The organism is Streptomyces boninensis (assembly GCF_048572725.1).
GTDB lineage: Bacteria > Actinomycetota > Actinomycetes > Streptomycetales > Streptomycetaceae > Streptomyces > Streptomyces boninensis.
This window is the reverse complement of sequence record NZ_CP183837.1, coordinates 732,082-787,495: the sequence shown is the minus strand read 5'-3', so window position 1 is coordinate 787,495 and position 55,414 is coordinate 732,082. Positions and strand designations below refer to the sequence as shown.

Below are 55,414 nucleotides of genomic sequence, written 5' to 3'. Positions count from 1 at the left end.
GCAAGCGGCTGTACGCCGCCACGTACATGGCAGGTCCCGGCACCCTCTTCGCGCTCGACCCGGCCACCGGTCATGTGCACTGGAAGCGCCCGGCACCGGCCGACGGCTGCAAGACGGGCGGCGCGGCCGCGTACCCGAAGATCTGCGTCCCCGGCTTCACGCCCGCCGTCACCACGACACCCGGGCTGGTCTGGGAAGGTGCGATCGACGGGAAGATGCGCGCCTATGCCGCCGACAGCGGCAAGCCGCTGTGGACGTACGACACGATGCGGCCCCTCCGCACCGTGAACGGGCTGCCCGCGCGCGGCGGCGCCCTCGCCGGGCGGGGTGGGGCGGTGGTCGCCGGCGGGCAGGTGTACGTCCAGGCCGGCTATCCGTTCAGCCCGTATCCCAACCCGGGGCGGGGCTCCGCCCTCCTGGTCTTCGGGCTTGAGTAGCCGTATTGCGCGCCGGTCAGCGCAGCTGGTCCTCCACCCGCTGCACCTTCGCCTCGAGCTGTCCCGTATAGCCGGGCCGGATGTCCGCCTTCAGCACCAGCGACACCCGCGCCGCGCCCTCCCCGGCCGCTTCGACCGCGCGCTTGACGACGTCCATCACCTCATCCCACTCGCCCTCGACGTTGGTGAACATCGCGTTGGTGGAGTTCGGCAGCCCGGAATCCCGTACGACCTGCACCGCCCGGGCCACGGCCTCACTGACGCCGCCGTCGGGGTCTTCACCGGACGGGCTGACGCTGAATGCTACGAGCATGGGGCTCACCCTATCGATCTCGCCGGCTAGCGCTGCTGGGCGGGGAAGCGGAAGCCGTTGCGGGCGTGGTCGAAGACCGGCTTGTAGCGGGCCCAGTCCGCGCTGGGGGCCGAGAGGTAGAGCGCGTACTCCCGTTCGCCGGGCCGGCCGAAGCCGAGGTCGCTGGCGCGCCACTCGCGCGCCTTGCCCTGCCAGGTGAACTCCCAGATGGCCGCGGGCCGCCCCCGGTACGCCGTCTTCTGCATCCGCAGCTGCCGGTAGCCGGGGAGCTTGCCCTCCTCGACGGCCTTGGTCTCGTTGTCCTTCCAGTGCTGGAGGTGGTCGGCGGTGCCCATGTCGAGAGCGGATACGCGCAGGCTGACCATCCCGGTCGGATCGATGTACGCGGCCCCGAGGTCGCCGTCCAGCTGCTGGCGGGTCCAGTTAGCGGGGACGGGGAGGGCGACGCCGAAGGCCTTCTCCTTGACCAGCCGGTAGCCCTTGGGGACGGGAGACGGCTTGGGTGCGGGGGAGGACTTGTCTTTCGATGAGTTAGACGTCTGCGGCGGTTTCGGCCCTGCCTGCTGGCCGTCATCCGATCCGCGCAGGGCCAGGAAGGCGCCGGTCGTCGCCGCTATCAGGACGATGGCGACGGCGGCGACGAAGGCGGTCCGCCGCGGGCGCCGCGCGGGGCCGGATCGGGGGCTGCTCGCCTCATCCGGCGCCGGGAGCGGCGTCGTTGCCGCCGTGCCCGTACGACCGGTGGCGGGCCCGGCTTCGGGTACGGGCGTCCGGCCCCCGAAGTCGAGATGCGCCGTCTCCGCCCCGGCCTCCGGCTCCCGCAGCCACTGCTCCACCGCCTCCGCCGACGGCCGGTCCGCCGGCTCCTTCGCCAGCAGCTGGTCTATCAGCGGAGCCAGCACCCCGGCCCCGCGCGGCGGATCCTGCGGCTCGGCAGCGATCGCGTACGCCGTCTCGATCGCCGTGGCCCGGCGGAACGGCGGCCGCCCCTCCACCGCCTGGTACAGGGTGGCGCCCAGCGCCCACAGATCCGAAGCCGCGCCCGGCGTACGGCCCTTGACCCGCTCAGGAGCGCAGAAGTCGACCGATCCCACCAACTCGCCGGTGCGGGTGAGCGTGGAGGTGTTGGACGAGACGGCGATGCCGAAGTCGGTAAGCACCACCCTTCCGTCGTCGCCAAGGAGCACATTGCCGGGCTTCACGTCACGGTGCAGGACTCCGGCAGCGTGTGCGGCGCGCAGCGCGGCGATCATGCCGCGGCCGATCCTGGCCGCCTCGCCCGCGCTCAGCGGGCCCTCCTCCTTGAGTACGTCGCCGAGGGTCCGGGACGGCACGTACTCCATGACGATGCAGGGCAGGCCGTCGTCGTCCACGACGTCATGCACCACGACCACATTCGGGTGCGTGATACGTGCCGCGCTGCGCGCCTCGCGCCGGGTGCGCTCGAAGAGCGTGGCGCGCTCGTCGTCGCCCAGGTGCGGGGACAGATGCAGCTTCTTGAACGCGACGTGCCGGCCGAGCAGTTCGTCCTCGGCCCGCCAGACGGTGCCCATGCCGCCGCGGCCGATCTGCTCATGCAACCGGTAGCGGCCGGCTATCAGCCGCCCGGCCTCGTCGGCCTGCACCCCGTGCCACACCCCGTGCTCCTCACTTCGATGAAGTTGGTGGTCCCGCCATTGAGAGAGCGCTCAGGCCGACATGGTTCCATCACCGGTCCAGGCCGGTGACACCGGCCGTCACTCAGGGGTGAGTTGGCCGCTTCAAGCCTCGAAGGCAGGGAAGCCGCGTCCGGGCTATTGACTGCACATCGTCAACAGAGTTCACTCACCCTCGCATCAAAAGGTACGGACCAAGCTCAACTCCCGACCCCCCACGCGCAGATCGAGGTGAGCTCATGTTCTTCCGGCGAAAGCTGCTGGCCGCCACGGCGCTGAGCGCCGCGCTGGCCTGGCTCCCGGCCGCCGCGGGCGCGGCGCCGACCATACCCAATGCCGCAACCTTCGAAGACAACTTCGACGGCCCGGCCGGCTCGGCCGTAGACGGCGGCAAATGGCAGATCGAGACCGGCGACAACGTCAACAACCACGAGCGGCAGTACTACACGCCGGGCAACGCCAACGCCGCCCTCGACGGCAACGGCAACCTGGTCATCACGGCCAAGCGCGAGAACCCCGGCGACTATCAGTGCTGGTACGGCCGCTGCGAATACACCTCGGCCCGGCTGAACACATCGGGAAAGTTCACCACGACGTACGGACACGTCGAAGCCCGCATGAAGATCCCCCGCGGCCAGGGCATGTGGCCCGCGTTCTGGATGCTCGGTGACGACATCGGCCAGGCCGGCTGGCCCGCCTGCGGCGAGATCGACGTCATGGAGAACGTCGGCTTCGAGCCCGGCACCGTACACGGCACCATCCACGGCCCCGACTACTCCGGCTCGGGCGGCATCGGCGCCGGCTACTCACTCCCCGGCGGCCAGGCCTTCGCCGACGACTTCCACACCTTCGCCGTCGACTGGTCGCCCGACTCGATCACCTGGTCCGTCGACGGCACCGTCTACCAGCGCCGCACCTCGGCCGACCTCGGCGGCAAGAAGTGGGTCTTCGACAAGCCGTTCTTCGTCATCCTGAACCTGGCCGTGGGCGGCTACTGGCCGGGCGACCCGGACGGCAGCACGCAGTTCCCGCAGCAGCTTGTCGTCGACTACGTGCGGGTGACCACGTAAGGCCGCTGGTGCAGGGCCGCTAGTGCACGGCCTCGCCCGCGTGCGGCTCCAGGGCGCCGAACCAGATGAGGGCGAAGATGAGGAGGCCGAGGAGTACGCGGTAGATCACGAACGGCAGGAAGCTGTGGGTCGTGATGAATCGCATCAGCCACGCGATCACCGCGTACCCCACGAAGAACGCGATCACCGTCGCGAGGATGATCGTGCCCCACTGCACATTGGGCTGCTCCGCCACGTCCTTCAGCTCGAAGAGGCCGGACGCCAGCACCGCCGGGATCGCCAGCAGGAAGGAGTAGCGGGCCGCCGCCTCGCGGTTGTAGCCGAGGAAGAGGCCGCCGGTGATCGTGGCGCCGGAGCGCGAGACGCCCGGGACCAGGGCCATCGCCTGGGCGGCACCGAAGAGGAGGCCGTCGCGGGTGTTGAGGTCCTGCAGCGTCTTGCGCTGGGTCTGGGCGCGGTGGCGGCCGCCGGTGCCGTCGTCGCGGGAGGCGCGCCAGTCGGCGAAGCCGAGCAGCAGGCCCATGACGATCAGCGTCGTCGCGGTCAGCCGCAGATCGCGGAAGGGTCCCTCGATCGAGTCCTTGAAGGCGAGGCCGAGTACCCCGATCGGGATCGAGCCGATGATCACCAGCCAGCCCATCTTGGCGTCGTGGTCGCCGCGCATGGACTTGTTGACCAGCGAGCGGCACCAGGCCGAGACGATCCGGACGATGTCCTTGCGGAAGTAGATGATCACCGCGATCTCGGTGCCGATCTGAGTGATCGCGGTGAAGGCGGCGCCGGGGTCCTGCCAGCCGGCGAAGGCGGCGGTCAGGCGCAGGTGGGCGCTGGAGGAGATCGGGAGGAATTCCGTCAGCCCCTGGACGAGACCGAGGATGACTGATTCGAACCAGGTCATAGGAGGGGCTGCACAGTCCTTACGAAATGAAGCGTCGCCGGGGGCCGGAAGAGATCCTATGGGCCCGGGGTGAGGGCGCCGACCGCAGGGTCGGCCACGGGCACGGCCACCCGGGCCGCGGCCGAGCGCCGGCGCCGCCGCCAGGCCACGCCCGCCCCCGCCCCCGCGCTGATCACGATGAAGGCGAGCGCGGCGAAGAAGCCGGGGGAGAGGGGGTCGGAGGCGCTGGACCCCGCGACCACATACGCCGCCGTGTTCGGCACGCAGCCGACCGCCGTGGCCGCCAGGAACGGCGTCCACCCCATCCGGGACACGGCCGCGCAATAGTTGGCCGCGGCGAACGGCACCCCGGGGAACACCCGCAGCGCCAGCATCGACCGGAAGCCGTGCCGGCTCAGATGCCGGTCGGCCGCCGCGAGCCACCGCGCCCGCTGCACCGGACCCCGCAGCGCCGCCTGCCCCAGCACCCGCCCGAGCCCAAAGGAAATCCCGGCCCCGATCACCGTGCCCGCGACCGCCGCGGCGAGACCGCCCTGCAGTCCGAAGAGCGCACCGGACGCGAGATTCAGCAGCGGCCGCGGCACGAGAGCCGCCGTGCACAGTCCGTACGCGAGACCGAAGAACGCCACCGCCGGCGCGCCGGTGACGGCGAGCAGCCGGCCATTGGAGATCAGCTCCTGCGGCTGGAAGACGGCCACGGCGACCGCGGCCGCCACGAGCAGCGCGACAAGCAGCCCCAGGCGGGACCACGGGTGGGTCACGGCCCGGAGGCAGGCTGCGGGGAGGCCGTCGGAAGCGGCGACGGGTCGGTCCATCGCTGGAGCTTAACCGACGATACGGGCGGAGCGCCGTGAGCCGGACGACCCCGTAACGAAGCCGTCGACGCCCTGCCACGCTCCCGTCACCGGCCTGCGGCGCTCGCATACGGTGGCGGTCATGCTGGCAGACACCGTCCTCACCCGGCTCACGGCCACATATCCGGCGGCCGCCGATCCGGTACGGGCCGAGCAGACCGTCGCGTACATGAAGGGCGTCGTCCCCTTCCTCGGCATCCCCGCCCCGGAGCGCCGCGCGCTCTCCCGCCAGGTGCTCGAAGGGCTGCCGCGCCCCGATGAGGAGGACTGCGCCGAGATCGCGCTGCGCTGCTGGCAGCTGCCGGAGCGCGAATACCACTACTTCGCCGTGGACTACCTCCGTCGCTACGTGAAGCGGATCGGCTCCGGCTTCCTGCCCACCGCCCGCGAGCTGATCACCCACCACTCCTGGTGGGACACCGTCGACGCCCTCGCCGCCCACACCGTCGGCGGCCTGGTCGCCGCCGACCCGAAGCTGGCGGCCGAGATGGACCACTGGATCGAGGACCCCGATGTGTGGGTGGCCCGCACGGCCCTCCTCCACCAGCTCCGCTTCAAGTCGGCCACCGACACCGACCGCCTCTTCGGCTACTGCCTGCGCCGCGCCGACCACCCGGACTTCTTCATCCGCAAGGCGATCGGATGGTGCCTGCGGGAGTACGGCAAGACGGCGCCGGAGGCGGTGCGCATCTTCGTCGCCGCGCACCGGAGCGAGCTGTCGCCGCTGTCCGTACGTGAGGCGCTGAAGAACCTGTAGGAAAACCCTTCGACGCCGGGCCCCTCCGTACGCGATCATCATCGGCATGTTCCGGCACGCCTTCCTCGCGACCACGTCTGCAGCAGCAGACGCGCTGAAGGCTGCCCTGGACTTCTTCGCAGCAGCAGCCGACGGCGCCCGAGGCTGACCCTTCCCGGACAGAGACATCCGCGGACCCCCGAGGGGGAGGGTCGGCGGGACCGGACGGGGTCCGCGCATCCACTGCGATCCGCGAGGAAGAAAACCATGCCCAAGCAGGCATACGTGCGCACCAAGCCGCACCTCAACATCGGCACCATGGGCCACGTCGACCACGGCAAGACGACCCTCACCGCCGCGATCACCAAGGTCCTCAGCGAGCGCGCCGGCGGCTCCGGCTCCTTCGTCCCGTTCGACCGCATCGACCGGGCCCCGGAGGAGGCGGCGCGCGGCATCACCATCAACATCGCGCACGTCGAGTACGAGACGGCGACCCGGCACTACGCGCACGTCGACATGCCGGGCCACGCGGACTACGTGAAGAACATGGTCACGGGCGCCGCCCAGCTGGACGGTGCGATCCTGGTGGTCTCCGCGACGGACGGCATCATGCCGCAAACCACCGAGCACGTGCTGCTCGCGCGGCAGGTCGGTGTGGAGCACATCGTCGTGGCCCTCAACAAGGCCGACGCCGGCGACCCCGAGCTGACCGACCTGGTCGAGCTCGAGGTCCGTGAGCTGCTGGCGAAGCACGGCTTCGACGGCGACGGGGCTCCGGTCGTACGGGTCTCCGGGCTGAAGGCCCTGGAGGGCGACCCGGAGTGGTCGGCGGCGATCGAGGCGCTGCTCGACGCGGTGGACGCGTACGTCCCGATGCCCGAGCGGTACACGGACGCGCCGTTCCTGCTGCCGGTGGAGAACGTGCTCACCATCACCGGCCGCGGCACGGTCGTGACGGGTGCCGTCGAGCGGGGTCAGGTGCGGGTCGGCGACAAGGTCGAGGTGCTCGGCGCGGAGGTGGAGACGGTGGTCACCGGCCTGGAGACCTTCGGCAAGCCGATGGACTCCGCCGAGGCCGGCGACAACGTCGCGCTGCTGCTGCGCGGCGTCGCGCGGGACGCGGTGCGCCGCGGGCACATCGTGGCGGCGCCCGGCAGCGTTCAGCCGCGGCGGTCCTTCGTGGCGCAGGTGTACCTGCTGCCCGCGGCCGAGGGCGGCCGGCACTCCGCGATCGCCACCGGCTACCGGCCGCAGTTCTACATCCGCACCGCGGACGTGGTCGGCGACATCGACCTCGGCGAGGCGGGCGTCGCCCGTCCCGGCGACACGATCGCCCTGTCGGTCGAGCTGGGCCGCGAGGTCCCGCTGGAGCCGGGCCTGACCTTCGCGATCCGCGAGGGCGGGCGGACGGTGGGGGCGGGCACGGTGACGGAGGTGCACTAGGGCCGCCGCCGCTTCCGTAACGCCCCTGCCACGACTGCTGCCGCAGCCGCATCGCGCGGCTGCGGCAGCGGTAAGAATGGGGCCGTGGACGCCGAGGACCAGCAGATGGAAGACGAGCCGATACCGGTCACCGCCGCGGTCGACGGCGGCGTGGCCAAGCTGCTGCCGGACGTGGACCGGCCGCGCGCGTGGCTGCTGACGGTGGACGGAGCCCCGCAGTCGTACGTCGACCTCGACGACCCCACGTACCTGGAGTTCGAGTACGCCCGCCGCGTAGCCCACGTCATCGACGCGTCCTTCGACGACGGTCGCCCGCTGGACGTCCTCCACCTCGGCGCCGGCGCCCTCACCCTCCCGCGCTTCGTCGCGGCCACCCGCCCCCGCTCCCGGCAACTGGTCATCGACAACGACCGCCCGCTGCTCCGCCTGGTGACGGACCACCTGCCGCTGCCCGCCGGCAGCGGCATCACGCTCCTGGCGGAGGACGCCCGTACGGCCCTGGAGCAGGTGCCGCGGGGAGCGTACGACCTGATCATCGCGGACGTGTACGGCGGCTCGCGCTCCCCGGCGCGCATCGCGTCGGCGGAGTACGCGCGCGCGGCTGCCACCGCCCTGGGCCGCGACGGCGTCTACATCGCCAACCTCGCCGACTCGGCCCCCTTCCGCTTCCTCGGCTCCCAACTCGCGAACGCCGCCCCCGTCTTCGCGGGCCGCTGCCTCATCGCGGAGCCCGGCGTCCTGCGCGGCAGGCGCTTCGGCAACGCGCTGCTGGTGGCGGCGCACCAAGAGCCGGAGATCGGCGAGTTCGCCCGCCGGGTGGCAGCGGACCCCTTCCCGGCCCGCGTCGTCCACGGCGACTCCCTCGCCCGCCTGTGCCCGGACGCCCAACCGGTCCCGGACACCGCCGCCGTACCGTCTCCGGAACCACCGCGCGGAGCTTTCACGGTCGGCTGAGATCAACTGGCTTGACTCCATGATCAAGAGTGGCTTTGTATTACCCCCGACCATTCATAACTGGAGAGGGGTTTTGCGTGCGGCGTCTAATCGCCAGCGCTGCGGTGGCACTTGCCACCGGCGCGGTGCTTGCAAGCGGAGGGCCGGCCGTTGCGGCTTCGGCGGCAGCGGACGGTGACGTGGTCACCAAGGGGCAGTTCACCTGCAACGAGTGGGGCCGCTACGGGGTGACCGACCGCCGCACCCCGGTGCACGTCGGCCCGAGCGGGTCCTCAGCCGTAACCGGCCACATAGCCGCCGGCGAGCGGGTCCGCGGCTACTACCGCTGCATCAACAGCGCGGGAAATGTCTGGTATGAGATAACCGGAAACCTGGGCAACGACATGGAAGAAAAGGACGCCCGGTTCATCTACTCCGGCTACCTCTAAGCCGAAATGAGACCACCCCCGGCAGGCGCATCCTGCCGGGGGTGGTCTCACTTGCGGGTCATGAGAGCGGCCGCAGCGACTTCATAATCTTCTTGATGGTCGCGTCCGGGACCTCGTCCTTTACGTTGATGTCCGTCACCAGGATCCAGGTCTTGAATTCGCCGGATTTGACCTTGAAGGTGAAGGCCACGGACTTGGTGTCGTTTCCTTCGCACTTGTTGTCCTTGGGCGTGTTCTTCGTCGTCGATGTGACGTAATGCCCCTTGAAGCCGGCGGTGCTGGTGAACGCCTTGGCGGGGTCCGTCTTGACGTTGCCCGCTTGCACGGCCTTCTTGGCCGACTTGAGTCCGTCACTGCCGAAGTTACGGAAGGCCGCCCAGGCGATCGACTCGTTCTCGGCGCCCACCTTCGTGTTCTTGGCGCCGTTGGCGCCCTTCGTGCCGGTGAGTGCGCGGCCGTAGCTGTCCTCCCCGGACTCGCACCACTTGTCCTTGTAGGTGGCGGGGCCGGACAGGGTGACCCCCTCGAACTTCTCCCCGAAGCCGCCCTTGCCGTAGCCCTGGAGGGTGCCGGAGCCCTGGATCTTCCAGGTCGGGGGTACGTCGAGGAGCGTCGAGTGCTTGGGGTTGCTCACTGGCTTCCAGCCGGGGACGACGGCCTTCAGGCCGCCGTTCGAGCCGTCGCTGCGCGCGTCGTCCTCGGACGCGGTGTCGCTCGGCGACGCGGATTTCTTCTTGTCCGGCGACGGAGACTTGGAGCCGCCCGCTGTCGGCTCCTTGCCGCCATCGTCCCTGTTCATCAGGACTACGCCGACGACCACTGCGGCGGCCAGCACCGCCACCACTGTGACTATTGCCACTATCTGCGAGGTCTTCGGGCCCTGCTTCTGGGGTGGCTGCATGCCGCCGGGGGGCGTGGGGGCCGACCAGCCGCCGGCGGGCTGCTGGTACGGGTTGGGCTGCTGGCCGTACGGCTGTTGCTGGCCGTACTGCGGGGGCTGCTGGTAGGGATTGGGTTGCTGTTGGTTCGGGTGCTGCTCGCCCCCGGGCTGCTGTCCTTGCCACATGGGCAGCACCATATCTGGGACCGCAGACGGGCCGCGCTTGCTACTCGCTGGTAACGTGCCGCGCATGCCCGAGACTCTGCCGGATATCGGCGAAATGATGGCGGCCACCGTGCCCATGGCCCGCACCCTCGGCCTGGTCTTCGAGGAGACGGGCGCCGAGCGCGCCACCGTCCGCCTGCCCGACCAGCCCGCGTACCACAACCACGTCGGCGGGCCGCACGCCGGCGCGATGTTCACGCTCGCCGAGACGGCGAGCGGCGCCATCGTCCTGGCGGCGTTCGGCGACCAGTTGCAGCGGGCGGTGCCGCTCGCCGTACGGGCCGAGATCGGCTACGCCAAGCTCGCCATGGGTGAGGTCACCGCCACCGCGCGGCTCGGGCGGCCGGCCGCCGAGGTCGTTGCCGAGCTGGATGCGGGGAGCCGGCCGGAGTTTCCGGTCGAGGTGGACATTTCGCGGGCGGACGGGGCCGTCACCGGGCAGATGCGGATCATCTGGACCTTGCGGCCCCATGCCTCTGGTGCCTGCTGATCAGTCGGCCGCCACGTCCTGTGCATGCATGCGGGCCAGCCCGACGTACGCCTCCGCGTTGATCCGGATGTGACCGAGCTCCTCCTCGGTCAGCGGCCGCCGCACCTTCGCGGGCACCCCGGCGACCAGCGACCCCGGCGGGACCTGCATGCCCTGCGGCACCAGCGCCTGCGCCGCCACCAGCGAACCGGCGCCGATCCGCGCGCCGTTGAGGACCGTGGCGCCCATCCCGATCAGCACGTCGTCCTCGATGATGCAGCCGTGCACCACCGCGTTGTGCCCGATGGTGACCCGGTCGCCGATGGTGACCGGGTAGCCGGGGTCGCTGTGGACGCTGGAGTTGTCCTGGACGTTGCTGTCCGCGCCCAGGCTGATCGGGCCGCAGTCGGCGCGCAGCACGGCGTGGTACCAGACGCTGGACCCGGCAGCGAGCGTCGCCTCGCCGACCACGACGGAGGTAGGGGCCGCGTACGCCTCCGGGTCCACCTTCGGCTGCTTGCCGCCGACCGAGGTGATCAAGGGTCGATGCGTCATGGCTGTGCTCGCTCTCTTCAACTGGTGAACCGATCGAGGGGGTTCTCGTGCCGCGCCCTACCGCACAGTACGGTGTCGGAGTGCCGAGCGACCGAAGCAGCCCCCTGAACCGGGCGCTGTCCCGCGCCGTGCACCGCGGCTGGCGCTGGGTGCAGCGCGCGGGGGCGGTGAGCGCGTCGCGCCCTGGGCCGTATCGCTTCCGCCGGATCGGGTACGGCACCAAGCTCGCCTTCCCGCAGGGAACGGTCTTCGGCGAGCCCTGGATCGAGCTGGGTGACCACTGCATCGTCGGCCAGCACGTCACCCTCACCGCCGGGCTGATACCCGATCTCGATCTCGGTACGGATGTGGTGCTGCGGATCGGGAACGGCGTGGTGCTCGGGCGGGGCAGTCACGTTGTGGGGGACCGGCGGGTGACGATCGGCGACGACGTCTTCTGCGGGCCGTACGTCTACATCACCACGACCAACCACAGCTACGACGACCCGCACGAGCCGGTCGGCAAGCAGTGGCCGCGCTCCGCGCCCGTCGAGATCGGGGCGGGCAGCTGGCTCGGGGCCGGGGCGCTGATCCTGCCGGGGGCGCGGCTCGGGCGGAATGTGGTCGTGGCGGCGGGGTCTGTCGTACGGGGCGAGGTGCCCGACCATGCGGTGGTCGCGGGGGCGCCGGCGAAGGTCGTGCGCCGCTGGGATCCGGAGGGCGGCTGGCAGCCGCCGCTGCGGACGCCGACGCCGCGGCCGATCCCGGAGGGGATCACGCCGGAGGAGCTGCTTGCCCTCGGCGAGTGGGACCCGGCCGGGTGGGACGGCCGCGGGGAGATGGGGACACTGGACTCGTCGAGCTGACGAGGCCCCTATCCCGACGCCAGCAGCACCGTCCCCGCGAGCGCAAGGCCCGCCCCCGCCGCCTGGATCCCGCGCAGCCGCTCGTGCAGCAGGCCGCGGGCCGCCAGCGCCGTCACCACCGGGTAGAGCGAGGCGAGCACGGCCGCCACCGTGACCGGGCCCGAGCGGGTGGCCAGGGCGTACGTGCCGTTCGCCGCCACGTCCGCGAGGCCGACGAAGGCGAGGGCGGGCAGGTCCCGTACGAGCGATCGAGCACCCCCCGCCGGGAAGGCCGGGCGGCCGCGGAGGGAGCCCGCCCACAGCACCGGGGCGCCGACCGCGACATTGACCACGCGCTGCACGAACAGGGCCAGGAACAGGCCGTTCAGCGTGGTCGACGCCTCCGCGATGCATGCCATCGTCGCGCCGAAGCCGAGCGCCGCGATCAGCGTCAGCCAGATCGTCTGCCGCTGCACCGGCGCCCCGCGCAGCTGCGGACCGGCCGCGAGCACCACGCCTGTGACGGCGACGGCGATCCCGCTGAGCTGCAGCAGGTCCGGCCGCTCCGCATGAATGACCAGCCCGGCGCCGAACGGCACCACCACGCCGACCGTCCCCAGCGGCGAGACCACGCCCATCGGCCCGAGCGCGAGCGCCCGGTAGAAGCAGAACATGGCCAGCGGGCCGACCGCCCCGGCCGCGACCGCCCACCAGAGCCGGTCGCTCGCCTCGGTCCACGCGCCCGTCGCCAGCACGATGACGCCGAGCACCAGCACCGCGATCGTCTGCGAGACGACCACGACCGTCAGCGCCTTGAGGCGTCGCGTCAGGATCCCGCCGCCGAAGTCGGCGAAGCCCCAGAGGAGGCTGGTGGCGAGGGCGAGAACCGCTGACATGCTGGTGACCTGCCTTGAGTACAGTGTGGTGGACGGTGGCGTACATCAGAGCGTAGTGCATCGCAGTGCACTGCGGCATCCAGAATATTGGACGGATGACGGACGACGGACGGGTAGCTGTGACCGATCTCGATCACCTCACTCAGTCGCTGGCGCGCAATCTCCATCGCTATCGCGCGGAGGCGGGGCTCACCCTGGAGGCGCTCGCCGCGCGGTCCGGCGTCAGCCGCGGCATGATCATCCAGATCGAGCAGGCGCGGACGAACCCGAGCGTGGCGACCACCTTCAAGCTCGCCGACGCGCTGGGCGTCAGCCTGACGGCGCTGCTCGATTACGAGACCGGGCCGCAGGTGCGGGTGCTGGCGCCCGGCAAGCAGGTGCAGACGTGGGCGACGGACAAGGGCAGCTCCTCCCGGCTGCTGATCGACGCGCAGGCGCCCGGGCCCTTCGAGCTGTGGCAGTGGCGGCTGGCGCCGGGAGACGCGAGCGCGTCCGATCCGCACCCGTCCGGCACGGTCGAGCTGCTGCACGTGACCGCGGGCGAGCTCACCCTCGTCGTGGACGACGCGCCGCATGCCGTGCCCGCCGGGCACTCGGCGAGCTTCGAGGGCAGCCGCCCGCATACGTACCGCAACGACGGTGACCAGCCTGTGGACATGACCCTGGCGGTGTCGATCCCCGCCGTACGCTGAGAGCCATGCGCCCGCCGATCGGAAACTTCGCCGAAGCCCACCCAGCCCCCGAGGTCGCCGACCGCCTCGCCGAGCCCGTCGCCGCGGCGGTGCGGGCGTGGCGGAGTGCCGTACCGGCCGAGGAGCTGCTCTATGTCGACAGCGACCCGGAGGTCGCCGACACCGCCGTCTTCTGCGAGACGTACGGCGAGGAGCTGCTGGAGCAGTCGGCCAACTGCGTGATCACCGTGGGCAAGCGCGGCGGCGAGCTCACCTACGCCGCCTGCGTGGTGCTGTCCACCACCCGGGTCGACGTCAACGGCGTGGTGCGCAAGCAGCTCGGCGCCCGCAAGGCGTCGTTCGCGCCCATGGACAGCGCGGTCGGCGAGACCGGGATGGAGTACGGCGGCATCACCCCGATCGGGCTGCCGCGCGACTGGCCGGTGCTCGTCGACGCCCGCGTCGCCGACGCGCCGCACCTGGTCATCGGCAGCGGCCTGCGCCGCGGCAAGCTCATCGTCCCGGGCAAGGCCCTTGCCGGGCTGCCGGGTGCGGCGGTGATCGAGGGGCTCGGGGCGTGACGGCGGTACGAGCCGCCCGGCCCGAGGACGCCGCGGAAGTGGTGCGGCTGCGGCGCGAGATGTTCCGCGCGATGCGGGGGCGGGACGAGCCGGGGCCCTGGGAGGCGGACGCGCGCGACATGCTGCGGCGCCGGCTCGCGGAGGCGAACCCGCGCACCGGCGCCTACGTGATCGACGGCCCCGACGGCACCCTCGCCGCCTGCGCGGTGGGCACCATCGAGGAGCGGCTGCCCGCCCCCGCCCACCCGGACGGCCGGTTCGGCTTCGTCTTCAATGTCTGCACCGACCCGGACCAACGCGGCCGCGGCTACGCAAGGGCCGTCACCCGCGAGCTGCTGTCCTGGTTCGCCGCGAACGGCGTCACCCGCATCGACCTGCACGCCACGAAGGACGCCGAGCAGCTCTACCGCGACTTCGGCTTCGCCGAGCACCCGGTGGCCCTGTCGCTCGACCTCCCGGCCCCGCGCTAAGGCCTCGCCGCGCGGACGCGCTCTCCCCCTCCTACGGTGGGGGAGAGGAGGCGAGATGGGCACGTGGTTCGACAACCACATCGTGGGGACGGGCCGGATGCCGCTCTTCGCCTTCTTCCTCGGGCTGATCGCCGCCTTCGCGGCCATCCGGTTCAGCGTCCGCATGATCCGCGCGGGGGTGCGCTGGTGGCCGGGGAACATCAAGGCCGGCGGCACCCACATCCACCACGTCGTCTTCGGCGTCGTCTTCATGGTCGTGGGCGGCGCCGTCGGCCTCGCGCTGCCGGACGAGTACATCGGCTGGCGGACCGGCGTGGCCGCGCTCTTCGGCGTCGGTACGGGCCTGGTGCTGGACGAGTTCGCACTGATCCTGCACCTGGAAGATGTCTACTGGACCCGCCGCGGCCGCACCTCCATCGACGCCGTCTTCGTCGCCGTCGCGCTGATCGGGATGATCCTGCTCGGGCTGCAGCCGATCGGTCTCGACGACTGGGAGCTCTACGGCCGCGACACCGACCCCATCCCGTTCTTCACCACCCTGGTCCTCTCCTTCTCTCTCGCCCTGGTGACGCTGCTCAAGGGCAAGATCTGGACCGGGCTGATCGGAATCTTCCTGCCCCCGCTGTTGATCATCGGCGCCATCCGGCTCAGTCGGCCGCGCGCCCCGTGGGCCCGCTGGCGTTACGGCACCCGCCGCCCCCGCAAGCAGCTGCGCGCCGAAGGGCGCGAGCGGCGGCTGCGGGAGCCGGTGGTGGCGGCGAAGGTACGGATCCAGGAGCTGCTGGCAGGAAGGCACGACCTGCCGGACAGGTGAGCGCCACTGTCATAGGCGGCCGCTACTGTCATAGCCGCCACCTCAGCTAGGAGGGCGCCCTATGCGCAGCGTGACGTATTCGATGACCGTTTCCCTGGACGGCTATGTCGTCGGGCCCGACGGCCGCTTCGACTGGCTGCCGCCGGAGGAGGAGGTCTTCCGCTTCGCCACCGAGGAGGTGCGGGCGCTCGGCTTCCATCTGCTGGGGCGGCGGCTGTACGAGGACATGCTGTTCTGGGAGACCGCCGACCACGATCTGCCGGTCGACGCCACGTTGATGCGTGAGTTCGCGGCGCTGTGGCAGGCGCTGCCGAAGGTGGTGTTCTCCCGCACGCTGACCGAGGTGAAGGGCAACGCCCGGCTGGCCACCGGCAGCCTCGCGGAGGAGATCGAGCGGCTGCGCGCCGAGCCCGGCGAGGGCAACATCGCGATCGGCGGCGCGACGCTCGCCCATGAGGCGGCCGAGCTGGGCCTGCTCGACGAGTACCGGGCCCGGGTCCTGGCGGTGCTGGTCGGCGGCGGCGTCCCGTACTTCCCGCAGGGCAAGCGGCGGGTGGACCTCGAGCTCCTCGAGACCCGCGCCCTCACCCCGACCGTCGGCTTCTACCACTACCGCGTGGCGCGCTAGCGCTCCGCCGGGTCAGCCACAGCCAGACCAACGCGGCCGCGATGCCGACCAGGTGCTGCCGCCCGGCCAGATTCGGCTCCACGATCAGCTCCAGCAGCATCACCCCCGGCACCAGCACCATCAGCGCCCGCGACCGCCACTGCCACGCCAGCGCCAGCGCGATCCCGACGACCGCCGCGGAAGGCCCGGTGTCGCGGACGTGCGCCGCCGACTCCGCAAGCCCGAACGGGACATCGGGCCCGAGCCACACTCCCAGGCGCACATACAGCGTCCCGGCCACCGTCGCCACCAGCGCCACGGCGAGCGTCCGCCACGCGCCCAGGGCAAGCCCGCCGAGCCCGAACGCCACGAGGACCTGCAGCACCGCCCCCCAAGACGGCAGATCGGGCGCGGGCACGAACATCGACAGCGGCGTGCGGGCGAGGGCCGTCGGCAGCGGCAGCGTGCCCCGTACGACCCCGAGCCGCTCGATCGCCTCCGCCCCGCCGGGGGACTGCTGCCCGTACGAGAACATCAGCACCAGCGCCGCGCACACCACGCCCAGCCACAGCCCGCGCCACCCGCCGCCCGTCCGCCAGGCCACGGCGACGCCCGCGGCGATCCGCCGCCACTCCTCCCGCAGCAGGCCCACGCGCCCAGGTCCTCAGCGCCGCCGCACCAGCGGGAACGGCAGCGTCTCGCGGATGGATAGGCCCGTCAGGAACATGACGAGGCGGTCCACGCCGATGCCGAGCCCGCCCGTGGGCGGCATTGCGTATTCGAGCGCGGTGAGGAAGTCCTCGTCGAGCTCCATGGCCTCCGGGTCGCCGCCGGCGGCCAGCAGCGACTGTTCGGTGAGCCGGCGGCGCTGGTCGACGGGGTCGGTGAGCTCGGAGTAGGCGGTGCCCAGTTCCGTGCCGAAGGCGACCAGGTCCCAGCGCTCGGCGAGGCGGTCGTCGGCGCGGTGCTTGCGGGTGAGGGGGGAGACGTCGGTGGGGAAGTCCTTGTAGAAGCACGGCAGTTCGGTGCGCTCCTCGACCAGGCGCTCGTACATCTCCAGGATCAGGTCCCCGTGCCCCATCCGGTCCGTGTACGGCACCTGGGCGCGGTCGCAGAGCGCGCACAGCCGGACGTCGGGCGTGCCGGGTTCGACCTCCTCGCCGAGCGCGTCGGAGATCGATCCGTACACCGTCTTCACCGGCCACGCGCCCGACAGATCGTGTTCGGTGACCTTGCCGTCCGCGTCCGTGCGCCGGGCGACAGGGCTGCCGTACGCGGCCGTGGCGGCGCCCTGGATGAGCTCGCGGGTGAGGTCGAGCATCACGTCGTAGTCGGCGAAGGCCTGGTAGGCCTCCAGCATGGTGAATTCGGGGTTGTGCTTGTAGGACGTGCCTTCATTACGGAAGGTCCGCCCCATCTCGAAGACCTTCTCAAGGCCGCCCACGCACAGCCGCTTCAGGTACAGCTCGGGTGCGATGCGCAGGTACAGATCGAGGTCGTACGCGTTGATGTGGGTGGTGAACGGGCGGGCATTCGCGCCGCCGTGCACCTGCTGCAGCATCGGCGTCTCGACCTCGAGATAGCCGCGGTCGAGCAGCCCCTGGCGGAGCGCCTGCACGGCCGCGCTGCGGGTGCGCACTACGTCGCGGGCGGTCGGGTTGACCGCCAGGTCCACGTACCGGCGGCGCACCCGCGCCTCGGGGTCGGTCAGGCCGCGGCGCTTGTCGGGGAGCGGGTGCAGGCACTTGCCGGTCAGCCGCCAGGTGGTGACGAAGACGGAGAGCTCGCCGAGGTCGGTGGTGCCGACCTCGCCGTCCGCCTCGATGTGGTCGCCGAGGTCGAGGCCGCGGAGCTGGTCGGTGCCTGAACCGGTCAGCACCAGCTGGAGGTCCCCTGACCAGTCGCGCAGCGCGAGGAACGCGATGCCGCCGTGATCGCGGACCCGCAGCACCCGCCCCGCGACCCGCACCGCCTCGCCCGTCCTGACGCCGGGCCGCAGCCCGGGATGGGCGCGGCGGATCTCGTCGAGGGTGTGCGTGCGCGAGGCCGTCACCGGATACGGATCCACGCCCTCCGCCCGCAGCCGCGCCAGCTTCTCCAGGCGCACCCGCACCTGTTCCGGCGGCCGCACGGCCGGGGCGTCCGGGAACAGCGGGGCGATGCCGTGCGCCGCCGCGACCTCGTCCTCGCTCAGCGGCGGCAGGTCGCCGAGCGCGGCCGGCGGCCGCACGCCGGTGCGTGGGTCCTGCCGCCGCCAGGGCACGGTGACGAAGCCCTCCGCGATGCCGGCCGCCAGGCTGATCCGGCCGAGGGCGCGGGGCTCCCCGTAACAGAGGAAGCGCGGCAGCCAGCGCGGCCGATACTTCACGTTCGAGCGGTACAGCGCCTCCAGCTGCCACCACTTGGAGAAGAACAGCAGCAGATGCCGCCACATCCGCAGCACCGGGCCCGCGCCGATGCGGGCGCCCTCCTCGAAGACGGAGCGGAACACGGCGAAGTTCAGCGAGGCCCGCCGGATGCCGAGCTTCGGGCCCTGCTCGGCGAGCTGCGCGACCATGAACTCCATGACGCCGTTGGGCGAGGCGCGGTCCCGGCGCATCACGTCCAGGGACACCCCGTCCCGGCCCCACGGGACGAAGGAGAGGAGCGCGGCGGGGGTCCCTTCGCCCGTACGGGCCTCGACCAGCAGGCATTCGCCGTCCGCCGGATCGCCGAGCCGGCCGAGCGCCATCGAGAAGCCGCGCTCGGTCTCGGTGTCGCGCCACTCGTCGGCGAGGCGGACGACCTCGGCCAGCTCTGCGTCGGTCAGCTCGCGGTGGCGGCGGATGCGTACGGTCATGCCGGTCCGCTCGACCCGGCCGACCGCCTGCCGCACGCCGCGCATCTCGCGGTCGCCCAGGCGGAAGTCCTCGCAGACCAGCACCGCCTCGTCGCCGAGCTGCAGCGCCCCGAGCCCGGCCCGCTGGTACGCGCGGGCGCCCGCCTCGCTCGCGCCCATCGCGGCCGGGGTCCAGGCGTACGTGCGGGCCACCGCCAGCCAGGCGTCGACGGCCGGGCCCCACGCCTCCGGGTCGCCGACGGGGTCGCCGCTGGCCAGGCAGACGCCCGCCTCGACGCGGTAGGTGATGCAGGCCTTGCCGCTGGGGGCGAAGACGGCGTTCTTGTCGCGGCGGGTGGCGAAGTAGCCGAGCGAGTCCTGGGAGCCGTAGCGGGCGAGGAGTGCCCGGATGCGGACCTCGTCCTCGGCCTCGAGCCCGGCGAGGGCGCGCTGCGAGCGGAACAGGGTGGCCGCGGCGCCGAGCAGCGCGAGGGCGCCGAACAGGCCGAGGAGGAAGTGCAGGATCCGCGGCGGCCGGCCGCCGAAATTGCCGACGCCGAGCAGCCCGCCGAAGACCTCGTTGGCGGCCCAGCCGAGCCGGTCGCCCGCGGGCAGGCCGCCGGGGAAGGCGGTCACCAGCCCCCATCCGGCGAGCACGGCAAGGCCGAGCCCGACGGCCAGCACGGCCATCGCCCGCCAGAACGCGCCGCGCCGCACCCGCGCCGCGAACTCGCCCCTGGCCAGCAGCAGCACCGCCAGCACGACGGCGGCCAGCAGGAACGGGGCGAGCGCGTCGTGCCAATCGCGCTCCGTGGCGAGCACCAGCGCCGCGATCGCGAGGAGTACCCCCCAGTAGATCGCCAGCACCCACCAGGCGGCGCGCTTGCGCGCGGTGGTCGCCACGGCCAGCAGCATCAGGAAGGCGGCGTAGGCGAGGTTGGGCGAGGCCGGGAAGATCCAGTCGTCGATGAAGTGCGTGACCGGGCGCAGCAGCCGCCGCAGCGGCCCGATCAGCGCGGTCACGGCGCAGTACAGCCCGAGCGTCCCGAGCGCGGCCCCCGCCCACTGCGGCACCCGGCTTCCGAGTTTCGCGCTCATGACTGCTCCGGGCGAGGGTCGGTGCAAGGTAGGGCAAACCTACCCAATCACCAGATCGGCGGCCACCGGGAGATGGTCACTCGCGGCCGGCGCGCTGGTGATCAGGTGGGTGGCGACGGTGCGGACGTCCGGGCTGGTCAGGATCCAGTCGATGCGGTCGCCGTCCGGTGTGAGCGGGCGCCAGCCGTGGTACGTGCCGTAGAGGGCGCCGCGTGACTCGGCGGCGTCCCAGGTGTCGGCCAGTCCGGCGCCGCGCAGCAGCATGTCGTAGGCCGGATTGGCGTGGGCCGCGGCGTTGAAGTCGCCGGTGAGGATGCATGGCAGGCGCGGCCGCAGCCGGCGCAGGCGGCGGGTGATGAGGGCGGCGGAGCGCTCGCGGCCCTGCTGGCTGATGTGGTCCAGGTGGGTGTTGACCGCGTAGAAGCGGCGGCCGGTGGCGAGGTCGGCGAAGCGGACCCAGGTGACCATGCGGATGTTGTCGTTGCCCCAGGTGTTGGAGGCGATGCGGTCGGGGGTGTCGGAGAGCCAGTAGTGGCCGTAGTCGCGGGGGTCGAGGCGCCGGGTGTCGTAGAAGACGGCCATGTACTCGCCGCGGCTGCCGCCCTCGGTGCCGGTCCCGATCCAGTCGTAGCAGGGGCCGAGGCCCGCCTGTATGTCGCGGAGCTGGTGGAACTTGCCCTCCTGGGTGCCTATCAGGTGCGGGGCGCAGGCGCAGAGCATCGACGTGAGGAGGGGGCGGCGCTCGGCCCAGGAGTGCGGGATGTCGTCGGAGGCGTAGCGGACATTGAAGCTGAGGGTGCGCAGGACGGGGCCGGCGAGGGGAGTCGGGGCGCCGCCCTCGGGGAATGCGGCGGCGGGTGCGGCGGGGCCGAGGTGCGGGGCCAGCACGCCCGCGGCGGCAGCGCCCAGCAGCCTGCGGCGGGTGACCAGCGGGGCGGACCGTACGGCCATGGTGGGCGGCTCCGGAGGGGGCGGGCTGTGCCGGTCACGCTAAACCGGCACCTCCGGCCGCGCGCGCCATGCGACCCGGGCGGGGGAACGGGGGGCGTGCGGCGCGCGTCCTGGTCGGGGGGAGGGGCGGACCCGGCGGGCGTCCGCGGCCGGGTTGCGGGCGTGTCCCGCGCGGGCTCCCGGCCGGGGTTGCGGGCGCATCCTGCGCGGGCTCCCGGCCGGGGCTCCGGGCCTATCCCGCGTGGGCTCCCGGCCGGGGCTCCGGGCCTATCCCGCGTGGGCTCCCGGCCGGGGCTCCGGGCCCAACCCGCCCGCGTCCCCGCCCTCAGCCCTCGCCCGACCCCAGCACCAGCACCTGGATCGCCAGTACCGCCGCACCCCGGGCCCAGTCGTGGAAGTCGGAGACCTTGGTCTCCAGATTCACCGGCTCGGAGCCGGGGTGCCGCTGCGCGGCGAGCGCCCGCTCGATCGCCGGGCCCGCCACCTCGATGATGCCGACGCCCTCACCGGCCAGCAGGATCTTCTCCGGCATCGCGAAGTTGGCGATATGCGCGACCAGGGTGCCCAGCGCCCGCCCCGCCTCGTCGACCACCCGCGAGCACAGCGGATCGCCGGCGGCCGCGAGGGCGAGGATCTCCTCGTACGACGTGTCGACGCCGGTGGCTGCCTGCACCTGGTAGCGGATGCCGGGGATGGAGAGCAGCGCGATCGCGCTGCCGCGGTCGCCGTGCGGGGTGAGCGGGCCGCTCTGGTCGAGGATCCACCGGTCGCCGACCGCCAGGCCGCGGTCGCCGCGGCGCAGCGAACGGTCGCCGTGGACCAGCTCGTAGCCGATGCCCGCCCCGATGGTCAGCACCGCGAAGCGCTCCAGGCCGCGGCCCGCGCCGAACCAGGTCTCCGCCTCGGTCAGCGCCGCCACATCGTTCTCCACCACCACCGGCAGTCCGGTGCGCTCCTCGACCATGGCCGCCAGGTGCACGTCCTTCCAGCCGAGGAAGGACGAGTCGGCCACCACGGCGCGGTCCGCGGCCCGGCCGCCGACCCCGATGCCGATCCCGGCCAGCCGCGGGAAGCGGGCCGCGAAGTCCTCGGTCAGCTCCTGCAGGATGTCCGCGACCGCCGCCGGGTCGCGGGTGGTCAGCGGGCGGTCCAGGCTGGCCAGGACGTCGCTGCGGAGGGAGGTCACGACCCCGTAGACCATATCCGCGGTGATCTTGAAGCCGGCGAAGCTGCGGGAGTCGGCGACGATGTCCAGCGGCTGCGAGGGGCGGCCCTGGCGGTGGGCGGCGGCGCCGTCCGCGGCCTCGATGAGCAGCCCCGACTCGATCAGCGGCTTCGTCAGCCGTGTGAGGCTGCCGGCCGATAGGCCCAGGCGGCGGGCGAGTTCGGCGCGCGGCAGCGGGCCGTGCTTGAGGATCTCGATCGCCACGGAGCGCTCGCCGGGGCGCAGCGGCAGCCAGCTGACAGGGCGTGCGGTCATACGCCTCATCCTCCTCCGTGATTTTTTCCAGTACGAAATCAAAGCTCAGCCTCGCTGCGCTGGCAAGCTTCTTCAAGGGATCCGTGTACGGGTATTGACGGGCAGATAGTTCCGCCTCGAAAGTAAGCGGCACCCGAGCGCCTTCCCTGGACGAGGGAGTCCCGCCATGGCCGTCGCCGCCACCAGCCCACCGCCGCCCACCCGTAAACGCCGCCGGAGCGGCGACGGTCCGCTCGCCCTGCTCTTCATCGCCCCGGCGATGCTCGGCTTCGTGGTGTTCCTGGCGTGGCCGACGGTGCGCGGGATCTGGCTGAGCTTCACGCGCTTCAACCTGCTCACGCCGGCGGAGCCGGTCGGCCTCGACAATTACGAGCGGCTGCTCAACGACCCGATCTTCTGGGACTCGTTGCAGGTCACCGTCGAGTACGTGGTGATCAACATCGGTGTGCAGACGGTCGTCGCCCTCGGCATCGCCGTGCTGCTGCAGCGGCTGACCCGGTCCGCCTGGCTACGGTCCATCGTGCTGACGCCGTATCTGGTCTCCAATGTCGTCGCCGGCATCGTCTTCCTGTGGGTGCTGGACACCCAGGCGGGCATCGGCAACGAGATCATCGGCGCCTTCGGCGTCGACCGCATACCCTTCCTCGCCGACGAGGACTGGGCGATTCCGGTGATCGCGCTGATCAATGTCTGGCGGCACGTCGGCTACACGGCGCTGCTGCTCTTCGCCGGACTGCAGGCGATTCCGGGCACGTTGTACGAGGCCGCGCGGGTGGACGGCGCGGGGGAGTGGCGGATGTTCTGGCGGGTCACGCTGCCGCTGCTCAGGCCCGTACTCGCGGTCGTGCTGATCATGACGATGATCGGGTCCTTCCAGGTCTTCGACACCGTCGCCGTGACCACCGCCGGCGGGCCGGCGAACGCCACCAACGTGCTGCAGTTCTACATCTACGGATCCGCCTTCGGCCGCTTCCAGTTCGGCTACGCGTCGGCCATGTCCGTGGCCCTGCTCGTGGTGCTCAGCGCGATCACCATCGTCCAGTACCGGCTCACCCGCGCCGGCCAGACCGACCTCGGGTGAAGGAGCCGTCCGACATGACCACAGCAACGCTGCCGAACCGCACCCGTATCCGCACCGGCACCGAACGACCGCAGCGCCGGCTGCCCTCCCCGGGCCGGATGCTCGCCTGGGTGGTGATGGCCGCCGTCGTGCTGATCACGCTGCTGCCGTTCTACTGGATCCTGCGCACCGCGCTCTCCGCCAACGCGAGCCTCACCGAGAACCCGTCGACGCCGCTGCCCACCGGCTTCACCACCGGCGGCTTCGAGCGGGCGCTGGGGATGCAGTCCGCCGAGGAGGCGATCGCGCAGGGCGGCTCCGGCGCCTCCCTGGATTTCTGGCGCTATCTGCTGAACTCCGTCATCACCTCGACGCTGATCACCGTCTGCCAGGTGCTCTTCTCCGCCATGGCGGCGTACGCCTTCGCGCGCCTGCGGTGGAAGGGCCGCGACGCGGTGTTCAGCCTCTTTCTCGCCGGGCTGATGGTGCCGACCATCTTCACGCTGCTGCCGAACTTCGTGCTCATCAAGGAGCTCGGGCTCGTGGACTCGCTGCTCGGCATCTCGCTGCCGACGATGTTCATGACGCCCTTCGCGGTGTTCTTCCTGCGGCAGTTCTTCATGAGCCTGCCGCGAGAGGTGGAGGAGGCAGCGCTGATCGACGGCGCCGGGAAGATCCGGATCTTCTTCCGGGTGCTGCTGCCGATGGCCTCCGCCCCGGTGCTGACGCTGTCCGTGCTGACGTACATCACCGCCTGGAACGACTACTTCTGGCCGCTGATGGTGGCCTACAGCGACAGCTCCCGGGTGCTCACGGTGGCGCTCGCCGTCTTCCGCGCACAGACGCCGCAGTCCGGCACCGACTGGTCCGGGCTGATGGCGGGGACGCTGATCGCCGCGCTGCCGATGCTGGTGCTGTTCGCGTTCGCCGCGCGCCGCATCGTCAACTCCATCGCCTTCACCGGAATCAAGTAGAGGAGCGGCCACCATGGGATTCCGGACTCGCATACGCACCCGTGCCCGGGTGAGCGCCGCCGCCACGCTGGCCCTTGCGGCCGTGGCGGGATGCGGCAGCGGCGCCGGCGGCGGATCGCGCACCGTCTCGTACTGGCTCTGGGACGCCGCGCAGCTGCCCGCCTACCAGGCCTGCGCCAAGGACTTCGAGGCGGCCAACCCGGGCCTGAAGATCAATATCGTCCAGGTCGGCTGGAACGACTACTGGACCAAGCTGACCTCGGGTTTCATCGCCGGCACCCAGCCGGATGTCTTCACCAACCACCTGCAGAAGTTCCCGCAGTTCGTCGACCTGGAGGTGCTCGAGCCGCTGGACGGGCTCGCCGCCACCAAGGGCATCCGCGACGCGGACTACCAGCCCGGCCTCGGCGCCTCCTGGAAGGGCCAGGACGGCCACCGCTACGGGGCGCCCAAGGACTGGGACACGGTCGGGCTGTACTTCAACAAGAAGATGGTGCGCGAGGCCGGCGTCTCCGAGAAGACGCTGAACAACCTCGACTGGAATCCGCGGAACGGCGGCAGCTTCGAGAAGACCATCGCCCACCTCACCATCGACAACAAGGGCCGGCGCGGCGACGAGAAGGGATTCGACAAGAACAACGTCAAGGTCTACGGCCTGGCCACCGGCAGCTCCGGCGACGCGGACGGCCAGAGCACCTGGTCGCCCTTCACCGGCTCCACCGGCTGGCACTACACCGACAAGAAGGCGTGGGGCACCCGCTACAACTACGACGACAAGAAGTTCCAGACCACCATCGCGTGGTACTTCGGACTCGCGAAGAAGGGCTACATGCCGCCCTTCACCGTCTGGTCCGACGCCAATCCCGCGAATGTGCAGCTCGGCGCGCAGAAGGCCGCGATCTCCATCAACGGCTCCTGGATGTCCAAGTCCATCTACGGCGTGAAGGGCATGAAGGTAGGCACCGCCCTCACCCCCAAGGGCCCGTCCGGCCAACGCGCCACCATGATGAACGGCCTCGCCGACTCCATCACCAAGGGCGCGAAGAACAAGGCGGGGGCCGCGAAGTGGGTCGCCTATCTCGCCTCCGAGGAATGCCAGCGCACGGTCGGCAAGCACGGCATCGTCTTCCCGGCCCGGCCGGGCGGCACCGAGGCGGCCATTCCCGCGTTCGAGAAGCAGGGCATCGACGTGGATGCCTTCACCAAGCCGGTGGCCGACAAGACCACCTTCTCCTTCCCGATCACCAACTACGCGGCCGATGTCTTCGCGCTGATGAAGCCGGCCATGCAGGACATCTACGCCAATGACGCGCCCGTGACCGGCCTCGACACCACCAACGACCAGATCAATTTCCTGCTCTCGCAGTAGAAAGGCACATGCAGTGACGTTCTCCCTCGGCATCGTGGGCTCCGGCCAGTTCTCCGGCCAGTTCGCCAAGCTGTTCCGCGCCCACCCCGGCGTCCGCGACGTCTACGCCACCGACCTGCTGCCCGGGCGCGCCGACCAACTGGTCGCCGCCGAAGGCCTTGCCGGCACCTATGCCTCGTACGAGGAGATGCTGGCCTCGGCGGACATCGACGCGGTCGGCATCTTCACGCAGCGCTGGACCCACGGCCCACTCGTCGTCCAGGCGCTGCGGGCCGGCAAGCACGTCTACTCGGCCGTCCCCATGGCGATCACCCGGGAGGAGATCGCCGAGATCATCGAGGCGGTACGGGAGACCGGCCTCACCTACATGATGGGCGAGACAAGCCACTACAACCCGGCGACCGTGCACGCCCGCAACAAGATCGCCGAGGGCGCCTTCGGCCGGCTCTTCTACGCCGAGGGCGACTATGTGCACGACATGGACCTCGGCTTCTACGACGCGTACCGCTACAGCGGCGGCGAGAACTGGAAGGCGACGGCGAGCTATCCGCCGCTGCTGTACCCGACGCATTCGGTGGGCGGGGTGCTCGGCGCATGGGAGACGTACGCGACGTCGGTGTCCGCGATCGGCGTACGGGACGACCGCGGGGACGGGGTCTTCGACGCGTCGGTCAGCCAGTTCGGGAACGACATCTCCAACGCCACCGCGCTTTTCGAGGTGGCGGGCGGCGGCTCGTTCCGTACCAATGAATTCCGCCGGGTCGGCTATCCCTCGCACATCCGGGAGTCGCGCTTCCGCTTCTTCGGCACCGAGGCGTCGATGGAGCAGCTGGCGACGGTGAGCCACTGGACGGACAAGGAGGGGGTCACTGACATCTCCGAGCACCTGCAGCCGAAGCCGACGCTCGCCCCCGACGACCCGTCGCTGGAACACATCTCACCGGCGCTGCGGGACGCCTTCACCTCCGGCTCGGCCCCGGTGCACGACCGCTCGACGCTGCCGGTGGAATTCCAGAACCTGACCAACGGGCACGAGGGCAGCCACCACTTCCTGGTGGACGACTTCGTCAAGGCGGTGAACGGCGGCACGCTCCCGTCCGTGAACGCCTGGGTGGCGGCGCGCTACACGCTGCCCGGGATCGTCGCCCACGACTCGGCGCGCAAGGACGGCGAGCGGCTGGCGATCGACGACTTCGGGAACGCGCCGGGGGCGTAGCCGGGCCGCTCCCGCCCCGTCCACTGCGGCTAGGCTTTCGGCATGAGCGGCAGTGGACGGGCGCGGGACACGTCGGTGCAGTCGGTGGACCGGGCGGTGTCGATCCTGCAGGTGCTGGCCGCGCAGGGCCCGTCCGGCGTCACCGAGATCGCCGAGGCGCTGGGGATCCACAAGTCGACCGTGTTCCGGCTGCTCGCCACCCTCGAAGCGCGCGGGCTCGTGGAGCAGGGCGGTGAGCGCGGCCGGTACGCCATCGGCTATACGGTCATCGAGCTCGCCGGCGGGGTGACCAAGGGCAGTGATCTGTCCCTGCTGAGCCGGCCGATCTGCCAGCAACTCGCCGCGGCCGTCGGCGAGACGGTGAACCTGGCGGTCCACGACGGCGAGGCCGTCGTCAGCGTCGACCAGGTGATCAGCAGCGCGGCCATCACCAGCATCGACTGGGTCGGCAAGCGCACCCCCATGCACGCCACCTCGGCGGGCAAGGTCTTCCTGGCGCACCTGCCGCAGGACGAGGCGGCCGAGATCCTGGCCCGGCCGCTGGAGGAGTACACGCCGCACACGGTCACGGACCCGGCGCTGCTGAAGGAGGAGTTGCAGACGATCCGGGAGCTCGGTTACGGCGCCGCCAGCGAGGAGCACGAGATCGGTCTGGCGGCGCTCTCCGCCCCCATCCGGTCGCTGAGCGGCGAGGTCGTCGCCACCGTGACGGTGTCGGGGCCGACGTTCCGGATCAACGACCGGACGATCCCGCGGCTCGCCGAGCAGCTCATCGCGGCCGGGGACAAGATCTCGTGGCGCAAGGGTTATATCCGGCGCGGCTGACACATCGCTGCAGGGGTTGACGAGCGGGACATTCAGGCTCCACATTTGTCTCGCATCGTGTAGCTGTTTCGCATGGCGAAACTCAAGGGCGCATGAGTCCCTCTAGGAGCGGTTATGCGCGCATATACCGAGACCATGGATCCGCTGCTCCAGCCCTTCCAGTTGAAGCACCTCACCCTGCGCAACCGGGTGGTGAGCACCTCCCACGAGCCGGCTTTCGGGGAGGACGGCCTGCCCAAGGACCGCTATCGCGCGTACCACGTGGAGAAGGCGCGCGGCGGCGTCGGCCTCACGATGATGGGCGGCTCCGCGGTCGTATCGCCGGACAGCCCGCCGTCGTTCGGCAACCTGCTGCTCTACCGGGACGACATCACGCCGTGGCTGCGCAGGCTCGCGGATGACGTGCATGCGGCGGGCGCGGCGGTCATGTGCCAGGTGACCCACCTCGGGCGGCGTACGAGCAACTACTCCGGCGACTGGCTGCCGGTGGTGTCCGCCTCGCCGCTGCGCGAGCCCGCGCACCGCGCGTTCCCCAAGGCCGCCGAGCCGTGGGATCTGGACCGGATCGTCGCCGACTACGCGGCCGCGGCGCGGCGTTGCCGGGAGGGCGGCCTGGACGGGATTGAGCTGCAGTCGTACGGCCATTTCCTTGACAGCTTCCTGTCACCCGCGACCAATTGCCGCGATGACGAACTCGGCGGCAGCCCGGCCGCGCGGATGGCCTTTCCCCGGCGGGTGATCCGGGCTGTGCGCGCGGCGGTCGGGCCGGACTTCATCGTCGGCATGCGGATGTCGCTGGACGAGGACCGAGCCGGTGGCTTGTCCTTTGACGAGGCGATGGCGGCGGCGGAGCAATTCACCGCCGACGGCATCGACTTCATCAGCGCCATCCACGGCTCCATCGAGAGCGACGCGTCCTTGGCGCGCGCGATCCCGTCCATCGGCACCCCGCTCGGCCCCTTCCTGGAGTTCACCGGCGAGGTGCGCCGCCGGCTCGAGGTCCCGGTGATGCATGCGGCCCGTATCGCCGACCCCGCCACCGCGCGGCATGCGCTGCGCGAAGGGCTGCTGGATCTCGTCGGCATGACCCGGGCCCAGATCGCGGATCCGTATCTGGTGGCCAAGATCGAGGCCGGTCAGGAGGACCGGATCCGGCCCTGCGTCGGGGCGAGTTACTGCCTGGACGCGATATACGACTCCGGGGACGCGAAGTGCGTGCATAACCCGGCGACGGGGCGCGAGCTGCAGCTGCCGCACGTCATCGCCCGGACCACCGGCGGCCGCAGGAAGGCGGTGGTCGTCGGGGCCGGGCCGGCCGGGCTCGAAGCCGCGCGCGTCCTGGCCGAGCGCGGACACGGCGTCACCGTCTTCGAGGCGAGCGACGAGCCCGGCGGCCAGATCCGGCTCGCCGCGTCGAACCCCCGCCGCCGCGACCTGCTCGGCATCGTCGACTGGCGGGTCGCCGAGTGCAAGCACCTCGGCGTCGAGCTGCGCCTGGGCGCGTACGCCGAGGCGCCCGACGTGCACGCAGAGCACCCCGACCTCGTCATCGTCGCCACCGGGGGCCTGCCCAACCGCACCTTCCTCGCCGAGGGCGGCGACCTGGTCGCGGACACATGGGACGTGCTGTGCGGGTCCCTGCGGCCCCCGCGGGGGAGCGACGTGCTGATCTACGACGACAACGGGGGCTATCCGGCGATGGATGCCGCGGAGGTGCTGGCGGCGGCGGGTGCCCGGGTGCACTACGGGACGCCGGAGCGCATGCTCGCCCCCGACGTCGGCAGCATGAACTCGCCCGCCTATCTACGGGCCTTCGCCGAGCACGGCGTCACCACGACGCTCGCCCACCGGCTGAGCGCCGTACGCCGCGACGGGCGGCGGCTCATCGCCACCCTCGGCAGCGACTATGCCGAGACCGCGACCGAGCGGGCCGTCGACCACGTCGTGGTCGAGCACGGCACCCTCCCCAACGACGAGCTGTACGCCGCGCTGCTCCCCGGCTCCCGCAATCTCGGCGAGGTCGACCACCGCGCCCTGCTGGCGTACGAGGAACAGGCGGTCGTGCGCAATGAGGCGGGCGGCTATCAGCTGTTCCGCATCGGTGACGCGGTCACCAGCCGCAATATCCACGCCGCCGTCTATGACGCCCTGCGGCTTTGCCTGCCGGTCTGAGCAGCGATCGGAGAGTCGAGTTGACCACATCAGCCCCCGCCACCAGCGCCGCGGACCTCGTCGCCAGGCGCGCCGCCGGCCTGAGCCTCGAGGCGCCCTTCTACCTCAGCGACGAGTTCTTCCGCCTCGACATCGAGGCCGTCTTCGCCCGCACCTGGATCTTCGCCGCCGCGGAAGCCGAGGTCCCAGAGCCGGGGGACTACGTGACGGTGACCGTCGGACCGTACTCCGTCATCGTCGTCCGCGACGACGACGAAGACGTGCGGGCCTTCCACAACGTCTGCCGGCACCGAGGCACCCGCCTCCTGGGCGACGACCGCGGCTCCGTCGGCAACATCGTCTGCGGCTACCACCACTGGACGTACGGCGTGGACGGCAGGCTCCGCCACGCCGAGTCGCAGGCACCCGGCTTCGACCCCACCTGCTTCAGCCTCAAGCCCGTGCACGTACGCACCCTCGCCGGCCTCGTCTTCCTCTGCCTCGCCGAGGAGCCGCCCGCCGACTTCGACGAGATGGCCGTACGCGTCGAGCCCTACCTCGCCCCGCACCACCTGCGGCACGCCAAGGTCGCCCGGCAGATCGACCTGATCGAGAACGCTAACTGGAAGCTCACCATGGAGAACAACCGGGAGTGCTACCACTGCGCCGGCCACCCCGAGCTCCAGCGCTGCTACTTCCCCCTCTACAACTTCACCGAGGACGACCTCCCGCCTGCCCTGCGCCCGGTGTACGACCGCTTCCGCCAGGCCGAGGCGGACGCGACCGCCACCTTCGAGGCGCTCGGCCTGCCGTACGCCGCCATCGAGGAACTGGTCACCCGCCCCACCGGCTTCCGCATCGAGCGCGAGCCCCTCGACCTCGCGGGGGAGTCCTTCACCCCGGACGGCAAGGCCGCGGTCCGCCGCCTCCTGGCCGACTTCCCCACGGCCCGCCTCGGCCACCTCGGCTTCCACCTCCAGCCGAACGCCTGGTTCCACGTCGCGGCGGACCACGCCGTCACCTTCGCCGGCATCCCGCTCGCCCCGGACCGCACCCTCGTACGCACCACATGGCTGGTGCACGCCGACGCCGAGGAGGGCGTGGACTACGACCTCGACGCCCTGACGCACGTCTGGGCCGCCACGAACGAACAGGACGCGGTCTTCGTCGCCCGCGCGCATCAGGGGATCAGCAGTCCGGCCTATGTGCCGGGGCCGTACAGCCCGACCGAATCGCAGGTCGAGGACTTCGTCAGCTGGTACGTGGGGCGGCTCGAAGCGCACCTGGAGGGGCCATGACGACGGCGACCCTGACGAGCGGCAGCCTGCCGCCCGCCTGGGACGACGGGCTGCTGGTGTGCAAGCAGGTGTACGACGTGACCGCCGACGTGCGCAGCTTCGTCCTGGAGCCGGTGGAGCCGCGGCTGTTCCGGCACGACCCCGGCCAGTACCTCACCCTCGTCCTCGACATCGAGGGCCGGCCCGTCGAGCGGTGCTACACCATCTCGTCGCCGCCGACCCGGCCCGACCTCGTGACGATCACGGTGAAGCGGGTCCCGGGCGGCCTCGTCTCCAACTGGCTCCACGACCGGCTGACCCCGGGCGGCACGGTGCGGGCGCGGGGCCCGCTGGGGGTGTTCTCCACCGCCCGGCATCCGGCGCCGAAGTATCTCTTCCTCTCGGCGGGCAGCGGCATCACGCCCGTAATGTCGATGGCCAGGACGCTTTACGACCTGGCGCACCCCGTCGATGTGGTCTTCGTCCACAGCGCCCGCAGCTTCGCCGACATCATCTTCCGCCGCGAACTCGACTTCCTCGCGGCCACCGCCCCCCGCTTCCGGGTGGTGCACGCCCTGGACGACCGCGGAGAGCAGCTGGATGCGAGGATGCTCCAGGGGATCGCTCCTGACCTGCTGGAACGTGAGGTCTTCTGCTGCGGTCCCGGCGGCTATATGGAAGCGGTACGGAGCATGCTCGGCGCGGCGGACTTTGAGATGTCCCACTATCACGAGGAGAGCTTCAGCTTCTCGGGCGGCTCTCCCGCCGAGCGGGGCGACACCGGGCAGTCCTTCAAGGTCGAGTTCACCCGCAGCGGCCGTACGATCGACTGCGACGCGGGCACCCCGGTCCTGGCCGCCGCGTCCCGCGCGGGGCTCACGCTGCCGGCCTCGTGCGCGCAGGGCATGTGCGGCACCTGTAAGTCCACGCTGGTCGCGGGAGAGGTGGACATGCGGCACAACGGCGGGATCCGGCCCCGGGAGGTCGCCAACAACAAGATCCTGCTGTGCTGTTCGAAGCCCCTGGACAACCTGGTCATCGACGCGTAAAAGGTATTATTACCGGCAATACCCCTCATCACGGAAGAGGCTTCAAGCATGGCTCAGGAAGTGCGCGGCGTCATCGCACCCGGCAAGAACGAACCCGTGCGCGTCGAGACCGTCGTCATCCCGGACCCCGGCCCCGGCGAGGCCGTGGTGCAGATCCAGGCGTGCGGCGTCTGCCACACCGATCTGCACTACAAGCAGGGCGGCATCAACGACGAATTCCCCTTCCTCCTGGGACATGAGGCCGCGGGCATCGTGGAGACGGTGGGGGAGGGGGTCACCGATGTGGCCCCCGGCGACTTCGTGATCCTCAACTGGCGGGCGGTCTGCGGCCAGTGCCGCGCCTGCCGCCGCGGCCGGCCGTGGTACTGCTTCGACACCCACAACGCCCAGCAGAAGATGACCCTCGCCGGCACCGGCCAGGAGCTCTCCCCGGCCCTCGGCATCGGCGCCTTCGCCGAGAAGACCCTGGTCGCGGCAGGGCAGTGCACGAAGGTCGACCCGGCCGTCTCCCCAGCCGTCGCGGGCCTCCTCGGCTGCGGCGTGATGGCGGGCATCGGCGCCGCGATCAATACCGGCGGGGTAACGCGCGGCGACAGCGTCGCCGTCATCGGCTGCGGCGGCGTCGGCGACGCGGCCATCGTGGGCTCCCAGCTGGCCGGGGCGAACCGGATCATCGCCGTGGACATCGACGACGCCAAGCTGGAGACCGCCCGCCGCATGGGCGCCACCCACACGGTCAACTCCACGGCCACCGACCCGGTCGCGGCGATCCAGGAGCTCACCGGCGGCTTCGGCGCCGACGTGGTCATCGAGGCGGTCGGCCGCCCGGAGACGTACAAGCAGGCCTTCTACGCCCGCGACCTCGCGGGCACGGTCGTGCTGGTCGGGGTGCCGACGCCGGAGATGCAGCTGGAGCTGCCCTTCCTGGAAGTCTTCGGGCGGGGCGGGGCGCTGAAGTCCTCCTGGTACGGGGACTGCCTCCCGAGCCGCGACTTCCCGATGCTGGTCGACCTGCATCTGCAGGGGCGCCTCGACCTGGGGTCCTTCGTCACCGAGACCATCGCGCTCGACGAGGTGGAGAAGGCCTTCGAGCGGATGCACAGCGGCGACGTGCTGCGTTCGGTGGTGGTGCTGTGATGGCCGCGCGCATCGAGCACCTCGTCACCTCGGGCACGTTCTCGCTGGACGGCGGCACCTGGGACGTGGACAACAACGTCTGGATCGTCGGCGACGACAACGAGGCGATCGTCATCGACGCCGCCCACGACGCCGACGCCATCGCCGCGGCCGTGGGCGACCGCCGCCTGCTGGCCATCGTCTGCACCCACGCCCACAACGACCACATCGACGCGGCTCCGGCGCTGGCGGCCCGTACCGGAGCGCGGATCCTCCTGCACCCGGACGACCGCGCGCTGTGGAAGCAGACGCATCCCGATCGCGAGCCTGACGGCGACTTGGCGGAGGGGCAGGTGCTGACGGTCGCGGGCGAGGACCTGACCGTCCTGCACACGCCGGGCCACACCCCGGGCGCGGTGTGCCTCTACGCGCCCGGCCTGGCCACCGTCTTCACCGGCGACACCCTCTTCGCGGGTGGCCCCGGCGCGACCGGGCGCTCCTTCTCCGACTTCCCGACGATCATCGACTCCATCCGCGACCGCCTGCTCACGCTCCCGCCGGACACGTCCGTACGCACCGGGCACGGCGACTCGACCACGATCGGGGCCGAGGCGCCGCACCTGGAGGAGTGGATCGACCGGGGGCACTAGGACGACGGTGTCTTCCACAGGAGCACGACGCCGTCGGAACTCGTCGTGGCGACCTGCCTGCCGTTGGGGCTGAAGGCCAGGGTCTGGACGTTCCAGTGGTTGCCGAGCAGGCGGTAGGTCAGCTTCTGTTCGGCCGTGTCCCAGAGGCGTACCACCTCGCCGTCGTACACGGCGATGGTGGAGCCGCGGGGGCTGTACTCGACGCTCTGGACCGGCACGCTGGTCGTCTCGTCGACGCTGCCCGTGGAACGGCCGTTGGCCGCGTTCCACAGCCGGACCGTCCGGTTCTCGGCGGCCGTGGCGATGGTCTTGCCGTCGGGGCTGTAGGAGACGCCGTAGATCTCCTCGGCGCGGTCGAGTACCTTGCGCACCTTGTGGCGGGCCACGTCCCAGAGCTGCACGGTCCACTCTTTGCTGGCGTCCTGTTCGTTGGAGTAGGTCACGGTGGCGAGTGTCTTTCCGTCCCGGCTGAACTCGACCTGCTTCGCCTGGATGTCGTCGTCGAGGACGGCGATCCGTTTGCCCAGGTCGGGGCCGCGTTTGGCGTGCCAGAGCTGAGCGCCGCCGCTGCTGGCGGTGGCCAGGGTCCGGCCGTCGGGGCTGAAGGCCAGGCTGGTGAGGGAGTCCGAGTCCCACTTGGTGGTGGTGATGGAGGTGATCTGCCGCCGCTTGGCGACGTCCCACAGCGTGACGACGTTACTGGCCGATCCGGCGGCGAGCAGCCGGCCGTCGGGGCTGAAGGCGACCGTCTTCACCGCCACCGGGGTGTCGCCGGACTTCCGGGAGGCGAGGCGTGCGCGCTCCTTGCGCCCGGCCACGTCCCACAGCCGCACGGCACCGTCCCCGGCGCCCGTCGCGAGAGTGGCGCCGTCGGGGCTGAACGCGACGCCTTGCGGCCCCTTGCCTTTGGGGTAGCCGCCGAGCTTGGCCGCCGGTTTCAGCTCGGTGGGTTTGTCGTCGTCGGAGGAGTTGCCGGGCAGCAGCACCGCGACCAGGACGGCGACCAGGGCCACCACCGCGATGCCGATCGCCAGCGCGGGCCCGGATATCGGCGGTGTGCCGGTGGGTGGCGCGGTTGGCGCGGGCGGCGCGGGTGGCGCCGAACTCACCTGTCCGGTCCCGGGATTACGTTCCTGCGGCGCCGCGGGCGCGGTGGCGGCGTGGTGGAAGTCCGCTGCGGGGTCGACGACGGTCCGCTGCGGCGGCACGGCGTGGTCCGGCTCGGTGCCGTCGTTACGGCAGAGCCGGATGACCTCGGCCAGCCCCGGCCGTGCCGCCGGATCCTTCGCCAGGCACCGGGCGGCCACGGTCCGTACGGGCTCGGGGCAGCCGTCGAGATCCGGCTCCTGTTCGAGGATGCGGTACAGCACGCCGTGCCCAGTGCCGCCGAATGCGGGTCGCGCGGTGGCGGCGAAGGCGGCGATGGCGCCGAGCGCGAAGACGTCGACGGCCTCGGTGAGGCTCTCGCCCCTGATGTACTCGGGCGCCATGTATCCGGGCGTCCCGGCCAGCATGCCCGTACTCGTCACCGAGGTGACGTCCGCGGCCCGGGCGATCCCGAAGTCGATGACCTTGGGGCCTTCGGCGCTGAGGAGGATGTTGGAGGGCTTCAGGTCGCGGTGGATCACCCCGACCGCGTGAATGGACTGCAGCGCCTCGGCCACCTGGGCCGTCAGCGTCAGCACCGCCGCCGCTGACAGCGGTCCGTCCGCGGCCACCGCGTCGTGCAGCGGGGGGCCCGGGACGTACGCCGTGGCCAGCCACGGTTCGGCGGCTGCCAGGTCCGCGTCGACGACCGGCGCGGTGTAGAGGCCCTGCACCCGCCGGGCCGCGGCCACCTCCTGCTCGAACCGCTTGCGGAAGGCCGCATCGGCCGCGAACTCGCGGTGCACGACCTTGACCGCCACCGCACTGCCGGCCGGAGTCCGCGCCAGGTACACCCGGCCCATGCCGCCCGCACCGAGCAGGCCTTCCAGGCGGTACGGGCCCGCGGTGACCGGATCGCCGGATCCCAGCGGGTGCGGGTCATGGACCGGTTGGGACATGCCGACTGTCTCCCCTGGCTCGTAGTCGAGCGTCAGCGTAATGGAGCCCCGTCCGGGGCGGAGTGCCCGCCTGATTCTGTGCGGGCTCTAGCCGTAACGCCGGTTCTGTGCTCCCCTGTTGATGCCGCGAGATACAAAGAACGCCATCATGTTTCATCGTGTCAGAAGGAGTTCAGGGCCATGGACGGGTTGAGCAGGCGGAAGATGTTGTTGGGCGGTGGCGCTCTCGGCGCCATCGGGGCGCTGAGCATGGCGTCTCCGGCCAGTGCGCGCGGCGCGTGGACCTGGTCGCCGAGCGGCTCGGTGGCCGGGGCCGGGGCGGGCGAGGACCCCGAGTGGGTGTGGGACGACGAGGTCGACAAGCTGGTCGCCGCCATCATCGACCGGGGCGACGTCGCGAAGGTGAACGAGGGCCTCAGCGCCTGGACCCGCAATGACCAGGCGCCGCCCGCCGGCATCCCGCAGGACGTGCGGGACTTCATGGACAAGGCGCGCCAACTGCCCTCCTGGGCCGACCGGGACAAGCTGGAGACGGCCGCCAAGTTCAACGAGTCACGAGGGCTCTACCTGAACGTGCTCAACGGCATCGGCGGCGGCATGCTCAGCACCGCCATCCCCAGGGAAGCGCGCTCGGTCTACTACTCCAAGGGCGGCGCCGACATGGAGGACCGCGTCGCCAAGACGAGCATCCTCGGCTTCTCCATCGGCGACCTGAACGCCTACCGGCCCGACGGCGACTGCGCCGTGCAGGCCGTGAAGACCCGCATGGTGCATGCGGCGGTACGCCACCTGCTGCCGCAGTCACCGGCCTGGAAGCAGGTCAGCGACGGCCAGAAGATACCGATCAGCCAGGCCGACATCCTCGTCACCTGGCACAGCCTCGCCACGTACACGATGCAGCGGCTCCGGGAGTGGAAGGTGCCCATCACCTCCGCCGACGCCGAGGCCTATCTGCACGTCTGGCAGGTGACCGCGCACATGCTGGGCGTACGCGACGAGTACATCCCGGCCTCCTGGGACGCCGCCAATGCCCAGTCGAAGCAGGTCCTCGACCCGATCCTCACCTCCACGAAGGAGGGCGTCGAGCTGACCGACATCCTGCTCGGACAGCTCGCCGACCAGACCAGCCTCGGCACGGGCGTCAGCCGGCCGCTGGTCAACGCGTTCGCGCGGTATCTCGTGGGCGACCGGATCGCCGACATGGACCGCATCCCGCGGGAGCCCTTCTGGGAGCAGACGATCGCGGCCGTCTGGCCGAAGCTGGTCGCCTACCGCGAGGGGCTCATCAAGCTCCCGCTGGTCCCGCCGATCGCCTGGACGATCGACGAGGCGGCGCGCCAGTACATCCTGCTCTTCCTCACCAAGGGCAAAGGCACGGAACTCACGATCCCGGACACCAACCGGCCGAGTTCGAGCTGAGAGGAGGCCGAGGATGCGAAGACTTGGCTTGCGCAAGCGCACGATCGCCCTGGGCGCCGGCGCCGTCATCGTCCTTGCGGGCGCGGCCGTGCTGCGCTTCGCGGTCGTGCCGGCGGTCCACCAGGTCCCCGACGACCTGGACGCCACCGCCCGGTACGCGGGCACCGCCTCCATGCTCAACGCGGCGGCCCTCAAGAGCGGCGACACGAAGAACGCCTTCGTGAAGGGCATCCCCGTCACCGCCTCGCAGCGCGTCCACGTCACCGGCACGGACGGCGGCACCGCGGTCGTGAGCGAGGTCCTCACCGTACGGGCGCCGGACGGCAAGAAGCTCCGGAACGCGCAGCACCGCTACGCCATCGACCGCGTGAACCTGGATGCCGCGAAGCCCCCGCAAGGCAGCAAGGCGGAGGAGCATCAGGGCCTCTCCGTCGGCTTCCCGCTCACGCCCAAGAAGACCAGCTATCCCTTCTGGGACGCCGCCACACAGGCGACCGCGCCGGCGACGTACCGCAAGACGGTCACGGCCGAGGGGCGCGAGGCGTACGTCTACCACTTCCAGCAGATGGGCAAGGTCGCCGACCGGGCCACCCTCGCCGCCCTCCCCAAGGCGCTGCCGAAGGCGCAGCTGAAAGGACTCGCGGCGGGTCAGCCGAAGGGGAAGCGGGACCGGTTGAGCGCGGCGCTCGGCCGGCTGCCCGACCCGGTGCCGGTGACGTACACGTCGACGGCCGACACCACCTTCACCATCGACCGCGAAACCGGGACGCCGCTGCGCGCCGCGAAGTCCCAGACGGTCACGGCGAACATCGCGGGCGGGACGCCGCTCGCCCAAGTGATGGATCTACGCCTGAATTCCACGCCCGCGTCCGTGAAGGAGCGCGCCGGTGACGCCGCCGACGCGGCCCGGCTGCTGTCCCTCGCGAAGACCGTCATCCCGCTCTCCCTGCTCGGCCTCGCGGTGCTGCTCGCCGTCGCGGCCGCGTGGACGGCGCGGCGACGCAACGCCTGAAGGCCGGGCGCCGCCGGCCGGCGCCCGCGCCGGGGCGGCCGAGGGCCACGCCGGCGAGGGCCAGGGCGAGGCCGAGCAGTTGGACGGGGGAGAGGGTCTCCGCGGCGAGCAGGGTGCCGAGCAGGACGCCGGTGACGGGGTTGAGCAGGCCGATGAGTCCGACGGTGGACGCGGGCAGGCGGCGCAGGCCGCCGAACCACGAGGCGAAGGCGACGGCGGTGGCGATCACCGACACGTAGCCGAACCCCGCCACGGCCGATGCGCTCAGCGGCGGGGGAGCGCCCTCCACGACCACGGCGACCGGGAGCAGCAGGAGGCCTCCCGCCAGCAACTGCCAGCAGGTGGTGGCCAGCACGTCGCCCTGCTGAGTCCACCGCTTGGCCAGCACATAACCCAGGGAGGACATGCCCATCGCACCGGCCGAAGCCAGCACGCCGACGGTGTCCACCGGCTGCGCGGAGCTGCCGAGCATCAGGAAGACCCCGGCGAACCCCACCGTCGCGCCGGTGAGATGGGCCGCGCGCGGCCGCTCCGCGACCAGCAACCACGCGAAGAGCGTCATCACCAGCGGCGCGGTCGCCATGACGGTGGAGGCGACGCTGGTGGGCAGGCGCTGGGCGGCGATGTAGACGAGCGTGAAGAACCCGCCCATGTTGAGCACCCCGAGGAGCGCGGAGCGCCACCACCACGCGCCGCGCGGCAGCCGCCGGACGAGGGTCAGGAGGAGGAGGCCGGCCGGCAGGGCGCGTATCGCCCCGCCGTAGAGGGCGTGGTCGGAGGGCAGGAACTCGCGGGTGACGTAGTAGTTCGTACCCCAGGCGACCGGGGCGATGGCGGTGATGAGCACCCACGGCCGGCTGTCTGTCCAGCGACTACCTTCCATGGAAGAGAATATAGCTTCCAAGGAAGGTATGCTGGTGCGGGTGGACAACGAAGAGTCGATGGAGTCGCTGGACCATGTGGCCCGCATCCAGGCCGCCTGGGCGCGAGAGCGCCCGGATCTGGACGTCGCCCCGCAGGGCGTCATCGGCCGGCTGCACCGCATCGGCCTGCTGCTGACGGAGCAGCTGACGGCCGTCTACCGGCGTTACGGGCTGAGCGAGGGCGAGTTCGACGTACTGGCGGCGCTGCGCCGGGCCGGCTCGCCGTACGAGCGCGCACCGGGCGAGCTGGCCGCGTACACGATGGTGACGACGGGCGCGATGACCAAGCGGCTGCACCGCCTGGAGCGCGACGGCCTGGTGACGCGCCGCCGCTCCTCCGCCGACGGCAGGGGTCGGGTGGTCGCTCTCACGGCCGCCGGCCACGACCTGTTCGACCAGGCCTTCACGGACCACATCGCCAACGAGCACCGGCTGCTGGAGCTCCTGACCGCGGAAGAGACCGCGGGCCTGGAGCACCTCCTGGCGGCCTGGCTCGGGCGGCTCGAAGCGCCGCGCGCTGAGGCTCAGGAGGAGTAAGGGTTCTGGCCGCCGGACTGCGGGTGCTGCTGGGGCTGGGCGAACGGGTTGCCGGTGCCCTGCTGGGGCGCGGGCTGCTGGGCGCCCTGTCGCTGGAACTGCTCGGCCTGCTCCTTGGTTATCTGGTTCGAAGCTCCGCAGAAGGTGCACTGCGTGACGTGCTTCGTCGAGACGGGGAACAGCGGGATGAAGAACAGCGTGAACTTCGTGACCCGCTTGACCAGGCTGTGTGCCGCCGGATTGCCGCACATGCCGCACAGGAAATTGATGATGGCGAGCTGGACCGCGGAGGTGCGGGTGCCAAAGATGATCACTGATCGGTCCGTTCCCTAGGCAACAGCTACCTCCCGATTGTGCGCTATCGGAGCCTGGGAATCTCGATCGCCGGGCAACGGTCCATCACCATCTCGAGACCGGCCGCCCGCGTGCGCTCATACGCCGCCTCGTCAATGACGCCGAGCTGGAACCAGACCGCCTGCGCGCCCTTCGCCACCGCCTCGTCGGCGACCGCACCCGCCAGGTCGCTGTTGACGAAGACGTCGACGACGTCCACCGGGAAGGGGATGTCGGCAAGGCTGGCGTACCCCTGCTCGCCATGGACCGTCTCGGCCTTCGGGTGCACCGGCACGATGCGCTTGCCGTAGCGCTGGAGGACGTCTGCCACGCCGTACGCGGCGCGCCGCTGGTTCGAGGACAGGCCGACGACCGCCCAGGTGTCACCGAGCTCGGTGAGAATCTTGCGGACGGTGTCCTGGTCGCTCTGCATGCCGTACCTCCCTGGGGCCCGATGTTTCCAACAATAAGTACGCCCGCCGACGGCGTGCCATTCCCGTCAGCCGGCGGCGTGTGCGATGTCGATGGCGGTCCAGGCCATCCCGGTCGCTCCGTCGAGGACGGCCCGGTCGGCTGTGCCCGTGACGCAGGCCGCGGTGAATTCGGGCTGATGATTGACGGCGGGGCCGCAGTCCAGGCCGAGCATCGGATGGATGGTGGGCACGACGTGCGACACATTCCCCATGTCGGTGGCCGCGCCCGCGACGCTGTTCGGGAGGGTGGGGAAGGACCGCCCGAGTGCCTCGGCGTTGGCCACCCACAGGGCCAGCAGGTCCGCGTCCGGGTGCAGGTCGGCGTAGACGGGGCCGACCGGCGTGATGGACAGTTCGCAGCCGGTGGCCAGGGCGCCGGCTTCGAAACAGCGGTGCACACGGTCGGCCAGCGGCCGCAGCGAGTCGACGGTGTCGGTGCGCACCATCCAGCGGCCCCGGCTGGTGGCGGGAATGATGTTCGCGGCGGTGCCGGCCTCGGTGCTGATGCCGTGGATCCGGTCCGAGGGGCTGGTCTGCTGGCGCAGCAGACCGATGCCCACCTGGGCGAGGGTCATGGCGTCGGCGGCGTTGACGCCGAGTTCGGGATAGGCGCCGGCGTGCGCGGGCTTGCCGCGGTAGGTCACGTCGAACTGGCTGACCGCGAGGCCGGGCATCGCCGCCATCTCGACCGCGGCCGGGTGGACCATCATGGCGGCGCGCAGCCCGTCGAAGGCGCCCTGTTCGAGCATGAGGACCTTGCCGCCGCCGCCTTCCTCGGCCGGGGTGCCCAGTACCCGTACGGTCAGTCCGAGCTCGTCGGCGAGCGGGGCGAGGGCGATCCCGGCGCCGACGGCCGCGGCGGCGATGACGTTGTGGCCGCAGGCGTGGCCGACATCCGGGAGGGCGTCGTACTCCGCACAGATCGCGATGTGCGTCGGCCCGCTGCCGATGGTCGCCTCGACCGCCGTGGGCAGGCCGTAGCAGCCGTGCCGGACGCCGAACCCGGCCGCGCCCAGGGCGTCGGCGACCCAGCGGCTCGCCCGGTGCTCCTCGAAGGCCAGTTCCGGGTGGGCGTGAATGCGATGCGACAGGGCGACCAGCTGGTCGGCGGCCGCGTCGACGTGCCGTCGCGCGGCTTCCTTGGCCGTGGTCATCGGCGTGCCGCCGGGGCGGTGGGGGCGATGTGGACGGCCGCGGGCCGGGTGGCGGCGTCGTAGGCGGCGCGGGCGCCGGTGGCTCCCATGCCGCTGTCGCGGGCGGGTTCGTACAGCCGCTCGGGGCCGCCACCCTGCCACTGGTTGACCCACACGACGCCCGCGGGCAGCCTCGCGGCCGCCGCGATGTGGTCCGGATCGCCGGTGTACACGGTGGCGGCGAGGCCGAAGCGGGAGTCGGCCGCCCGCGCCAGTCCTTCTTCGAAGGTGCGCACGACGGCGACGGGTGCAACCGGGCCGAACGTCTCCTCGGTCATGACCAGCATGGTGTCGTCGACATCGGTGAGCACGGTCGCCGGGTAGAAGTAGCCGGCCCGCCGCGGCACCGCACCGCCCGTGCGGACGGTGGCGCCCTTGTGCACCGCATCGTCGACGTGCCGTCGCACGATGGCGCGCTGCCGCTCGTCCACGAGCGGGCCGAGCACCGTGGCCGGGTCCAGGCCGTCGCCGAGGGTGAAAGTCTCGGCCGCGGCGACCAGCGCCGCTACGAACTCATCCGCGACCTCCTCGTGGACGTAGATCCGCTCCATGGAGGTGCAGATCTGGCCGGTGTTGACGAAGGCTCCAAAGGCGACGGCCCGCGCGGTCGCCACCGGATCGACTCCTGCGTCGATCACCACCGGGTCCTTTCCGCCCAGTTCGAGGACGGAGCGGTGCAGCCGGCCGCCGGTCGCGGCCCCCACCCGCCGGCCGGTGCCCACCGCACCGGTGAAGTGCACGAGCTGTACGTCCTCGTGTTCCGCGAGCGCCGCTCCGGCTCGCCCGTCGCCCAGGACCAGATTCAGCACGCCCGCCGGTATGCCGGCGGCGTCGGCCAGTTCGAAGAGGCGCACGATCGAGACGGGCGAACGCTCGGACGGTTTGACGACGACGGTGTTACCGGCGGCGAGCAGCGGGCCGAGGGCGAGCAGGACCATGGTGACGGGGAAGTTCCACGGTGTGATCACAGCGGTGGCGCCGAGCGGGTGGCGGACGATGTCGGTCCTGGCCTCGTCCGGGCCGGTCACCGTCTCGGTGAACGGATAGGTGAGGGCCTGCGCCGCGGCGGCCTTCAGTCCGGCGACGGCTCCGTCGATGAAAGTGCGGCCGGTCGCCACCGGCTTGCCCATCTCGCGGCATTCCAGCTCAGCCAGCTCGGCGGCCTGTTCGGCGACCGAGTCGGCCCAGGCATTGATGCGGTCCACCCGTTCTGCCACGGGGAGGGCGGTCCACCGGCCCTGTGCCCCGACCGCCGCCGCGACGGCCCGGTCGACATCCTTGGGGGACGCGGCGCCGAAGCGGGCGAACGCCTCCTCGGTGGCGGGATTGACCACGGTGAGGATGTCCCCGTCGACGGGCTCCACCCAGCGGCCGCCGATGAAGTGCTGCAGGCTTTTCATGTTCGCTGCCGTTTCTGTTCCGTACTGAGCGGGTTCAGTCGTCGAGCCGGTCGGCCATCAGCTCGCCGGCCATGATCGTGGCGAGGTTGGTGTTGGCCCGGGTCACCGAGGGGAACACCGAGGCGTCCACGACCCGGAGCCCCTGGACACCCAGCACCCGGCAGGCCGGGTCGACGACCGTCTCCGCGGCGTCGGGTGCGCCCATGCGGCAGGTGCTCGTGCCGTGCTGGGTGTCGACGACCGTGGCCAGGAGGTGGTCGTCGAGGTCACTGTCGTGGGCGAGGGCCTCGAACAGCGGCCGGTTCGCCTCCCGGAGCGGTTCCGCGAGGACCGTGGCGGCATCGGCGCCGCTGCCCAGCTCGACGAGGGCGCGTACGCCCTCTCTCATGGGGGCGCGGTCCCGTTCGTCGGAGAGCATCCGCTGCGCGACGTACGGGTGAACCGAAGGGTCGGTGGACACCAGGGTGAGTTCGCCGCGCGAGTGGGTCCGGTTGAGCCAGACGCCGAAGGCGCCGGCGTGGGTCTCGGTGTCGGCGGCGGCCATCGCCAGCACGTTCTGGTTGAGCGAGGTGAAGAGCAGGTCGTTCGAGTCCGTGCCGGACTCGCTGGACCAGCGGACGCAGACGTTCGTGTGCCGGTCGTGCGGGGTCTTGATCCTCGCCTCCGGGCGCAGCGGCATCGAGAGCTGCGCCATCGGGTGGTCCTGCATGCCGACGCCGACCGGGAGTTGCTGGCGGACGTCGATTCCCAGGGCCCGCAGCTGTGCGGCGGGCCCGATGCCCGAGCGCAGCAGAATGGCCGGCGAGTGGATGACGCCTGCGCTGAGGATGACCTCGTCCGCGTACTCGGTGCGGACCGCCCCGTCGGCCACCACCCGCACACCTACCGCGCGTACTCCGTCGAAGACGACGGTGTCCACCAGGGCATCGCCGCGGATGGTGAGGTCGCTCAGCTCACGGGCGGGTTCGAGGTAGGCGTCGTTCACGCTGACGCGGCGTCCGGTCCGCGAGTTGATGGGGTACGGCGACACCCCGGTGGCGCCGGGAGCATTGACGTCGTCGGCCCACTCGAACCCGGCGGCCAGCGCCGATTCGGCCAGCGCCCGGTCGACGGCTCCCCAAGCGCCTTTGGGCGTCCGGTAGATCGGTGTCGGGCCGCCGCGGCCGTGATAGGGCTGGTCGCCGAAGTCCTCGTCGTCCTCCAGCCTCGCGAAGTACGGCAGCACGTCCCGCCATGCCCATCCGTGGCAACCCAGCCGGGCCCAGTCCTCGAAGTCCTCCACCGGCGGCCGGATCGCGATCTGGCCGTTGATGGACGAGCTGCCGCCCACACCCCGGCCACGCCAGTACGGAATCTGCTGCTGCTTCTCGGTACGCGAGGAGTTCAGTCCGGGCCAGACCAGACCCGTCGCGGCCGCGGGGTCCATCAGCGCGACGACGGGATTCGGTGAGCGCCACACCTCCGGCAGCTGCGCCGAGCGGTAGTCGGGGCCCGCCTCCAGCAGCAGCACCTTCCTGCCGCGGGCGGCGGCGCGGGCGGCGAGGGCCGCACCGGCCGACCCCGCGCCCACCACGATGAGGTCGCGATTACGCTGTGCCATATTCAGGAATCTGGCGGACTTGGTACGTTCAGTCAAGAGTGAACGTTCAGTTTTTTCCGTACAAGCGAGGGTCGATGGCGCAAGCCCGCAACGGCAGCGAAGCCGCTGACCACAGTCGGCTGATCGAGGACTTCGGCCTGCGGATCGGCAGGGCGATGGGATGGCCGCCCATGGCCGGACGCCTGGCAGGCATTCTGATGCTCAGCCAGGACCCGATGACGCTCTCGGAGCTGCAGCAGGCGCTGGGCGCCAGCAAGGGGTCGGTCTCGGAGACGACCCGCCTGCTCATCACCAACGGCACCGTCGACCGTGTGAAGCGGCCGGGGGTGCGCCAAGCCGTCTACGAATGGCGCGGCGACGCCTGGGTCGGCTGTCTCCAGCACCAACTGGACCAGACGCAGCAACTGCTGGAACTCGCGGAAGCCGCACAGGAACAGGGCCGTGACCTGCCGCCCGTGCAGCAGACGCGGCTGCGCGACATGCGGACCTACTACGCGTTCATGGTGGAGCAGATGCGGCGACTGCTCGACGACTACAAGCGGCACCTGCTCGTAGAGTGATCGGATGCAGGAGCAGTACGAGACCGTGGCCCGGGAGGGCGTGCACGAGACCGAGGTGAATCGGTCGCGGTTCATCTGTGCGCTGGCGCCGGTGGCGAGCGACGCCGAGGCGCAGGCGTTCATCGCCCGTATCCGCAAGGAGCACCCGGCCGCGTCGCACAACTGCACCGCGTACGTCATCGGCGCCGACGGCGCGGTCCAGAAGGCCGACGACGACGGGGAGCCGGGCGGGACCGCCGGGCTGCCCATGCTGCAGATGCTGCTGCGGCGGGATGTCCGCAATGTCGTCGCCGTCGTGACGCGCTACTTCGGCGGCACGAAGCTGGGCGCGGGCGGGCTCATCCGGGCGTACGGAGGCGCCGTCGGTGCCGCGCTCGACGCGGTCGGCACCGTCACCCGGCAGCGCTTCCGGCTGCTCACCGTCACCGTCGACCACCAGCGGGCCGGGAAGGTGGAGAACGATCTGCGCGCCACCGGACGGCCGGTGCGCGATGTGCGCTACGGCGCCGAGGTGGACATCGACGTCGCGCTGCCGGAGCCCGAGCTGCCCGCCTTCCGGGCCTGGCTCGCGGACGCGACCGCCGGGACGGCGCGGGTGGAGCTGGGCGGGGAGACGTACGGGAGCGGGTGAGGCGGGGGTTGTGAGCGGCATTGTCAGACCCCGCCGATACAGTCGGGCGTCATGCGCTTCCTGCACACGTCGGACTGGCATCTCGGCCGGTCGTTCCACCGGGTGAACCTGCTCGCCGCACAGCGGCAGTTCATCGACTTCCTGGTGGCCGCGGCCGCCGAGCACGAGGTCGACGCGGTGCTGGTGGCCGGGGATGTGTACGACCGCGCGGTGCCGCCGCTGGCCGCCGTCGAGCTGTACGACGAGGCGCTGCAGCGGCTCGCGGAGCTGGGCGTCCCGGTGGTGATGACGTCGGGGAATCACGACTCGGCGCGGCGGCTGGGCGTCGGCTCGCGGCTGATCGAGCGGGCGGGGATTCATTTGCGTACGGACCCGGCGCGCTGCGGGGAGCCGGTGCTGCTGCGGGATGCGCACGGCGAGGTGGCGCTGTACGGGCTGCCGTATCTGGAGCCGGCGCTGGTGCGGTCGGAGCTCGGCGTCGAGGAGAGCGGGCATGCGGCGGTGCTGACGGCCGCTATGGAGCGGGTGCGGGCCGACCTGGCCGAGCGGGCGGCGGGCACCAGGTCCGTGGTGCTCGCGCACGCGTTCGTCACCGGCGGTGAAGGCTCCGACAGCGAGCGGGACATCACGGTCGGCGGGGTCGCGTCGGTGCCCGCGGGCGTGTTCAACGGCGTCGACTATGTCGCGCTCGGCCATCTGCACGGCTGCCAGACCATCAGCGAGCGGGTGCGCTATTCGGGCTCGCCGCTCGCGTACTCCTTCTCGGAGGCCGCGCACCGCAAGACGGTGTGGCTGGTCGAACTCGACGGTGCGGGTGACATCGAGGCGGAGCGTATCGACTGCCCGGTGCCGCGGGCGCTGGCGCGGCTCCGCGGGCGGCTCGACGACCTGCTCGCCGACCCGGCGCACGAGGCGCATGAGGACGCGTGGGTGGAGGCCGTCATCACCGACCCGGCGCGGCCCGCCGAGCCGATGGCCCGGCTCGCTGCGCGCTTTCCGCATGTGATCAGCCTCGTCTTCGAGCCGGAGCGGCAGGACGAGGACAAGGGCGAGTCGTATGCCGAGCGGCTGCGCGGGCGCAGCGATACGGAGATCGCGGAGGACTTTGTGCGGCACGTACGGGCGGGGGAGGGGGCGAGCGCCGGGGAGCTGGAGGTGCTGTCCGGGGCGTTCGACAGCGTACGGGCGGCCATGACGCGCGAGGAGGCGGTGCGTTGAGGCTGCACCGGCTCGCCGTCCGGGCCTTCGGGCCGTTCGCCGCCGTCCAGGAGATCGACTTCGACGCGCTGTCCGGCGCGGGCATCTTTCTGCTCCACGGTGCCACCGGCGCGGGCAAGACGTCCGTGCTGGATGCCGTCTGCTTCGCGCTGTACGGCGGCGTGCCCGGTGCCCGGCAGGGCGGGGTGCTGCGCAGCGACCATGCCGATGCCGAGACGCCGACCGAGGTGGAGCTGGAGCTGACCGTAGCGGGCCGTCGGCTGCAGCTGACGCGGCGGCCGGCGCAGCCGCGGCCGAAGAAGCGGGGGAGCGGGACGACCGAGGAGAAGGCGGTCAGCCTGCTCGCGGAATGGGACGCGGCAGCGGGCGACAAAGGCGACTGGAAGGGGCTCAGCCGCTCCCACCAGGAGATCGGCGAAGAGATCGGGCAGCTGCTCGGCATGACGCGCGAGCAGTTCTGCCAGGTAGTGCTGCTGCCGCAGGGCGACTTCGCGCGCTTCCTGCGGGCGGACGCGCAGGCGCGGGCGACGCTGCTCGGGCGGCTCTTCGACACGCGGCGCTTCGCCGCGGTGGAGGAGCGGCTGGCGGAGCTGCGGCGGGCGGCGCACGATGACGTGCGCAGTGGGGATGAGCGGCTGCTCGGGCTGGCGCATCGGATCGAGCAGGCGGCGGGGGCGGGCGGCGGTGCCGCGGCCGGGTTGAGCGGGGTCTCCGCGGCCGGGTTGAGCGGCGTCTCCGTCGCCGGGTCGAGCGGTGCCTCCGTGCCCGGGGCCGGCCGGTCGGCGGCGGGGTCCGTACGGGCCGCGGCGCGAGCGGCAGTCCCCGCGCGTTCCGCGGAGGCCCCCCGCCCCGAACTCGCCCCCGGCGACCCGGGACTCGGCGGCGAGCTGCTGCAGTGGGCGGCCCAGGTGCGTACGGGCGCGCGCGAGCGTCGTGACATCGACGGGCTGGCGGCGCGGGCCGCCGAGCAGGCGTATGCCGCCGAGATGGAGCGCCTCGAGGACGTACGGGACATCGCCCGGCTGCAGCTCGCGCATGCCGACGCCCGCCGCCGCGAGGCCGTCCTTGACGACCAGCGGCCCGAGCGGGACCGGGCCGCCGCCCGCCTGGACCGCGCCCGCGCCGCGGATGCCGTCACGCCCGCGCTCGACCTGCGGGCCGCGGCCGATACGGAGCAGCGCGCGGCCGCGGCAGCGGAGCAGCAGGCCCGGGCGCTGCTGCCCGAGAGCATCGCCGCCGAGCCCGCCGACCAGCTCGCCGCCCGCGAGCGGCGGGTCCGGCAGGAGCTCGGCTCGCTGGAGGCGGCCCGCCGCGCGGAGACCCGCAGCGCGGGCCTCGCCGCCGAACTGGACGGCCTGGAGCGCGAGTCGTACGCGGACGAGGAGATCGCGCGCGAGGCCGCGGACTGGCTGGAGCGGTGGGAGACCACCCGGGAGGGCCTGCAGCGTCGCCTCGACGCCGCCCAGGAGGCCGCCACCCGCGCCGAACAGCTCGCCGCCCGCCTCGGCCCCGCCCGCCGCCGCGCGGAGGCCGCGCATCGGCGCGACACGCTGCGCGACCAGGCATCCGATGCCGAGCGGGAATTGCTCGACGCGCGCGAGAACGCGGCGGTCGCACACCAGCGCTGGCTCGACATGCGCGAGGCTCGCCTGCTGTCCATCGCGGCGGAGCTCGCCGCGGGACTGGAGCCGGACGCGGCCTGCCCCGTATGCGGCTCGGCCGAACACCCGGCTCCCGCCCGCCCGCAGGACGACCACGTGGACAAGGACACGGAGGAGCGCGCCCTCGCCACGCACCGCCGCCTGGAGACGCGCCGCGAGGACGCCCAGCAGCACCTGCGCTCGCTCACCGACGCGATCGCCGCCGCGGCGGCGGAGGCCGCGGCCGGCCTCGGGGCGCCGCCGGTGGGCGCTGGAGACGCACGCGTTGATCCCGGAGCCGCGGCTGCCGGCCCCGGAGCTGCGCACGCCGATGGTGTGGTCGTGTCTGCCGACGCCGACGCCGACGCCGACGCCGACGCCGACGCCGGGGCCGTGTCCGCGGCTGCTGGCCGTGTCACCGCGCCCGTGGACACCGACGCGCCCGAACCCGCCACGCCCGAGCCCGCCGCCGCCGAACTCGCCTCCGCCGCCGACCAACTCGCCGCCGACGAATCCGCCGCCCGCGCCACCGCCGCCGACGCCCTCCCCGCCCGCGAAGCGCTCGACTCCGCCGAGGCGGAACACGCGCGCCGTACGACACTCGCTCAAGAAGCCCAGCAGCGCGCCGCCGCCCGCACCTCCCGTCGCGAAGCCCTCCTCGCCGAGCGGGCCACGCTGGAGCGCGAGGTGGCCGACGCTCGCGGTGAAGCCGCCAGCGTCGCCGCCCGGACCACCGAGCTCGACCGGCAGGCGGAGCTGCTGCTGGAGGCGGCCGAGGCGGCGCGGCGACTGGAGGTGTCCGCGCTCCGCCTCAAGGAGGCCGATGCGCGACTCGCCGATGCCGCGTACCGGGCCGGGTTCGACACGCCGATGGCGGCAGCCGACGCGTGGCTCGACGCCGACGGGCGGCGGGCGCTGCAGCAGCGCCTCGACGGGTGGCAGCGCGAGGAGGCCGCGGTGGTCGCGGTGCTCGCCGACGCCCGTACCAGCGACGCCGCGGCCCGCCCGCCCGCGGACGTCCCCGCCGCGCAGGCCGCGGCCGACGCCGCCACCCGGCGGCTGCGCGACGCCTCCGCCGCCGAGCACACGGCCGAGGCGCGCTGCGCCGACCTCGACCGGCTCTCCCAGGCCACCGCTGACGCCGTCCGCGAACTGGCCCCGGTGCGCGCCGAGTACGACCGCATCGCCCGCCTCGCCGGGCTCGCCGCCGGCACCTCCGCGGAGAACGAGCGGAAGATGCGCCTGGAGTCATACGTCCTGGCCGCCCGCCTCGAACAGGTCGCGCACGCCGCATCCGTACGGCTGGCGCGGATGTCCGGCGGCCGCTACACGCTCGTGCACTCCGACGGCCGCGCAAAGGCGAGCGGTCGCTCGCGCAGCGGGCTCGGCCTGCACGTCATCGACGCCTGGACCGGCGCCGAGCGCGACACCGCCACCCTCTCCGGCGGCGAATCCTTCTTCGCCTCCCTCGCCCTGGCCCTCGGCCTGGCCGATGTGGTCACCGAAGAGGCCGGCGGCGTCCGCCTGGACACGCTCTTCATCGACGAGGGCTTCGGCAGCCTCGACGAGCAGACCCTGGACGAGGTCCTCGACGTCCTGGACGGCCTCCGCGAACGCGACCGCACCGTAGGCATCGTCAGCCATGTCCCCGACCTCCGCCGCCGCATCCCCGTACAACTCGAGGTCATCAAGGGCCGGTCCGGCTCCCAGGTCCGCCACCACACGGTCGCCGACGGCTGAGCGGGCAGTGCACGCCGAAGGCGGGGGGCGGGACCGGGCGGAGGAGGTGCGACCCGGCCGCGCACCCCCGCTGGCGGTTCCATCACATAAAACGACCGAAGTGCCGCGGGGATACGGTTCTGCACGTACTTGTCAGCCGGATGACGGGACGGTCGCCGCGGGCAACTCGTAGACGTGCCACTCCTCTTCCTCCTCGCGCTCCACCCCGACCTGCCGGAAACCCGCCCTGACCAGCACCCGCTGCGAGGCGTCATTGCCGGGCACGGTCTTCGCCCGCAGCACCCGCACCCCGGGCTGCCCCATCGCCCAGCCGCACAGCGCACGGGCGGCATCCGTCGCCCAGCCGCTGCCGCGCGCCGACACCGACAGGTCGTAACCGATCTCCACGACCCCGTCCCGGTCCGGTGCCGCGTGGAAGCCCATCCCGCCCAGCGCCACCCCGTCGGCGGTACGGGTGATGGCGTACGAGCCCCAGCCTCGCCGGTACGTGCCCAGCAGCACCGCCTTGGCCATGATCCCGGCCCCGGTCCGCGTCCCCTCCGGCGGCGCCCCGTCGATCCAGACCAGGCCGCCGCTCCCGCCGTCCGCCACCTGCGCGAGCTGGGTGGCTGCCAGCTCGCGCAGGGTGACCCGGCCTGCGGTCAGCACGACCGCGTCCGTCCCGGCGTCGGTCACAGGGACGACAGCTCCGCGACGAGGTCGTCCAGGCCGAGAGAGCCCAGCGACAGCGCCGCCATGTGCCATTGCTTCGCGTCGAAGGCGTCGCCGTGCGCGGTACGGGCGGCGTCCCGGCCCTGCAGCCAGGCGCGTTCGCCCAGCTTGTAGCCGATCGCCTGGCCCGCCATGCCCTGATAGCGGACCAGCTCGCTCGCCACGAAGTCGGCGGGCCGGCCGCTGTGCATGCCGAAGAACTCCTGCGCCAGCGCGGGCGTCCACTCCTCGCCGGGGTGGAAGGGCGAGTCGGCGGGGATGGTCAGCTTCAGGTGCATGCCGATGTCGATGATGACCCGCACGGCACGCATCATCTGCGCGTCCAGATAGCCGAGCCGGGTCTCCGCGGTGGTCAGGAAGCCGAGCTCGTCCATCAGCCGCTCCGCGTACAGCGCCCAGCCCTCGGCATTGGCGGACACCATGCCCACCGTCGTCTGGTAGCGGGAGAGCTGCTCGGCGACATGCGTCCACTGCGCCAGCTGCAGATGGTGCCCCGGCACGCCCTCGTGGTACCAGGTCGACACCAGGTCGTAGACCGCGAAGCGGGTGGCGCCCATCGTCGGCAGCCAAGTCCGGCCGGGACGCGAGAAGTCCAGCGAGGGGCCCGTGTAGTACGGTGCCGCCGCCGAACCGGGCGGCGCGATCCGGGACTCCACCCGCTTGACCCGCTCGGCGAGCTCGAAGTGGGTGCCGTCGAGCTTCTCGATCGCCTCGTCCATCAGCGACTGCAGCCACTCGCGCGTCTCCTCGACGCCCTCGACCGCCTGGCCGTGGTCCTCCAGCCAGGCCAGCGCCTCCCAGGGCGTCTTGGCGCCGGGCAGCACCTTCTCCGCCTCGGTCTTCATCTCGGCGAGCAGCCGGTGGTACTCCGACCAGCCGTACGCGTACGCCTCGTCCAGGTCGAGGTCGGTGCCGTTCCAGTAGCGCGAGAAGCGGGCGTAGCGCTCGCGGCCGACGACGTCCGCGGCGCCCTCGATGGCGGGCGCGTACACATCCCGCAGCCAGTCGCGCAGCTCCAGCACCGCGTCGGTCGCCGCCCGTGCCGACGAGGTCAGCTCGTCCCGGAGGCCTTCGGGGTCCTCGGACACCAGCTGCACGAACCAGCTCTGTCCAGAGTTGTCCCCCGCCCACTCGCCGAACTGCTCCACCATCGCGGTCACCTGCGCCGGCCCACCCGGCAGCTTGCGCTCAAGGCCGAGCGCGAGCGACTCGCGGTAGCCCGCCAGCGAGGCGGGCACCGCGCGCAGCCGGGCCGCGATGTCGGACCAGTGCTGCTCGGTCTCCGTCGGCATCAGCGTGAAGGCCTGGCGGACCGAGTGCGCGGGCGAGTTGAGGTTGCTGACGGAGCGCAGGCCCTCGCCGGCCTCGTGCACCGCGAGCTCCGCCGTCAGCCGCTCACGCAGCAGCCGAGCGCAGCGCCGCTCGGCGTCCGCGTCGCCGCCCGGCCGGGCCTCCGCCGCGTCCAGCTTGCGCAGGGTGGCGCGGGACAGCTCGGCGAGGGTCTCCTGCCCGGCGGGGGAGAAGTCGGGGAGCTTCGTCTCGCTCCCGGGGACGCCGAGGTAGGTGCCGGTGATCGGGTCGAGGGCGACGAGCTCGTCGACGTAGGCGTCGGCGACTTCGCGGGGCAGCGGGTGCGCGTTCGTGTCGGACATGCGGCCCATCCTCGTACACCCGCAGGTGGTGCGTCACGCGGGTTCGTACGGAAGCAGCGGCCCGCACTCCCACTGCTGGAAGATCAGCCGGGTCTCGACGCGCGCCACCTCGGGCCGCGACGTGAACTCGTCCAGTACGAGCCGCTGCAGATCGGCCGTGTCCGCCACCGCCACATGCACCAGATAGTCGTCGGGCCCGGTCAGATGGAACAGCGCCCGCGACTCGGCGAGCCCCCGCACCCGCTCCACGAAGGGCCCGATCAGCTCCCGCCGGTGCGGCCGCACCTGCACGGACAGCAGCGCCTCCAGGCCGCGGCCGAGCTTCGCCGGGTCGACCTGCAGCCGGTGCCCGACGATCACGCCCGCCCGGCGCAGCCGCGCCACCCGGTCGAGGCAGGTGGAGGGGGCGATGCCCGCGGCGGCGGCGAGGTCGCGGTTCGTCATCCGGGCGTCGTTCTGCAGCAGCCGCAGAATCTCCAGGTCGACCGGATCCAGAGGGGGTGAATCGGGCATTCGCCGAACGTAGCACGGGGACCGACCCACCACGACCGGCAGTCATTCAGCATGATCTCCATGGAGACCCCATCGCGCACCTCCCGCTCCCTGGCCACCGAGGCCGTGCACGCCGGCCGCGAAGACCTCGCCGCCCTCGGTGTGCACGCCGCGCCCCTCGACCTGTCGACGACCTACCCCTCGTCCGACTCGCGGGCGGAGGCGGCCCGCCTCGACGAGTTCGCGGCCACCGGCGCCCAGCTGGAAGGGCCGCCGGTCTACGCGCGCCTCGACAACCCCACCGTCGCCCGCTTCGAGACCGCCCTCGCCAAGCTGGAGGGCGCCGAGTCCGCGGTCGCCTTCGCCAGCGGCATGGCGGCGCTGAGCGCGGTGCTGCTGGTACGGGCCGGGGCCGGCCTCAAGCACGTCGTCGCCGTCCGCCCGCTCTACGGCTGCAGCGACCACCTCCTCGACACGGGGCTGCTGGGCACCGAGGTCACCTGGACCGACCCGGCGGGCGTCGCCGACGCCATCCGCCCGGACACCGGCCTGGTGATGGTGGAGACCCCGGCGAATCCGACCCTCGCCGAGGTGGACATCCGGGCGATCGCCCACTCCTGCGGCGAGGTCCCGCTCCTCGTCGACAACACCTTCGCCACGCCCGTGCTGCAGCGCCCCACGGGGGTGGGTGCTCGGCTGGTGCTGCACAGTGCCACCAAATATCTGGGCGGGCATGGCGATGTCATGGGCGGCGTGGTCGCCTGTGACGAGGCGTTCGCGCGCCGGCTGCGGCAGGTGCGCTTCGCCACCGGCGGGGTGCTGCATCCGCTCGCCGGCTATCTGCTGCTGCGCGGCCTGGCCACGCTGCCCGTACGGGTGAAGGCGCAGTCGGCGACGGCCGCGGAGCTGTTCCGGCGGCTGCGGGAGGACCCCCGTATCACCAAGGTCCACTACCCGAAGATCGGCGGCGCGATGATCGCCTTCGAGGTCGCGGGCGACCCGCACGAGGTGATCGCCGGGGTCGAGCTGATCACCCCGGCGGTCAGCCTCGGCAGCGTGGACACGCTCATCCAGCACCCGGGCTCGATCAGCCACCGCGTCATCGGCGCCGACGGCCGGCGCAGCGGCGGCATCAGCGACAAGCTGCTGCGGATGTCCGTCGGGCTGGAGGACGCCGACGACCTGTGGGCGGATCTGGACGCGGCGCTCAGCTCGGCCGTACGGGCTCCGGCTGAAGCCGCGCGGTGATCACGAGGGTGCCGTCCTCGACCTGGTAGTCGAGCGGCAGGCCGAGGCCGCGCATCGCGGCGACCATGCCGGTGTTGGACGACTGGGTGATCGCGTACGCGCTGGCGTATCCGGCCTCGGCGGCCAGGTCGAGGAGCCGGCGCAGCAGCTCGGCGCCGATGCCGCGGCGCTGCCAGGCGTCCTCGACCAGCACCGCCACCTCCGCCTCGTCGCCGTCCCACAGCAGGTGCCCGAGGGCGACGAGGCGCCCGGAGGCGGACTCCACCGCGAGGGTGCGGCCGAAGCGGGGGCTGAGCAGGTGGTTCAGGTAGCGGTCGGCGTCGCCGACCGGGCCGTGGTAGCGCAGCGCGAGGGTGTCGGTGGAGCAGCGCTCGTGCATGGCCCGCGCGGCTTCCACGTCGGCGGGCTCCGCGCGGCGTACGGACACGTCGCTGCCGGTCCGCAGCGTGGCCGTGGCCCGCGATCCGGGCGTGCGCGGCCCGAGCCGGGTGTCGAGCTCGACCAGTGCCCGCGCCCGCGCGAACTCGGTCGGGGTGAACGGCAGATACGGCCGCTCGATGGCCAGCTGCCCGCCCGACGGGTCGCGCAGCCGGATCACCGTGCCCTCCAGCACCCCCTCCTCGGGCACCTCCGCGGCGGCCGGGCGCCCGGCGGGGGAGAGGGCGGGCACGGAGTGGATGGTGCACCGGCCGAGCAGCCGGCGCAGGGCCAGCGGCAGCTCGGACGGGTCCATGGCGGTACGGGTCGCGAGCCCCAGCACCCGCGTCGGGGCG

At 71.9% G+C, this 55,414-nt stretch carries 53 protein-coding genes (2 of these 53 running past the window's edge); 31 read left to right on the top strand and 22 right to left on the bottom strand.

Annotated features, from left to right (window positions below):
- Nucleotides 1–437 carry the final stretch of a PQQ-binding-like beta-propeller repeat protein gene (locus tag ACNNMR_RS03535; protein WP_419993016.1) on the top strand. It extends 1,180 nt beyond the left edge of the window, so 437 of the gene's 1,617 nt are visible here — the last part of the coding sequence; its start codon lies beyond the left edge, outside the window; its stop codon occupies nucleotides 435–437.
- A gap of 16 nt (nucleotides 438–453) precedes the next feature.
- Here ACNNMR_RS03535 and ACNNMR_RS03530 read toward each other — a convergent pair whose 3' ends face one another.
- Nucleotides 454–750 carry a thiamine-binding protein gene (locus tag ACNNMR_RS03530; protein ID WP_419993015.1) on the bottom strand — a complete coding sequence of 99 codons (297 nt, stop codon included), beginning with the start codon at nucleotides 748–750 and terminating at the stop codon, nucleotides 454–456.
- 26 nt (nucleotides 751–776) lie between these two features.
- A complete protein-coding gene (locus tag ACNNMR_RS03525) occupies nucleotides 777–2,387 on the bottom strand; it encodes a serine/threonine-protein kinase (RefSeq protein WP_419993014.1) in 1,611 nt (536 codons plus the stop codon).
- 257 nt (nucleotides 2,388–2,644) lie between these two features.
- Here ACNNMR_RS03525 and ACNNMR_RS03520 point away from each other — a divergent pair, with 257 nt between their 5' ends.
- On the top strand, nucleotides 2,645–3,475 hold the full coding sequence (locus ACNNMR_RS03520; protein WP_419993013.1) for a glycoside hydrolase family 16 protein: 831 nt from the start codon (nucleotides 2,645–2,647) through the stop codon (nucleotides 3,473–3,475).
- Nucleotides 3,476–3,494: 19 nt separating this feature from the next.
- Here the strand turns inward: ACNNMR_RS03520 and ACNNMR_RS03515 are convergent, their stop codons facing one another.
- Together ACNNMR_RS03515 and ACNNMR_RS03510 are read right to left on the bottom strand one after the other, a co-directional pair.
- Nucleotides 3,495–4,373, bottom strand: coding sequence for an undecaprenyl-diphosphate phosphatase (locus ACNNMR_RS03515; protein ID WP_419993012.1), 879 nt, complete (start codon nucleotides 4,371–4,373; stop codon nucleotides 3,495–3,497).
- Between the two features lie 56 nt (nucleotides 4,374–4,429).
- A complete protein-coding gene (locus ACNNMR_RS03510) occupies nucleotides 4,430–5,188 on the bottom strand; it encodes a TVP38/TMEM64 family protein (protein WP_419993011.1) in 759 nt (252 codons plus the stop codon).
- Between the two features lie 121 nt (nucleotides 5,189–5,309).
- On the opposite strand from ACNNMR_RS03510, the gene ACNNMR_RS03505 reads away from it, so the two are divergent.
- The 4 genes from ACNNMR_RS03505 to ACNNMR_RS03490 all read left to right on the top strand — a co-directional run bounded on the left by ACNNMR_RS03505 (nucleotide 5,310) and on the right by ACNNMR_RS03490 (nucleotide 8,788).
- Nucleotides 5,310–5,984: a DNA alkylation repair protein gene (locus ACNNMR_RS03505; protein ID WP_419993010.1), complete on the top strand. Its 675-nt coding sequence runs from the start codon at nucleotides 5,310–5,312 to the stop codon at nucleotides 5,982–5,984.
- Between the two features lie 246 nt (nucleotides 5,985–6,230).
- On the top strand, nucleotides 6,231–7,406 hold the full coding sequence (gene tuf, locus ACNNMR_RS03500) for an elongation factor Tu (protein WP_419993009.1): 1,176 nt from the start codon (nucleotides 6,231–6,233) through the stop codon (nucleotides 7,404–7,406).
- Nucleotides 7,407–7,511: 105 nt separating this feature from the next.
- Nucleotides 7,512–8,360 carry a spermidine synthase gene (locus ACNNMR_RS03495; protein ID WP_420000249.1) on the top strand — a complete coding sequence of 283 codons (849 nt, stop codon included), beginning with the start codon at nucleotides 7,512–7,514 and terminating at the stop codon, nucleotides 8,358–8,360.
- Between the two features lie 179 nt (nucleotides 8,361–8,539).
- The gene (locus tag ACNNMR_RS03490; RefSeq protein ID WP_419993008.1) at nucleotides 8,540–8,788 is read left to right on the top strand and encodes a hypothetical protein; all 249 of its coding nucleotides are present in this window, start codon (nucleotides 8,540–8,542) and stop codon (nucleotides 8,786–8,788) included.
- A 58-nt stretch (nucleotides 8,789–8,846) separates the two neighbouring features.
- Here ACNNMR_RS03490 and ACNNMR_RS03485 read toward each other — a convergent pair whose 3' ends face one another.
- Nucleotides 8,847–9,854 carry a hypothetical protein gene (locus ACNNMR_RS03485; RefSeq protein WP_419993007.1) on the bottom strand — a complete coding sequence of 336 codons (1,008 nt, stop codon included), beginning with the start codon at nucleotides 9,852–9,854 and terminating at the stop codon, nucleotides 8,847–8,849.
- Between the two features lie 64 nt (nucleotides 9,855–9,918).
- Here ACNNMR_RS03485 and ACNNMR_RS03480 point away from each other — a divergent pair, with 64 nt between their 5' ends.
- Nucleotides 9,919–10,383 (top strand): DUF4442 domain-containing protein, encoded by a 465-nt coding sequence (locus ACNNMR_RS03480; protein ID WP_419993006.1) that lies wholly within the window; start codon nucleotides 9,919–9,921, stop codon nucleotides 10,381–10,383.
- On the opposite strand, the gene ACNNMR_RS03475 is transcribed toward ACNNMR_RS03480, so the two are convergent.
- On the bottom strand, nucleotides 10,384–10,917 hold the full coding sequence (locus tag ACNNMR_RS03475; protein ID WP_419993005.1) for a gamma carbonic anhydrase family protein: 534 nt from the start codon (nucleotides 10,915–10,917) through the stop codon (nucleotides 10,384–10,386).
- Between the two features lie 80 nt (nucleotides 10,918–10,997).
- Here ACNNMR_RS03475 and ACNNMR_RS03470 point away from each other — a divergent pair, with 80 nt between their 5' ends.
- Nucleotides 10,998–11,762: an acyltransferase gene (locus tag ACNNMR_RS03470; RefSeq protein ID WP_419993004.1), complete on the top strand. Its 765-nt coding sequence runs from the start codon at nucleotides 10,998–11,000 to the stop codon at nucleotides 11,760–11,762.
- A gap of 8 nt (nucleotides 11,763–11,770) precedes the next feature.
- On the opposite strand, the gene ACNNMR_RS03465 is transcribed toward ACNNMR_RS03470, so the two are convergent.
- Nucleotides 11,771–12,637: an EamA family transporter gene (locus ACNNMR_RS03465; RefSeq protein WP_419993003.1), complete on the bottom strand. Its 867-nt coding sequence runs from the start codon at nucleotides 12,635–12,637 to the stop codon at nucleotides 11,771–11,773.
- A gap of 119 nt (nucleotides 12,638–12,756) precedes the next feature.
- Here ACNNMR_RS03465 and ACNNMR_RS03460 point away from each other — a divergent pair, with 119 nt between their 5' ends.
- From ACNNMR_RS03460 to ACNNMR_RS03440, 5 genes are all read left to right on the top strand, one after another.
- Nucleotides 12,757–13,329: a helix-turn-helix domain-containing protein gene (locus ACNNMR_RS03460; RefSeq protein WP_419993002.1), complete on the top strand. Its 573-nt coding sequence runs from the start codon at nucleotides 12,757–12,759 to the stop codon at nucleotides 13,327–13,329.
- Between the two features lie 5 nt (nucleotides 13,330–13,334).
- Entirely contained in the window at nucleotides 13,335–13,889 is a 555-nt protein-coding gene (locus ACNNMR_RS03455; protein ID WP_419993001.1) for a YbaK/EbsC family protein, read from the top strand.
- Nucleotides 13,886–14,359 carry a GNAT family N-acetyltransferase gene (locus ACNNMR_RS03450; protein ID WP_419993000.1) on the top strand — a complete coding sequence of 158 codons (474 nt, stop codon included), beginning with the start codon at nucleotides 13,886–13,888 and terminating at the stop codon, nucleotides 14,357–14,359. Before ACNNMR_RS03455 ends, ACNNMR_RS03450 begins: the two co-directional genes overlap by 4 nt.
- Before the next feature lie 55 nt (nucleotides 14,360–14,414).
- On the top strand, nucleotides 14,415–15,173 hold the full coding sequence (locus ACNNMR_RS03445) for a hypothetical protein (protein WP_419992999.1): 759 nt from the start codon (nucleotides 14,415–14,417) through the stop codon (nucleotides 15,171–15,173).
- 61 nt (nucleotides 15,174–15,234) lie between these two features.
- Nucleotides 15,235–15,801 carry a dihydrofolate reductase family protein gene (locus tag ACNNMR_RS03440; protein ID WP_419992998.1) on the top strand — a complete coding sequence of 189 codons (567 nt, stop codon included), beginning with the start codon at nucleotides 15,235–15,237 and terminating at the stop codon, nucleotides 15,799–15,801.
- Here the strand turns inward: ACNNMR_RS03440 and ACNNMR_RS03435 are convergent.
- From ACNNMR_RS03435 to ACNNMR_RS03420, 4 genes are all read right to left on the bottom strand, one after another.
- Nucleotides 15,758–16,432, bottom strand: a complete 675-nt coding sequence (locus ACNNMR_RS03435; RefSeq protein ID WP_419992997.1) for a hypothetical protein — start codon at nucleotides 16,430–16,432, stop codon at nucleotides 15,758–15,760. The genes ACNNMR_RS03440 and ACNNMR_RS03435 overlap by 44 nt on opposite strands.
- 12 nt (nucleotides 16,433–16,444) lie before the next feature.
- Nucleotides 16,445–19,696, bottom strand: a complete 3,252-nt coding sequence (gene lysX, locus ACNNMR_RS03430; RefSeq protein ID WP_419992996.1) for a bifunctional lysylphosphatidylglycerol synthetase/lysine--tRNA ligase LysX — start codon at nucleotides 19,694–19,696, stop codon at nucleotides 16,445–16,447.
- Nucleotides 19,697–19,735: 39 nt separating this feature from the next.
- Nucleotides 19,736–20,647: an endonuclease/exonuclease/phosphatase family protein gene (locus ACNNMR_RS03425; protein WP_419992995.1), complete on the bottom strand. Its 912-nt coding sequence runs from the start codon at nucleotides 20,645–20,647 to the stop codon at nucleotides 19,736–19,738.
- A gap of 325 nt (nucleotides 20,648–20,972) precedes the next feature.
- Entirely contained in the window at nucleotides 20,973–22,127 is a 1,155-nt protein-coding gene (locus tag ACNNMR_RS03420) for an ROK family protein (RefSeq protein WP_419992994.1), read from the bottom strand.
- A 166-nt stretch (nucleotides 22,128–22,293) separates the two neighbouring features.
- Between ACNNMR_RS03420 and ACNNMR_RS03415 the strand changes: the two genes are divergently transcribed.
- The 10 genes from ACNNMR_RS03415 (at nucleotide 22,294) to ACNNMR_RS03370 (ending at nucleotide 33,814) form a co-directional block, all read left to right on the top strand.
- Nucleotides 22,294–23,208: a carbohydrate ABC transporter permease gene (locus tag ACNNMR_RS03415; RefSeq protein WP_419992993.1), complete on the top strand. Its 915-nt coding sequence runs from the start codon at nucleotides 22,294–22,296 to the stop codon at nucleotides 23,206–23,208.
- A gap of 14 nt (nucleotides 23,209–23,222) precedes the next feature.
- The gene (locus ACNNMR_RS03410; protein WP_419992992.1) at nucleotides 23,223–24,161 is read left to right on the top strand and encodes a carbohydrate ABC transporter permease; all 939 of its coding nucleotides are present in this window, start codon (nucleotides 23,223–23,225) and stop codon (nucleotides 24,159–24,161) included.
- Nucleotides 24,162–24,174: 13 nt separating this feature from the next.
- Entirely contained in the window at nucleotides 24,175–25,530 is a 1,356-nt protein-coding gene (locus tag ACNNMR_RS03405) for an ABC transporter substrate-binding protein (RefSeq protein WP_419992991.1), read from the top strand.
- Nucleotides 25,531–25,543: 13 nt separating this feature from the next.
- On the top strand, nucleotides 25,544–26,746 hold the full coding sequence (locus tag ACNNMR_RS03400; RefSeq protein WP_419992990.1) for a Gfo/Idh/MocA family protein: 1,203 nt from the start codon (nucleotides 25,544–25,546) through the stop codon (nucleotides 26,744–26,746).
- A 42-nt stretch (nucleotides 26,747–26,788) separates the two neighbouring features.
- On the top strand, nucleotides 26,789–27,571 hold the full coding sequence (locus ACNNMR_RS03395) for an IclR family transcriptional regulator (protein WP_419992989.1): 783 nt from the start codon (nucleotides 26,789–26,791) through the stop codon (nucleotides 27,569–27,571).
- 114 nt (nucleotides 27,572–27,685) lie between these two features.
- Nucleotides 27,686–29,743 carry an FAD-dependent oxidoreductase gene (locus ACNNMR_RS03390; RefSeq protein ID WP_419992988.1) on the top strand — a complete coding sequence of 686 codons (2,058 nt, stop codon included), beginning with the start codon at nucleotides 27,686–27,688 and terminating at the stop codon, nucleotides 29,741–29,743.
- Nucleotides 29,744–29,763: 20 nt separating this feature from the next.
- Nucleotides 29,764–31,020 (top strand): aromatic ring-hydroxylating oxygenase subunit alpha, encoded by a 1,257-nt coding sequence (locus ACNNMR_RS03385; RefSeq protein WP_419992987.1) that lies wholly within the window; start codon nucleotides 29,764–29,766, stop codon nucleotides 31,018–31,020.
- Nucleotides 31,017–32,048: a 2Fe-2S iron-sulfur cluster-binding protein gene (locus tag ACNNMR_RS03380; protein WP_419992986.1), complete on the top strand. Its 1,032-nt coding sequence runs from the start codon at nucleotides 31,017–31,019 to the stop codon at nucleotides 32,046–32,048. Before ACNNMR_RS03385 ends, ACNNMR_RS03380 begins: the two co-directional genes overlap by 4 nt.
- A 48-nt stretch (nucleotides 32,049–32,096) precedes the next feature.
- Entirely contained in the window at nucleotides 32,097–33,185 is a 1,089-nt protein-coding gene (locus ACNNMR_RS03375) for an S-(hydroxymethyl)mycothiol dehydrogenase (protein WP_419992985.1), read from the top strand.
- Entirely contained in the window at nucleotides 33,185–33,814 is a 630-nt protein-coding gene (locus tag ACNNMR_RS03370; RefSeq protein WP_419992984.1) for an MBL fold metallo-hydrolase, read from the top strand. Before ACNNMR_RS03375 ends, ACNNMR_RS03370 begins: the two co-directional genes overlap by 1 nt.
- Here ACNNMR_RS03370 and ACNNMR_RS03365 read toward each other — a convergent pair.
- Nucleotides 33,811–35,859: a WD40 repeat domain-containing serine/threonine protein kinase gene (locus tag ACNNMR_RS03365; RefSeq protein WP_419992983.1), complete on the bottom strand. Its 2,049-nt coding sequence runs from the start codon at nucleotides 35,857–35,859 to the stop codon at nucleotides 33,811–33,813. The two genes, ACNNMR_RS03370 and ACNNMR_RS03365, sit on opposite strands and share 4 nt — an antisense overlap.
- 180 nt (nucleotides 35,860–36,039) lie before the next feature.
- Here ACNNMR_RS03365 and ACNNMR_RS03360 point away from each other — a divergent pair, with 180 nt between their 5' ends.
- Both ACNNMR_RS03360 and ACNNMR_RS03355 read left to right on the top strand, forming a co-directional pair.
- Nucleotides 36,040–37,278: an oxygenase MpaB family protein gene (locus ACNNMR_RS03360; RefSeq protein WP_419992982.1), complete on the top strand. Its 1,239-nt coding sequence runs from the start codon at nucleotides 36,040–36,042 to the stop codon at nucleotides 37,276–37,278.
- Between the two features lie 13 nt (nucleotides 37,279–37,291).
- On the top strand, nucleotides 37,292–38,290 hold the full coding sequence (locus ACNNMR_RS03355; RefSeq protein WP_419992981.1) for a porin PorA family protein: 999 nt from the start codon (nucleotides 37,292–37,294) through the stop codon (nucleotides 38,288–38,290).
- Here ACNNMR_RS03355 and ACNNMR_RS03350 read toward each other — a convergent pair.
- Nucleotides 38,211–39,173: a DMT family transporter gene (locus ACNNMR_RS03350; protein WP_419992980.1), complete on the bottom strand. Its 963-nt coding sequence runs from the start codon at nucleotides 39,171–39,173 to the stop codon at nucleotides 38,211–38,213. The genes ACNNMR_RS03355 and ACNNMR_RS03350 overlap by 80 nt on opposite strands.
- A 28-nt stretch (nucleotides 39,174–39,201) precedes the next feature.
- Here ACNNMR_RS03350 and ACNNMR_RS03345 point away from each other — a divergent pair, with 28 nt between their 5' ends.
- Entirely contained in the window at nucleotides 39,202–39,750 is a 549-nt protein-coding gene (locus ACNNMR_RS03345) for a MarR family winged helix-turn-helix transcriptional regulator (RefSeq protein ID WP_419992979.1), read from the top strand.
- Here the strand turns inward: ACNNMR_RS03345 and ACNNMR_RS03340 are convergent.
- The 5 genes from ACNNMR_RS03340 to ACNNMR_RS03320 form a co-directional block, all read right to left on the bottom strand.
- A complete protein-coding gene (locus tag ACNNMR_RS03340; protein ID WP_419992978.1) occupies nucleotides 39,738–40,064 on the bottom strand; it encodes a zinc-ribbon domain-containing protein in 327 nt (108 codons plus the stop codon). The genes ACNNMR_RS03345 and ACNNMR_RS03340 overlap by 13 nt on opposite strands.
- Nucleotides 40,065–40,108: 44 nt before the next feature.
- Nucleotides 40,109–40,516: a CoA-binding protein gene (locus tag ACNNMR_RS03335; protein WP_419992977.1), complete on the bottom strand. Its 408-nt coding sequence runs from the start codon at nucleotides 40,514–40,516 to the stop codon at nucleotides 40,109–40,111.
- Between the two features lie 66 nt (nucleotides 40,517–40,582).
- Nucleotides 40,583–41,710: a M20 family metallopeptidase gene (locus tag ACNNMR_RS03330; protein WP_419992976.1), complete on the bottom strand. Its 1,128-nt coding sequence runs from the start codon at nucleotides 41,708–41,710 to the stop codon at nucleotides 40,583–40,585.
- Entirely contained in the window at nucleotides 41,707–43,149 is a 1,443-nt protein-coding gene (locus ACNNMR_RS03325; protein WP_419992975.1) for an aldehyde dehydrogenase family protein, read from the bottom strand. The genes ACNNMR_RS03330 and ACNNMR_RS03325 overlap by 4 nt, the downstream gene beginning before the upstream one ends.
- Before the next feature lie 34 nt (nucleotides 43,150–43,183).
- Nucleotides 43,184–44,749, bottom strand: coding sequence for a GMC family oxidoreductase (locus ACNNMR_RS03320; RefSeq protein WP_419992974.1), 1,566 nt, complete (start codon nucleotides 44,747–44,749; stop codon nucleotides 43,184–43,186).
- A 74-nt stretch (nucleotides 44,750–44,823) separates the two neighbouring features.
- On the opposite strand from ACNNMR_RS03320, the gene ACNNMR_RS03315 reads away from it, so the two are divergent.
- From ACNNMR_RS03315 to ACNNMR_RS03300, 4 genes are read left to right on the top strand one after another with little or no spacing between them, the layout of a single operon-like run.
- Complete coding sequence (locus ACNNMR_RS03315; protein WP_419992973.1) at nucleotides 44,824–45,309, top strand: GbsR/MarR family transcriptional regulator; 486 nt, start codon at nucleotides 44,824–44,826, stop codon at nucleotides 45,307–45,309.
- A gap of 4 nt (nucleotides 45,310–45,313) precedes the next feature.
- Nucleotides 45,314–45,940, top strand: coding sequence for a YigZ family protein (locus ACNNMR_RS03310; protein WP_419992972.1), 627 nt, complete (start codon nucleotides 45,314–45,316; stop codon nucleotides 45,938–45,940).
- 51 nt (nucleotides 45,941–45,991) lie between these two features.
- A complete protein-coding gene (locus tag ACNNMR_RS03305) occupies nucleotides 45,992–47,158 on the top strand; it encodes an exonuclease SbcCD subunit D (protein ID WP_419992971.1) in 1,167 nt (388 codons plus the stop codon).
- Nucleotides 47,155–50,538, top strand: coding sequence for an AAA family ATPase (locus ACNNMR_RS03300; RefSeq protein ID WP_419992970.1), 3,384 nt, complete (start codon nucleotides 47,155–47,157; stop codon nucleotides 50,536–50,538). Before ACNNMR_RS03305 ends, ACNNMR_RS03300 begins: the two co-directional genes overlap by 4 nt.
- Before the next feature lie 132 nt (nucleotides 50,539–50,670).
- On the opposite strand, the gene ACNNMR_RS03295 is transcribed toward ACNNMR_RS03300, so the two are convergent.
- Genes ACNNMR_RS03295 through ACNNMR_RS03285 form a run of 3 tightly spaced genes read right to left on the bottom strand, consistent with a single transcriptional unit; the run spans nucleotide 50,671 to nucleotide 53,414 of the window.
- Nucleotides 50,671–51,213 carry a GNAT family N-acetyltransferase gene (locus ACNNMR_RS03295; RefSeq protein ID WP_419992969.1) on the bottom strand — a complete coding sequence of 181 codons (543 nt, stop codon included), beginning with the start codon at nucleotides 51,211–51,213 and terminating at the stop codon, nucleotides 50,671–50,673.
- Complete coding sequence (locus ACNNMR_RS03290) at nucleotides 51,210–52,901, bottom strand: DUF885 domain-containing protein (protein WP_419992968.1); 1,692 nt, start codon at nucleotides 52,899–52,901, stop codon at nucleotides 51,210–51,212. The genes ACNNMR_RS03295 and ACNNMR_RS03290 overlap by 4 nt, the downstream gene beginning before the upstream one ends.
- A 33-nt stretch (nucleotides 52,902–52,934) precedes the next feature.
- A complete protein-coding gene (locus ACNNMR_RS03285) occupies nucleotides 52,935–53,414 on the bottom strand; it encodes an Lrp/AsnC family transcriptional regulator (protein WP_419992967.1) in 480 nt (159 codons plus the stop codon).
- A gap of 60 nt (nucleotides 53,415–53,474) precedes the next feature.
- Between ACNNMR_RS03285 and ACNNMR_RS03280 the strand changes: the two genes are divergently transcribed.
- Nucleotides 53,475–54,641, top strand: coding sequence for a trans-sulfuration enzyme family protein (locus ACNNMR_RS03280; protein ID WP_419992966.1), 1,167 nt, complete (start codon nucleotides 53,475–53,477; stop codon nucleotides 54,639–54,641).
- On the opposite strand, the gene ACNNMR_RS03275 is transcribed toward ACNNMR_RS03280, so the two are convergent.
- Nucleotides 54,601–55,414, bottom strand: the 3' portion of a protein-coding gene (locus tag ACNNMR_RS03275; protein WP_419992965.1) for a GNAT family N-acetyltransferase. It continues 500 nt past the right edge of the window; only the last 814 of its 1,314 coding nucleotides appear in the window; its start codon lies off the right edge, out of view — the gene reads right to left on this strand; it ends in the stop codon at nucleotides 54,601–54,603. The genes ACNNMR_RS03280 and ACNNMR_RS03275 overlap by 41 nt on opposite strands.

Coding starts and splice junctions, on each gene's coding strand:
- ACNNMR_RS03530 (WP_419993015.1), bottom strand. CDS start 750: ATGCTCGTAGCATTCAGCGTCAGCCCGTCCGGTGAAGACCCCGACGGC.
- ACNNMR_RS03520 (WP_419993013.1), top strand. CDS start 2,645: ATGTTCTTCCGGCGAAAGCTGCTGGCCGCCACGGCGCTGAGCGCCGCG.
- ACNNMR_RS03515 (WP_419993012.1), bottom strand. CDS start 4,373: ATGACCTGGTTCGAATCAGTCATCCTCGGTCTCGTCCAGGGGCTGACG.
- ACNNMR_RS03510 (WP_419993011.1), bottom strand. CDS start 5,188: ATGGACCGACCCGTCGCCGCTTCCGACGGCCTCCCCGCAGCCTGCCTC.
- ACNNMR_RS03505 (WP_419993010.1), top strand. CDS start 5,310: ATGCTGGCAGACACCGTCCTCACCCGGCTCACGGCCACATATCCGGCG.
- tuf (WP_419993009.1), top strand. CDS start 6,231: ATGCCCAAGCAGGCATACGTGCGCACCAAGCCGCACCTCAACATCGGC.
- ACNNMR_RS03495 (WP_420000249.1), top strand. CDS start 7,512: ATGGAAGACGAGCCGATACCGGTCACCGCCGCGGTCGACGGCGGCGTG.
- ACNNMR_RS03485 (WP_419993007.1), bottom strand. CDS start 9,854: ATGTGGCAAGGACAGCAGCCCGGGGGCGAGCAGCACCCGAACCAACAG.
- ACNNMR_RS03480 (WP_419993006.1), top strand. CDS start 9,919: ATGCCCGAGACTCTGCCGGATATCGGCGAAATGATGGCGGCCACCGTG.
- ACNNMR_RS03475 (WP_419993005.1), bottom strand. CDS start 10,917: ATGACGCATCGACCCTTGATCACCTCGGTCGGCGGCAAGCAGCCGAAG.
- ACNNMR_RS03465 (WP_419993003.1), bottom strand. CDS start 12,637: ATGTCAGCGGTTCTCGCCCTCGCCACCAGCCTCCTCTGGGGCTTCGCC.
- ACNNMR_RS03455 (WP_419993001.1), top strand. CDS start 13,335: ATGCGCCCGCCGATCGGAAACTTCGCCGAAGCCCACCCAGCCCCCGAG.
- ACNNMR_RS03445 (WP_419992999.1), top strand. CDS start 14,415: ATGGGCACGTGGTTCGACAACCACATCGTGGGGACGGGCCGGATGCCG.
- ACNNMR_RS03440 (WP_419992998.1), top strand. CDS start 15,235: ATGCGCAGCGTGACGTATTCGATGACCGTTTCCCTGGACGGCTATGTC.
- lysX (WP_419992996.1), bottom strand. CDS start 19,696: ATGAGCGCGAAACTCGGAAGCCGGGTGCCGCAGTGGGCGGGGGCCGCG.
- ACNNMR_RS03425 (WP_419992995.1), bottom strand. CDS start 20,647: ATGGCCGTACGGTCCGCCCCGCTGGTCACCCGCCGCAGGCTGCTGGGC.
- ACNNMR_RS03420 (WP_419992994.1), bottom strand. CDS start 22,127: ATGACCGCACGCCCTGTCAGCTGGCTGCCGCTGCGCCCCGGCGAGCGC.
- ACNNMR_RS03415 (WP_419992993.1), top strand. CDS start 22,294: ATGGCCGTCGCCGCCACCAGCCCACCGCCGCCCACCCGTAAACGCCGC.
- ACNNMR_RS03410 (WP_419992992.1), top strand. CDS start 23,223: ATGACCACAGCAACGCTGCCGAACCGCACCCGTATCCGCACCGGCACC.
- ACNNMR_RS03405 (WP_419992991.1), top strand. CDS start 24,175: ATGGGATTCCGGACTCGCATACGCACCCGTGCCCGGGTGAGCGCCGCC.
- ACNNMR_RS03395 (WP_419992989.1), top strand. CDS start 26,789: ATGAGCGGCAGTGGACGGGCGCGGGACACGTCGGTGCAGTCGGTGGAC.
- ACNNMR_RS03390 (WP_419992988.1), top strand. CDS start 27,686: ATGCGCGCATATACCGAGACCATGGATCCGCTGCTCCAGCCCTTCCAG.
- ACNNMR_RS03380 (WP_419992986.1), top strand. CDS start 31,017: ATGACGACGGCGACCCTGACGAGCGGCAGCCTGCCGCCCGCCTGGGAC.
- ACNNMR_RS03375 (WP_419992985.1), top strand. CDS start 32,097: ATGGCTCAGGAAGTGCGCGGCGTCATCGCACCCGGCAAGAACGAACCC.
- ACNNMR_RS03370 (WP_419992984.1), top strand. CDS start 33,185: ATGGCCGCGCGCATCGAGCACCTCGTCACCTCGGGCACGTTCTCGCTG.
- ACNNMR_RS03365 (WP_419992983.1), bottom strand. CDS start 35,859: ATGTCCCAACCGGTCCATGACCCGCACCCGCTGGGATCCGGCGATCCG.
- ACNNMR_RS03360 (WP_419992982.1), top strand. CDS start 36,040: ATGGACGGGTTGAGCAGGCGGAAGATGTTGTTGGGCGGTGGCGCTCTC.
- ACNNMR_RS03355 (WP_419992981.1), top strand. CDS start 37,292: ATGCGAAGACTTGGCTTGCGCAAGCGCACGATCGCCCTGGGCGCCGGC.
- ACNNMR_RS03350 (WP_419992980.1), bottom strand. CDS start 39,173: ATGGAAGGTAGTCGCTGGACAGACAGCCGGCCGTGGGTGCTCATCACC.
- ACNNMR_RS03345 (WP_419992979.1), top strand. CDS start 39,202: ATGCTGGTGCGGGTGGACAACGAAGAGTCGATGGAGTCGCTGGACCAT.
- ACNNMR_RS03335 (WP_419992977.1), bottom strand. CDS start 40,516: ATGCAGAGCGACCAGGACACCGTCCGCAAGATTCTCACCGAGCTCGGT.
- ACNNMR_RS03330 (WP_419992976.1), bottom strand. CDS start 41,710: ATGACCACGGCCAAGGAAGCCGCGCGACGGCACGTCGACGCGGCCGCC.
- ACNNMR_RS03325 (WP_419992975.1), bottom strand. CDS start 43,149: ATGAAAAGCCTGCAGCACTTCATCGGCGGCCGCTGGGTGGAGCCCGTC.
- ACNNMR_RS03320 (WP_419992974.1), bottom strand. CDS start 44,749: ATGGCACAGCGTAATCGCGACCTCATCGTGGTGGGCGCGGGGTCGGCC.
- ACNNMR_RS03315 (WP_419992973.1), top strand. CDS start 44,824: ATGGCGCAAGCCCGCAACGGCAGCGAAGCCGCTGACCACAGTCGGCTG.
- ACNNMR_RS03310 (WP_419992972.1), top strand. CDS start 45,314: ATGCAGGAGCAGTACGAGACCGTGGCCCGGGAGGGCGTGCACGAGACC.
- ACNNMR_RS03305 (WP_419992971.1), top strand. CDS start 45,992: ATGCGCTTCCTGCACACGTCGGACTGGCATCTCGGCCGGTCGTTCCAC.
- ACNNMR_RS03290 (WP_419992968.1), bottom strand. CDS start 52,901: ATGTCCGACACGAACGCGCACCCGCTGCCCCGCGAAGTCGCCGACGCC.
- ACNNMR_RS03285 (WP_419992967.1), bottom strand. CDS start 53,414: ATGCCCGATTCACCCCCTCTGGATCCGGTCGACCTGGAGATTCTGCGG.
- ACNNMR_RS03280 (WP_419992966.1), top strand. CDS start 53,475: ATGGAGACCCCATCGCGCACCTCCCGCTCCCTGGCCACCGAGGCCGTG.